Below are 56,525 nucleotides of genomic sequence, written 5' to 3'. Positions count from 1 at the left end.
GAACTCCAAGCTGGGGTGGAACTTTTCCGGCCAGGAGGCCTTCCCGGAAGACGATCCGGACAGGGCGCCCAACGACGGTATCCACCGCAAGATGTTCGAGCGCGAACAGCTTCAGTTCGATCCCAATCCCTTCGACGTGGCGGTCGATCACGAGGAAGGCGCCATCACCGATTTCGAAGGCAACGAGGTGATCGCCTCGACCGAAGCGTTCCGCGTGTTTCACCGCCAGTTTGGTGACGATAGCGACACGCTGAGCGTGATCAGGGATTTCGACATCTGGGGCGGCAAGGACGGGATCAACCTGCAGAACTACGCCTTCAACTACGAGTTCATCGACTCCGACTGGAGCGGTGACGGGATCGCCTTCACCATGTGGGGCAAGAACTCTTCGGCCGTACTCAACGATGTGCGTGTCAGCGACTTCGGCCTGCTTTGGAGGTCGCACGGGATCAGCCACGAGGCTGTGGTCTTCGATGTCGAGACCAACAACGTCCGCACCATGTTCGACGTCAAATACGACAGCGACCGGGGGGATATCGACTACTGGACGGAGTACTTCGCCCAATACGGTATCGACTACCAGAATCCGCTGCCGAAGGTCATGTCGCGAGAGGATGCCGATCCGAACGTGGGGCTCAAGTTCGAGCTGGACAGCGACGCGGATATCACCCTGACGCCCACCGACAACGAGGTGAGCGTCTCGGGGACGATCACCGACGGGCTCGGAGAGCGGGGTTTCTTCGAGAACATCGTCAGCAGCATCAAGAACCAGGCGTCTTCCGACGAGGAAGCCAAGCTGAAGCTCGAGAACTACGAAACAAAGTGGCACATCAACTTCACGCGGGACGAGTTCCTCGAGGAGCACGGCACCTGGCAGACCGAGGGTGGCGCCTGGGTGGCCCCGGTCGTCTTCTGGATTACCGAGCGTCTGAGCGGTGACCAGCACCCGGTGGTGGTCGTTCTCAAGCTCGAAGGGTTCGAAGACAGCTACCTCGAGCAGTACGCGCTCGATTCCTATCCCACGCCCGAGGTCAACAACCCCGACTTCGACCATGGCTTCGAGCTCGACGGCAGCGGTGCAAGCTCCGGCGGGACTGGCGGTGAGACCGGCGGGGAAACTGGCGGCGAAACCGGTGGCGAGACTGGTGGTGAGGTCGGTGGCGAAACTGGCGGTGAAACCGGCGCTGGCTCGGGCGGTGAAACCGACGGCGAAACCGGTGGTGAGGCCGGTGGCGAAACTGGCGGTGGCTCGGGCGGTGGCCAGACCGAGACCGGCGACTTCGTCTGGGATGGTCCGGAAAACGTCGTGCGCGGCACGGACGAGACCGAGCGTTTGATCGGTACCTCGGGTGACGATGTGCTCGTGGCTGGCGGCGGTGCTGACATCGTCAAAGGTGGCGATGGCGCCGACTATTTTGTCCTGTCGGCCACCGATGCGTCCAACGGGTATGTCAACGACATCAAGGACTTCAATGTCTCCGAAGGGGATACCCTGATGATCGTCGACGTGCCGCAGGCGCTTGTCGACGCAGACCCCGCCGACTGGATGCGCTTCGTCAAGTCGGGCACCCTGGGCGAGTTGCAGGTGGATCTCACCGGCTCGGGCTTTGAGACCATGGCGCAGTTCCGCTGGGGCCGCGATCTCACGGTCGAGGGGCTGCTGGCAGAGGGCGCGCTGGAAATCGGCGCCACCTCCACGCCCGCTGACGGCGGCGAAACCGGTGGTGGGACCGATGGTGGCGAGACCCCTCCGGCGGACACCAGCGCCGACGAGGACGGCAACTTCGCCCTGCAGGTCCCGGATACCGAGATCATGCCCGGCGACTACGGCTCCGTCAGCGTCGAGGTCTCCGGTCTGGATGCGGACGCCTCGGCGGTGATCCAGGTCGTCTCGCATCCCGGCGTCCCGGGCCAGAAGGTCACGGCCGACGGCACAGTGGAATTCGACCTGAGCGGCTTCGAGCCGGGCAGCATCGAGTTCTCGGCGGTCATCACCGATGATGCTGGCAACACGCTTACCAAGGTGAGCGACAGCCTCACGCTCGCGGCCTCCGAGTCGCCCGAGCCGGGTACCGGCGGAGAAGGAAACCCCTACGACGGGCTCGATCCGACCCACATGGGAACGGCCTCTGACGACTACCTCAAGGGGGGAAGCGGCGCCGATATCCTGATCGGTGGTGCCGGTCTCGACCGGATCTGGGCCGAGGGTGGCGACGACATCCTCGACGGCGGTGCCGGCGGCGACAAGCTGTTCGGCGGCGTCGGCGCGGATACCTTCGTGTTCCGGGCCGAGACGCTCGGGCAGGGCGTGGACGAGCTGAAGGACTTCGACGCCTCCGAAGGGGACATGCTTGCCGTCATCGGGCTCGTGCCCGAAGGCGCGGCGGATCCCTCGGGATGGCTGCGGTTCGTCGACCAGGGCACCGTCAGCGTCATGCAGGTCGACCTCTCCGGGTCCGGGTCGGATTTCGAGGACGTGGCCGTGATTCGCGACGGGCGCGGTCTCGACGTGGAGACCATGCTCGCGAACGACGTGCTCGAACTCTACTGAGCGATGCGGCCCTGCGGGGCCGCACCATTCCAGCACTGGAAGAACGCCGCGGCAGGAATGTCGCGGCGTTCGCGCGTCTGGGGCCCCGGTGCGCTGGCGAATAGCCGCGGCGACGCGAGGCCCGAGGACAGGCGCAGGATGTCGCGCGCCGGCCCGACCCGGCCCGCGCGGACCGCCACCTTGAGCCGCCAGGCCAGCCCCCGGACAAGGGCCTGCGCGATGGAGGCCCCCGCCGTGCCGCGCCGGCCAAGCCCGGCAAGACGGCGCCGCGTTTCGGGCGCGAGCGCCTCTTCGATGCCGTGCTTGCCGCCCATGGCACGGCGGCAGATCAGCCGTTCGACCTCGCAGAGCGGTTGCATCGGGGCCGCATCGGCCGCGGCCTCGAAGTCCTCGAGCGCGGAAGGCCAGTCGGTGCGGCGCGCATGCACGCAGCCGCGCTGAAGCAGGGCCGCACGCCGCGCGAATTCGGGTGATTCGGCTTCGAACATCGCTTCGTAAAAGCTCAGCGGGATCTGTTCGCGGAACTCGGCAAAGATCTCGCGGTCGGCGAGTTTCCAGACATCGTCGGATTTCGACGCGGCGTGGCGGGCCGCTGCCGGGCCGCGGTCGCCGTCGTGTTTTCTCTGGAGGAACAGCGGCTTGTCCGTCAGCGCGATGGGCGAGATCAGCCCGAGACGTACGATCATCTCGTAGTCGATCGAGCGCGGTAGGTCCTCGCGGAAGGGGCCGGCCCGGTCATAGATCTCGCGACGCACCATCGTGGCGTTCTGGAACAGGAAAATGTCCTCGAGCAGATGGCGCATCGGCGTCCCGGTGGACAGGTCGGGCCAATAGCCCGGCCCCTGTTCGCGCCGTCGGCCGTCGCGATCCTCGCGGAAGCGGCGGTAACTGCCGCCGGCAATCCCGGTTTCGGGCGCGGCGTCCAGCATGCCGGCCAGGGTTTCGGCGGCGTCGGGAAGGGCGATGTCGTCGTCGTCGCAGATCCAGATCAGGTCGCCGGTGGCCTCGGCCATGGCCGCGTTGAGCGCCCGCGACTTTCCCCCGTTCTCGGCGCGGAAGTACCTGATCGCGCTGCCGAGTTCGCGGGCCACGGCTTCGGTTTCGTCCGTAGATCCATCGTCCCAGACAATGATTTCGCCGGGCCTGCGGGTCTGGGTGCGCAAGGCATTGACAGCTTGCGTCAAATACCCTGCCCTGTTGTAAGTCGGAATTATTGCCGTGATCGAAGCCATATCAATGCTGATCCAATATTTTACGTCATACTATACACGATCATTCAAAGCCTCTTCACGCGATGGGAGCAAGAACGTCTCGACCTTGCGTGTCGTCTTCGGGGTGCTGCTGTTCGCGGCAGTTTTCGTCTCGGGGCCACCGGTTCCGGCACAGGAGAGTCAGGGCTACCGCCTCGCGCCGGGCGATCGTGTCGCCGTCAGGGTGCTGTCCTGGAACGCGCTGACCGTCCAGTTCGAGACCTACGACGCGCTCGCCGGAACCTTTGCCCTGGACCCCAACGGCCAGCTTGCGTTGCCTTTGCTTGGGCCGGTCGATGCCGCCGGGGTCATGCCTGGCGTCCTCTCGGAGCAGCTTGCCGAACTCTACCGTGGGCGCCTGGGCCTTGCGGATGCGCCGAGCGTCACCGTCGAGATCGCGGAATTCGGGCCGGTCTTCGTGCTGGGCGACGTCGCGCGGCCTGGCCAGTACGATTACGCCCCGCGGCTGAATGTCATACAGGCCTTTGCCCTCGCAGGCGGCACCTACCGGCTTGCCGAAACGCAGCAGGGGGCGCTTTCGAGCGCCATCCGGTCGGCGGGCAACCTCGAGGAGATTGGAATCGACCTGGCTCGGGAACGCATGACGCTGGCCCGGCTCGAGGCCGAGATGAACGAGGCGGAGAGCTTTCCGATGCCCGAAGTGCCCGAGCATCCCGATGGCAGCGCGGCGCAGGAGGCACTTTACGCGCAGGAACTCGGCCTGTTCGAAAGCCGGCAGGCGCGGATCGAGACCGCGCTTGAATCACTCAGCGAAGAACGGGTGCTGCACGAGGCAGAAGTGTCTTCGCTGCAGGAAAAGCTTGGCGGTATCGAGCGGCAGCTCGAGCTGATGCGCGAATCGGTCGGCAACATGGAGACACTGCGCGAGCGCGGTCTGGCGCGGTCACCGGCCCTGGTCGACCTGCAGCGCACCCAGATCGAGCTGGAAGCGCGCGAGTTGGACGCCCAGACTGGCCTCTTTCGCGCACGTCAGCAGATTTCCGAGCTGGAGCGGGACGCCAACGACCTTTTGACCGGACGGCGGCTGCAGGTTCTTCAGGAGCTTCAGACCTCCCAGAGCCAGATCGACCGGCTCGAGACGCGCCGCGACATGACGCGGCAGCTACTGGCCGGCGCCGAGATTCTGCTTGCCGAGGAAGAGGAGGAGGGCGAGGCGCAGTCTTCGCTGGAATTCGTCATCCTTCGCGACGACGGATCGGGCCAGCGGCGCATTCCGGCCACCGAATCGACCCTGCTCGAGCCGCGCGACGTGCTGCGCGTCACGGTGCTGACCGAGTCCGAATGAGGCAGCGACGCCCCGCTCCGTGGCTTTCGGTCCGAAAAAATGGGCACCGATCCCGTAAAACCTTGACGGCGGGCCGACGAACTCGCCTGATGGGGGTGGTCTGTGATATTCTGACCGCGTGACTGTTTAAGTAATTTATTTCGCCTCACCGTGGGCTTCACGAACGGGGGAAGGGCGTTGAACGCATTTGAGACCGCTCAGCCGGATATTTCCGTCTGTGTTCCGATTTACAATGAAGAAGAGAGCGTCGGGCCCCTTCACGAGGCCATCGTCGCAGCGCTGGAGCCGAGCGGCTACAGCTTCGAGATCGTCCTCGTCGATGATGGAAGCAAGGACGACACGATCCCCAGACTTCGCGCGATCGCCGCCGCCGACCCGAGGGTCATGGTCGTACGGTTTCGCCGCAACGCGGGGCAGACCTCGGCCATGCAGGCCGGGATCGATCACGCGCGGGGACGGTTCCTCGTCACAATGGACGGCGACCTGCAGAACGATCCTGCCGACATTCCGATGATGGTCGACAAGCTGGGCGAGGACTATGATCTCGTGGTCGGCTGGCGCATCAAGCGGCAGGACAAGTTCCTGTCGCGCAAGCTTCCGTCCAAGCTCGCCAACTACCTGATCGGCAAAGCGACGGGGCTGCCCATCCGCGACAACGGCTGTTCGCTCAAGGTCTACCGCGCCGAGGTGATCCGCCGGGTGCCGCTCTATTCCGACATGCACCGTTTCATTCCGGCGATGTCGATCCCGATGGGCGCGCGCGTGGCCGAGGTGGGCGTCAGGCACCACGCCCGGCAGTTCGGCGAGTCCAAGTACGGGCTGTCGCGGGTGCTGAAGGTGTTGCTCGACCTCATGGTCATCACGACCCTGCTGGTCTTTGCGCGGCGTCCGCTGGCCCGTTTCAGCGGCATCGCCTTCCTGGCGGCGCTCGCGGCCGTGGTGGCAATTGCGGCCATCCCGGCATCCACGCCTGCCGTCGTGCCCATGACAGTGGCTGCGCTGACCGCGTCGCTCGCGGTGTTCCTGCTCCTGCTGGGGCTCGTGACCAGCGTTCCGTTCCAATTTCAATCCGACCGCAACCCGCGCCTCACGTCGCGGCAGAACTGATTTTTCGTCCGGTCCCGGTGACCGGCACACCATAGTTTTCCAGAGGTAATCCATGGCCGACATCTATTATATGGAGGAAAGCGCGGAGACGCCGCAGCTGACCGTTCTCGTGACGACCGATCAGAAGGAGGGCGTCCGCGAGACGCTCGAAACCTACAGGCCGCATCTCGATGCCCTTGGCCGGACCTACGAGGTCCTTGCCATCGTGAACGCGGCGCATGGTGAACAGGTCGGAATCCTGCAGCGCATGTCGCGCGACTGGTCCGAGATGACCGTCATCGGGCAGCGCCCCTGGGGTGGCGAGGACGCGGCCCTGGCCACGGGCCTGCGGCGCAGCAGCGGCGACCTTGTCCTGATCCTCCCCGGCTGGGCCCAGGTGGAGCCCGCCGATCTTCCCGCGCTCTTTGCCGAACTCGAGGGCAAGGACATGGTGTCGGCGAGCCGGACCGGCCGGCCGACCGGCGGCTGGCAAGGTCTGCGCCGTGGCCTGTTCGGCCGCTTGCTCGGCCGGCTTTTCGGCGCGGCCCCCTCGGACCCCTTCTGCCGTGCGCGACTTGTCAAACGCAGCGTGCTTGAGGATACGGCGACCTTCGGTGTCCGGCAGCACTTCCTGCCCGTGATCGCTGCGCAGCGTGGCCATCGGCTCGGCGAGGCCGCGATGCGGCCCATGACAGGCGAATCCGCCAAGGACGCACCCTATGTCTTCAAGCCGCTCGGGCACGTGCGGGCGCTGTTCGACGCGCTGGCGCTTTTCGTGGTGCTGAAGTTCCTGCGCCGTCCGCTGCGCTTCTTCGGGGCGATCGGACTTCCGATCTTCCTTGTTGGCGCAGTCCTGACGCTGGGTCTCATCGGTGCGCGGCTTTTCGGGGACACCGCTCTGGCCGACCGGCCGGCGCTGATCTTCTCGGTCATGATGGTGGTGCTTGGGGTGCAGATCCTCGCCATCGGTCTGGTGGGCGAGATCATCGTCTTCTCCGGGGCGCGCAAGCTGAAGCAGTATGACGTGGCCGAGATCATCACCGGCCCGCAGCCGCCGGAATCCGAGATCCACGAGGCCAGTGGCGAGCACAAGGCGCCCGCTGCCAATGTTCGCCCGGGACGTCTTCAGGGCACGACGGTGTAGGCCGATGGCAGACGACATCTTCCTCGTGACCGGCGCTGCGGGCTTTGTCGGCAACGCGCTCGTGCATCATCTGAAGTCCGAGGGCATCCGGGTCCGGGCCATGGTCCGGACCGAGGCCCAGGCAGAGGCGCTGCGACCGATCGTCGACGAGGTGGTCATCGCCGATCTCGAGGCGCCCGAGACGCTAGCGCCCGCCGTGGCCGGCGTTGCGGGGGTCTACCACATCGCCGCCGTGTTCCGGGTGGCGGCCATTCCGGAAGAGACCTTCCGCGCGATCAACGCCGACGGCGTGCGCCACATGATCGACGCCGCGGTCGCGGCCGGCGTTCCGCGTTTCATCCATTGCTCGACCAACGGGGTCCACAGCGACATCGACCATCCGCCCGCCGCCGAGGACTATCCGTTCAAGCCGACCGACATCTACCAGGTGACGAAGCTCGAGGGCGAGCAGATTGCCATGGAGGCCTATCGCGAGGGTCGGATCGGCGGCGTCGCCCTGCGGCCCACGATGGTCTATGGGCCGGGAGATCAGCGGACGCTCAAGATGTTCCGCCTGATCGCGCAGGGCCGGTTCTTCTACGTCGGCAAGGGCGAGGCGCTGACCCACTGGGTCGACGTGCGCGACGTGGCGCGCGCCTTCCATCTTGCGATGGAGGCGACGCATCTGAATGCCGAGGCCTTCCTGATCGGCGGCAAGCGCTACATGACCTTGGCCGAGAATGCCGTCGAGATCGCGGCACAGCTTGGCGTCTCGGAGCCCAGCCTGCGTCTGCCGGTGGGGCCGATGATGGCGCTGGCGCATGCGACCGAGATCGTCTGCAAACCCTTTGGCATCGAGCCGCCGCTTTTCCGGCGGCGCGTGGCCTTCTTCATCAAGAACCGTGCCTACGACATTTCCAAGTCGCGCAGGATGCTTGGCTACGAGCCGCGGCAGGACTTCGCTGGCGAGGTGCGGGACATCATCGCGGCCTACCGCGCCTCGGGTGACCTGCCCGAACCGCGGCCCGCGCACAGAGCGGCATAAGTCATGAACAGTATCATAGGCCCCCGGGGAACGGAGCCTCTACGCCTGACGCAGAAGAACACGGATATCGTCCTGGATTTCGGCCAGATCTTCGGGATCCTCAAGCGGGGCTGGTGGATCATCGCCGGCGCCGGCTTCGTCGGCACGCTGATCGCGGTGATCCTCGTCCTTCAGGTGCCGCCCTCCTACACGTCATCGGCCAAGCTTCTGCTGGGGCAGAAAAGCCGCGTCGACGACGCCATGGGCGCGATGTTCCCGGACCTGAGGCTCGACGATGCCGCGGTGTCCGGTGAAATCGCCATCCTGACCTCGGCGCGGATGCTGTCGCGCGTGACCGAGGCGCTGGAGCTGGAAAACCATCCCGACTTCAACCCGGCGCTGGGCCCCGAGGACGAGGGGCCGGGCCTTGTCGATCAGGCGTCGGATGTGGCCGTGGGCTTCATCAAGGGGCTGCTCGGGCAGACCGGCGAGGCCGCCGCGCCCGAAGCGGCCGGGGGCGACGAGGCCGAGGACCTGACCATCGAGACCGCCGCACTGACCGGCAAGACGATCCTCGGCGACCAGTCCGACTACGTCGACCAACTGTCTGCCAACCTTCGGGTGAGCCAGGAAGGCCGGTCGAACCTTCTCAACATCCGCTTCATCTCGAACGACCGCATGCTTGCAGCGGCGGTGCCCAACAAGCTGGTCGACATCTACTTGGAAGACCAGATCGACCGGCGTTTCGGCATCCTGTCCCGGGTGACCTCGGGGCTGGAAGGGCGCCTCGAGTCGATGCGCAACCGCCTGGAGGACAGCGAGCGCGCGGTCATCGAGTTCCGCAACCAGAACCTCGCCGAAGGTTTCGGCGACCGGTCGCAGCTTGACCAGCAACTCGGCGATCTCTCCACCCGCCTGAGCGGGGTCACCGCGGAATACGCCGAGCAGGCCTCGGACTTGCGGGGCGTCGACGCGATGATCGAAGAGCAGGGCGCGTTGTCCACGGTCGGGCTGTTCTCCTCGCCGGTGATCGACGGGCTGGAATCGACCCTGGCCGAGCTGCGCGAGCGGTCCACCCGGCTGCGGTCGCAGTTCGGAGAGGATATTCCGCAGCTGGCCAGCGTGCAATCCGAGATCGAGCGCCTTGAAACGGCGCTCACCGACGAGATCATGCGACTACGAGACGATCAGGCCCGCGAGGTCGAGCTGACGGCCGCCCGCCGTTCGGCCCTGGGCGACGAGCTTCGGGCGCTTGAGGAGCGGGCGATTGCGCAGGCGGAACGCGAAGTGCAGCTCGCCCAACTCGAGCGGGAGCAGAACGCGGCGCGGCTGGTCTACGAGACGTTCCTCGACCGGTTCACCGAAACGCGCGAGATCGTCGATCTGCAGGAAGGCGATGCGGAGATCATCGACTACGCCGATCCGCCGGCAGCACCCTTTGCCCCGAACAAGAAGCTCTCTGCCGGGCTGGGCGGGTTCGCCGGGGTCTTCATCGGCGTCGCGCTGGTCTTCATGCTTCACCTTTCCAAGAAGCGCCTGACCTCGACCACGCAGCTACAGTCGCTTCTCCCCTCCTACAACGTGGTGCCGATGCCTGTGGTCCGCAGCATCGCACGGCGCAAGGATCCGCTTCGCGTCGCGCTGCGCCCGGTGCCGTCTCCACTGGGCGAGGCGATAAGGTCGCTGCGAACGACGGTGTTGCTGTCGTCACCGGCCAAGGCGCCGAACGTGGTCTCGGTCGTGTCGCCCCTGGCCGGCGCGGGCAAGACCACCACGGCGATCAACCTCGCGCGGTCGATCTCGCGCATGGGGCGCTCCTGCGTCCTGATCGACGCCGACCTGCGCCGCGGCGACATTGCGCGGCTTCTGAACCTGCACACCTCGCTTGCCCTTAACGACCTTCTCGAGGGGGCCTGCGATCTTTCGGCGGTGGTGCAGAAGGATCGCGAATCCGACCTGAACGTCATCACCTCGCGCCGCGGGTCCACCGATCCCACCGGCTCGTTGCTGGGGCCGGAGCTGCCGGAGCTGGTCGAGAAGCTGAAGGCGCATTTCGGCACCGTCGTGATCGACACTGCGCCGCTGCTGCAGGTGTCGGATGCGCAGCCGATCCTGCGGCTGTCGGATTCGGTCGTGATGGTCGTTCCGCACGGCAGCCAGGTCGACGAGCTTCGCGCCGCGATTGGCCGTCTGGTGGACGTGGATGCCTACAGTCGCACCGCGGTCTACTCGATGGTGCCGGACCGCGATCTCTCGCCCTACTACTGAACGTGAAACCGCCGCGGGTCGTCGAAAGACGGCCCGCGGCGGCGTGTTGCGAGTTAAGGCGCCCGAGCGGTCAGCCCGCGTCGCCGAGCCCGTAGATGTTGGTTTGGCGGATGTTGAAGCAGCCGGCGACGACGCCTGCGTGCAGCAGGCCCCTGAGCAGCCAATAGTTCCGGCGCTCGGCCGAAAGCAGGTTGGCGGCCGCGCCGAGTGCGCAGGCCGAGGCCTTGGCCGAAGCAGCCGCCGCGAGGCGCAGCTTGGAGGAGCGCCCGGTGGCCGAGGCCGAGAAGCTCTGGCCGCAGCGGAACTTGCGCTTGGCCAGCCAGCGCAGTGACAGGCGCTGCGGTTCTACCACCTCGCGCACGACGGCCTCGGGGCAGAGCGCGAAGCGCGCACCGGCGCGATGCAGCCAGAAGAAATAGGCCGTATCCTCTCCTCCCGACCGGCCGCGTTCCAGGTCGAACCGGATATCGCGCCACGCCTTGCCCTTCCAGCGTACCAGCGCATTGCAGGTGTGGCCGGTGATCACGTCGCCGGCGTTGGATGCTGGGATGTTGGAATGGTAGCTGCCGTTGCGCATCCAGTCCGGCGCGCCGGGATCGTATTCGGCGATGGACGGGCCGAAGACGGCGTCGCTTCCGGTTTCGGCCGCGCAGTTCAGAAGCCGCGCGAGCCATTCGGGGTCGGCGACTTCGTCATCGTCCAGGAAGGCCACCCAGTCGGCATCGCCGGCATGGTCGAGCCCGGCGTTCCGCGCGATCGAGATATTGCCGGCGGGAGCATGCAGGTAGGTGACGGGGCAGGGGGCATCGGCTGCGGCCCCCTCCACCGCCGCGCGGCCGCTTTCAGCGGTGTCGTTGTCGGCAACGATGACGCGCAGATCCACCCCCTTGGGCAGCTCCAGCGAAAAGATCGAACGAAGGGTATCGGCCACTCCGGGCCGGCGGAAGGTGCAGAGCGTAATCGCGACAGTCGTCATTTCCCGCGGTGACCTTTCGCAAGCTGCCACAGGAAACCCGTGGCCCAGGCGTTGTGGATGATGAATTCGGCGACACCCGCCCAAAGCCCGCAGGCACTGCGCATCTGGTAGGCGGCGACCACCGAGGTCGCCACGAGGGCACCGAAGTAGAAGACCGGAATACCCAGCGCGGGCGGCCATGCGAGGGCGACCAGAAGGCACAGAAGCTGGATCGCAAGCGACACGGCCGGGACCATCTGGCGCAGTCTCGGCTTCATGCGGTGCTTCAGGATGGTCCGGGCGCGGCCGCGACCGTACCGCCAGTACTGCAGCCAGAGCCCCCGTGGCGTCGGGCGCATCACGTAGTCGGTGCGCAGCCCCGCATCGAGCCAGACCCGACCGCCGGCAAGCCCGAGCCTGTGATCGTATTCGGCGTCTTCGTTGTGCGAGAAGGACGCGTCGTAGCCCCCGATGTGCCGGAACCACTCGATCCGGAAACCGGCGTGGTGGCCGTGATCGACCCAGCCGGACTCGGTCCCGCCACGGTGCGCGGAGCCGCCAGAGCCGAGGGGCGTGTCGACGATCCACGAGCTGGCCCGCTGGAAGCAGTTCTCGCCCTGGGAGTCGAGGACGCCCACCACCGACCCTGCCTCGGGATGCGCTGCGAAGGTCTCGACGACGCGGCGCACGTAGCCCTCGGGATAGACCGCATGGGCGTCGCAGCGCACGATGATCTGTGTCCGCTTGTCCGCCACAACGGAAACAGCCTTGTTGATACCGGCGGATTGTACTTTGTCGGGGTTATCGACGAGGCGAATGTTCGGAAACTCGCGCGTCATCCGGTCAACAATGGCCTGGGTCCCATCGGTACTGCCACCGTCTGCGACGGCGATCTTGACGCCCTCGCAGAATGGGTCGGACTCGATGATCGACCGGATGCAGGCCTCGATATGGGTGGCTTCGTTCAGGGCAGGAATGACGACGAGAACTTCGTCGGGTCTTACGGAAAACGTGGATATCATCAGCTTCTCGGCTTCGATGATATCCCGGCTGAATTCGACAAAACTGTTCATGGCAATACGATCTTATCTAAATGCAGGGCGCGGTCGGACAAAACCCCGGAAAAAATGCACCTGCCTTTGGCAAGAATCGCCCGAAATATCGGCGGGCGGAAATGAGATATTCAATAACGAAAACTAAATTATCTATATCATTTTGGCGCCCTGGGTGCCGCAAAGTCAAGGCCAAAAGATGGTTGGGGCGGCTTTGCGAAACAGTCCTGTGCCGTCGCGGGTAGGCCTGCGAAGGTCCCGCTGCGAGTGCCGCCTGTCATCTCGGCATGAGTACAAAAATCGGGCAGAATCAGGCAGTCCAATGAGAAAGGCCCAGTGCATTATCCATAAACCGCCAATTGGCTCGCGTGACCAGGATCGCTATCGCAGGGCTCCTGGCAATCGTTCCGGATGAAGCCGCGTCCGGTGATGATATTAAGGTTGTTTCGACAATGGTGTCTGCCGCTTATGGTTGAATAGAAGATCGCCCTATCCTGACATTATTGGGGTTCTGCTGCTCGTTGGTGTCGCAGGGGAGAGAAGGTATCTGATCCTGATCAGAATCGTGGGGCATTTCCCGCGCAAGCAGCCGAAACCCGGGCCGGCAGCTCAGAGCTCGAACCGGTGCCCCAAAAGCCACCAACGCGGGCGGTCTAGGGCTCAGCCAGCACGCCAGGGCCACATTCGATTGCCAGCACGCGATCTTTTTCGCATGATGAAGACGTCAGGTGGTGTCGGCCTCATTGTTCGGTCGAAGCCATGTGCCTGGCGGCAGAGATCGATCTTATTTCAAGAAAATTCATTGGAAGGGCAGGAGCTCCGTGAGCAAATGACCATCGAAACTTTTTCCGCGCGCGCAATGACCTGCATGTCCGTCTCGAGGATCGGGGCAAAGCCCCCTCTTGTCGGTGCCATCGGGATCGGGGCGCAGAAGTGTGCTTCTTCCTGGATCCATTCCGTCGCGGGCTCTCACCCGCAGGTCGGGGTCAGCGCCGACAAGGAACTCGACTTCTTCAGCTACTTCTTCGACCGGGGGTACCGCTGGTATGAAAGCCACTTCGACCGCAGCGATGGCGGTGCCCTGATGTTCGAGAGTTCGCCCTCGTACTTTCACGATCCGCGGGCGCCCGGGCGCGCGCATGCCTACAACCCGGACCTCAAGGTCGTTCTGCTGCTGCGGGACCCGGTGAAGCGTGCTTTTTCGAACCACCTGCACGAGATCATCAAGGGTCACATCGACCCAGTGGATTTCGAGACCGGCATGAGAAACAACCCGTCCTACGTCGAGCAGGGCCTCTATGCCACGCATCTCGCGCGATGGCGCGAAGTCTTTCCCGAGGATCAGATGCTGGTGCTCTTTGCCGAGGAGATTTCGGCGGACGCGGGCGCCTCTGCCCGCCGGTTGTTCCGGTTCCTCGGGGTGGACGCGGATTTCGACAGCGCGATCCTGCACGAACGCCGCAACGAAAGCGACCGGGCGCGGCTGCCCTGGCTGCGCGGCGGGCTTCGCGCGGGGGGCGACTGCATGCGCCGGCGCGGGCTTGAAAGCGTGCTTGCACGGATCAAGGCAACCTCGCCGGTCTCGCGCGTCCTCAAGGCCAACAGCGTCCAGGTCGGCAAGGAAATCCCGCCGATGCGTCCGGAAACGGCAGAAGGCCTGCACGATCTTTTCGCGGACGAGATGGCCCGGCTGCGCGAGATGCTCGGCCGCGAAAGCCTCCCCTGGGAGAAGGGGGCGGACCGATGAACCAGCTGTCCCGGATGGACACCAACGACGTTGCCACGCCCTACAAGCTTCTCGTCTTCGCCTACGATGCCGCCGAGGCAGCACAGCGCCGACGGATCCGCGCCTACCAGGAGTGCGGCTTCGACGTGACCGGCTTCACCATGCGCCGTTCCAACATGACCCACGACGCGGCCCCCTTCTGGCGTAATGTCGACCTTGGCGAGACGCGCAACGCCGCCATGGGCCAGCGGATCAGGCGGATCATCGCCTCGATGGGGATCCTTTGGAAGAACCGCGACAAACTGGCGGGGAGCAAGACCATCGTCGCCCGCAATCTCGACATGCTGATCGTTGCGGCCGCGGCCCGGCAGATGATCCGTCCCCGGCCGCGCATGGTCTACGAGGCGCTCGACATCCACGACATCATGACGGACGCCGGCCGGAAGGGGCGGCTCGCACGCGCGGTCGAACGCGGACTTCTCAGGCAGACCGACTCGATCATCATCTCGTCGATGGCCTTCCAGCGCGAGTATTTCGAACCGATGCAGGGCTGGGCAGGCAAGGTGCGTCTGGTGGAGAACAAGATGTGGGTCGGCGACGCCGGTCCCGCCCGTCCGCGCCCCGAGGAATTCGCCATGCCCGCGGAAGACAGGCCGCTGGTGCTGGGCTGGGTCGGATCGCTGCGCTGTCCGCAGAGCCTCGAGATCCTGCTGAAGACCGCGGAGCGCATGGGATCGCGCGTGCGGATCGAGATGCACGGCAACGTCCACCGGCACATCCTGCCCGACTTCGACGACATGATCGCGCGGCACGAAAACGTCACCTATCACGGGGCCTACGGGTATCCCGAGGGTCTCGAGGCGATCTACCGTGGTTGCGACATGGTTTGGGCGCAGGACCTCTGGCAGTGGGGGACCAATTCGAACTGGCTGCTGCCGAACCGCATCTACGAGGCGGGGTATTTCGGATGCCCCTCCATCGCGGTCGAAGGCACCGAAACCGGGCGCCGCGTGGCGGATGGCCTTGGCTGGGCGGTGCCGGAGCCGAGTCCCGAGGCGCTCGTACGGCGTCTGGAGGGGATCACGGCTGCCGATGCCATGGCGCGCAGGCGGGCCATCCTCGAGATGCCGGAAGAGACCTTCCGCCAGTCACACCAGGAGATCGCCGCCGCCGTGCTGAGCTGAAGGGCGCCGCGCGCCTCAGGGGATCACGTCCTCCGGCGGCGTGGTTCGGAGCGCGCGCGGCAGCGTCTCGCAGGCGGCGGGGGTATCGTCGTCACGGTGCCAGCGGATCGCGGTGATCGCGTCGTCTTCGCGGATGTCGAACACGATACCTTCGGCATCCATCTGGCGTCCGAGTAGCTCGTTGAAGCCCGCGTCGTACCACCAGTCGGGCGATGTCACGAGAAGCCCGTCGGGCACGCAGCGGATCACCAGCATAATGTTGTCCTCGGTGCCCACCACGGGCCGGCCGGTGCGCGGATCCACCCCGAAATCTTCGGGCGGGCTGAGTTCGGACCGGCGGCTTTCGCTGAAGAGGACATCGTAGTCGCCGAGGTAGGCGATCTGGTGCAACTCGCGGGTGGTGACGATGAAGGGCGCTTCCTCCAGCCATTCGCCGACGATCTCGGCGCCATCGCGCCAGTCGCCACGGTCCGGCAGACCCTCACCCGAGGCAAGCTGCAGCGATCGCGGCACGAAGAGCGTGGCGACCACCACCAGGATTCCGCTCAGGACGAGTATCGTGTTGCGCGTCCTGGGCGAGAAGCGCCGGGTGAGGACGCCGACGAGAACCCGGACGCCGAGGGCCCAGTTCACGAAAAGGAACGGAGTCGCGTAGGACATGTAGCGCAACGACTTCATGCCCCCGAAGGAATGGGCCAGGAAGCAGAGTACGAAGATCGTGGCGCAATAGACGGCGAGCGTCTGGTTGGCGCGCAAACCCAGCGGAACCAGCGCGAGGCTCGCGAACCACATCAGGCCGTACCAGGTCTCGAACTGCTGGAAATAGAAGGCGTAGTAGTTGCGCAGATGTTCGGAATGCACCGGCGTCCAGCGGTAGAACTCCCAGGCCCTCGCAAGCACGCTGGCCGCGTCGAGAGCCACCGCCGCGATGATGCCGAGGACGATCAGCGGACTCAACAGCAGCAGGGTCGCGGCCGGGTTTATCCGTTGGCGCATGACAAGCACGAAGATCCCGCCGAGGCAGGCGGCACCGACGCCGATGACGGCGCTGATCTGGAAATGGATAGCGAGCGTCCAGCCGAGTGCCGTCAGCGCCGCATAGATCAGCCGCGAGGAGACGCCGCCCGCCACCAGCAGGTAAAACGCGGCCGCCCCGAGCAGGAACGTCAGCACATGCAGGGCGTAGAACCGGGCCAGTTGCGATTCCAGGATGCCCTGCGGCCAGAAGAGGGTGAAGGCCGTCGCAAGCGCAGCGGTCCCGGTGCCGACGACCTTGCTGATCCACAGGAACACCATGACCGGGATCAGCGAACCCGCGATGACCGAAATCACCCGGGCGACGGGCAGGTCCTCGGACCCGGTCAGATGGAAAAGCCCCGCGACCATTCGGGTGAAAAGCGCCCCGCGCCAGTATTCACCGTCAAGGATCCGCGGCACTCCGCTGTCCATGAGGCCGCGCGCCGCGAGCAGGTGGTAAAACTCGTCGAATTCCCCGGGGGCGTTCAGCAATCCGACACGGAGAAGCGCCGCGAAGGCGAAGATCAGCAGCGCCGTCACGTGCAGCGACAAGCGCGATCGGCTGATCTCGCCGGTCACGGCTGCGCACCGCGGGGGTCCCCTGACGAGGGACCGGAAATTTCGGTACTTATGGTCATTTCCGGCTTCCTCAGGTCCTTTCGCCGATCGTCCGGGCCGGGACACCCCCGACGATCGTGTTCGGCGCGACGTCCGAAGTGACCACGGCGCCTGCGCCGATGATCGCCCCGTCTCCGATCCGGACCCCGTCCAGGATCTTGACCCCGGCGCCGATCCAGACGTCGCTGCCGACCACCACGGGTCCGCGCGTCGTCAGCCCCTGCTGCTGCATCGGACCCGCACCCAGCTTGGTGCGATAGCGCCCGCCGCCGAAGTAGCATTGCCCGGCGATGATCGTGTCATCCCCGATCTCGATGCCCGAGACGGCGCCGAGGAAGCACTGGCTGCCGATCGAGCATCTTTCGCCGATCCGCAGGTAGCCCTGCTTGACCAGCAGGATGGTGTCGCGGGCCACGAGCGTGCCCGCGCCGATGGTGAATTCAGCCGGCGTGCGGGCCCCGCGCGCGTCGAGCGAGCAGTTGTCGTCGATGATCACGCTGTCGTCCAGCGACATCCGCCCCGGACACCGCAGCGAGATCGCCCTCCCGAAGGTGACGCCCGCCCCGATCCGGCCGAAGAGGCCGGGGTAGAGTGTCTTGCGCAGCGCCAGCCCGAGCGCGCCGCGCGTGCCCGAAGCCAGCATCATCACGAGGTCGTACTTCAGCGTCGCCAGAAGTCCCTCGCGCCCGACGAAGACGGACTGGTACTTCGACAGCGCCGAGGCTTCGGACCCGAGCATGTCCACGACGCGGTCCTTTTCAGCCGGTCTCGTGGACATGGGCGTGTGGGTCGACTGTGTCACGTCCGGTTCCCCCGCTGCGTTCAGCTGTTGCGGACGATGAAGCCGCGCCCGTTTGCCTCGAAATCGTCAAGCTGCTCGACCTTCCACTGGGGATTGGCGGCAAGCCAGTCATCCAGCGCCTTGGGCTGGCCCAGGTCGGGATCGCTGCCGTAGCTGAACCAGTCGTCGAACAGCAGAACGGTGCCCGCGCGGATATAGCGGTCGAGCCAGTTCAGCGCGCAGATGGTGGAGGAGTAGTAGTCGCAGTCGAGCAGAACGACCGAGGCCGGGCGGAAGGGATGCTGCTGATGAAGCTCCTCGGTCAGCGTGTCCTCGTAGAAGCCTTCGACCAGCACCGCGCGGGACATGTCCATCCCGTGCGCCTTGAGGTTGGCCTCGACATCCTGCCGCGAGCAGGCAAACTGCCCCTCGAAGAAGCGCGTGTCGCCGGCGTCGATGCCCGTGGCCTCGGGAAGCCCCTCGAAGGAGTCGTAGCCGTAGAGCCGCACGTCCTGCAGGCCCATCTCGTCGAGGATCTGGCTCGTGGCGAGGAAGGTACCGCCGCGGAAGAGACCGAACTCGTGGTAGTCGCCCTCGAACGTGCGGGCATCCTTGTCCACGAGGCCCAGTTCGAAGGCCTTGCGGATCGCGCCGGGCGCACCCGGGCTCAGCGTGCGGAATTCGGGGTTCATCTTGTGATAGATCCGCGAGCCCAGGCGATAAAGCGGGGGCGAAGTTCGCAGGACGTTTTCAATGGCTGACTTGACGCGCATGACAATGCCTTTCGGTCGAAATATGTCGTCGTTCTATATGGTACGGGGGCACGACAAGCTGTCGGCTGACCCGGGCAAATCAATCAGGTGGCATTCGCCGGAGTCTCTGCTCCGGACCTTTCAATATCGATCCGGGCCGGCATCTTGTGGGTCATATAGACAATTCCCCCGAGCAGCCCTGCACAGAGGATGATGCCGAATTCGGCCCAGGCGAATGCGAGCGCGAGGTCGCTATCCACGCCCCACACTCCGAGCAAGTATATGAATATCACTTCGCGAATGCCGATGGCATTGATCGAAAATGGCACCATCATGACGAAAATCGCGATCGGAACGATGACATAATAGGCCGCGTAGGGGACCTCGAGGCCAAGCGCATGGCCGATCACCCAGTAGAAGGTCACGACGTTGACCTGCAGCAGGATCGATAGTCCGAGGCAGGCCGGCACGATCCGGTGCGATCCTGCAAAGACGCGCGTCGCGCGCACGATCCTGTCGAGCTTTGCGGGGGTCCTTGCCGGCAGGCGGATGCTTCCCGGCGCCATGAGGAACAGCAGTCCACCACCGACGATGGCTCCGGCGGCGGCCAAGCCGCCCCAGAGACCGGGAAGGTCGGCGGCGATCTGCATCATGAAGAAGGACGCGCCGATCAGGAACAGCAGCAGGGCAAGGAGGCCGAACAGCCGGTCGGCGACAAGCGACAGTGCCGCAAAGCCCGGATCGGCACCGGCGCGCCAGGCCGCCACGCTGCGGATCGCGTCTCCACCGACGACCGACGGCAGGAATTGCCGGAAGAAGAACGCGCTCACCGTCGAGGTGAAGAGGTAGCCGAAGCTGGGAGAGACATTCTGAACCTGCAGGAGCAGCCGCCATCGCGCGGCCATGATCGCCGCGCCCAGGACCTGCATCGCGAGCGCGAGCACGACGAGGGGCAGGTTCGCCTGCCGCATCGCCGAGAACACCGATTCGGTATCGGCATTGCGCACGATCCAGATCATCAGGACGGCAACGATCAGAACCTTCAAAGACCGAAGCGCCCAAGTCCGAAAACGTGACTTGGGCGCCGCATGGCGAGCTTTTGCCATTGCCGGCCCATTCGGCGGCTCAGTATTGCCGAAATTCCCCTGTTGCATTTCAGTTCTCGACCTGTGCTGAAACTGTTCTATGTTCAAAAATTAGTTCTGTGTGGCGCGTCTTATGGGTAACTCGCTTGTCGCTGGCGGCAGGTGATTTTCGTCAGCGCAAGGGGCCGCAAGCCCACGCGGAAGGGGAAGTCTAGATGATCGGTAACAACATCAAAGTCATTCTGCTGGGGTACGCGTGTGCCGCGGTGCTTTCCGTCGTGCTGACATTTTTCGTCTCCATGCCCTTCTGGCTTTATCTTCTCTTCCTCTGGTTGGCCGGCGCCGTCCTGACCATCGTTGTCGCCCAGGTCCGCAGTACGCGGGCCGAACGTCGGAAGAAGGATGCCGACGGAAAGGCCGACTCCGGCGTGGTCGGCAATCCCCGGTCGGCCAAGGGCTGACGTCTCGGCTCAGTAAGCGCCTTTCGACCCTCCCGAGAGAACGATCTCCGCAGTTTTCAGGATGATCATGAAATCCTGTCGCAACGACCAGTTGCGGACGTAGTCGACGTCGGTGCGGATGCGGTCGTCATATTCCCCTTCCGACCGTTCGCCGATCTGCCAGGGGCCGGTCAGGCCGGGCCGTACCGAGGTATAGAGGTGTTGCGCCAGCCCGTAGCGGCTGAGTTCCGAGCAGACGACCGGCCGCGGTCCGACCAGGCTCATGTCCCCGCGCAGCACGTTCCAGAGTTGCGGCAGCTCGTCCAGGCTCGAAGTTCGCAGAAGCGGTCCGATCCAGGGCAGGATCCTGGGATCGTTCCTGAGCTTCTGCTTCTGCTCCCACTCGTGCCGGGCAAAGCTGTCACGCGCGAGGAGGTCGTCCAGCCGCGCCTGGGAGTCCCGGACCATGGTGCGGAACTTGAGGCATCCGAACGGTTTCCCGTTCCGGCCGATGCGTTCATGAACATAAAGCACCGGGGCGCCGTCGCGGGCGACAATAAGCCCGGCGATCAGCAGCATCAGCGGCAGCGCGAAAACAAAAAGCGTCGAGCCGATGATGACATCCATCGTGCGTTTCAGAGCAATGTGCAACTTGCGTGGGCTCGGAGGAGCGGCAAGGTCGTCGCCGCCCTCCACACTCGTGTTGGTCTGATGACTCATTTTGGCCCCCGAGATCAAAAGTAATCGGGGGCTAAATAAGCGCCCCCTCATCATAGAATGTGACCCTTACAAAAAAGACCGAACGTTCACGGACACCGGCAAGGTCGGTAAGAATGTGTTAACAGTTTCCTGTACAGATCAATGTGAATTACTTCACATAACCATATGGTGTGCAAATTTCTTGTATCACCACAAAATGTGCGATGCGACTTTGACCGGCGCCCTGATTTTACCCCATTTATGACCGATTTTAGGGCAAGCCAAAGCCATGTGCCGCGCGAATCACGCGGTTGAGCGAATCGCGAGCTTGTCCCGCACCTTCCCGGCGAGTCGCACCATGGCCGAGGGGCGGGTGGCCAAGGTGGCCGCGGCCTTGCCGTAATGGCGGGTCTTGATGGCGTTGATCGCCGCCTCGACCGCGATCATGTCGGCGAGGTTCCGGCCCCGCGCCCGCATGAGTTGCCGGGCATCGGGACTGAGCGAGGAGGCGTGGCGCGAACAGAAGGCGCTGTCGGCGGCGGTCAGGGCGCGGGCATGACCAAGGTCCAGCCGCCGCGAGATCGAGCCGTCCCGCTGGGTATAGAGATAGCCGGCACCCGGGACGAACCAGAGCGCCCCGCCAAGCGCGAGCAACTCCGCGACGAGGTGAAAGTCCTCGCCGTTGCGCAGCGAGGGATCGTAGCGCAGGCCGGTCTTCTCGATGAAGCTGCGCCGGATCACGGGTTTCAGGTAGCCTAGCGCCGCCTGACCGGGTCGTGCCCCGCAGCCCGAAAGGAAACGCTCCAGCGTCCATTGTTCGGGCTGCGCGATATTCAGGGAGGCAAGGTGGCTTGGCCCGAGGTCCTGGCCCGCCGGATCGACGGGCTGGAGGTCGTCGTAGACGCAATCGGCGCCGAGACGTTCGCCGGCAGCGGTCAATCCGGCCAAGCGACCGGGGCGCATCTCGTCATCACTGTCGAGAACCGCGACCCATTTCCCGCGCGCGATGTCGATGGCCGCGTTCCGGGCGACGGCGGGGCCACCGTTGCGCTCCAGCGATACCACCCGGATCCGCGGATCCGCTTCCGCCATCTGTCGCGCCAGCTGCGCGGTCCCGTCCGGCGAGGCGTCGTCGACCACGATCACCTCGATCGAGGGCAGGTCCTGTGACAATGCGCTGTGCACACTTCGCGCGAGACGGTCCTCGGCGCACCACGCGGCGACAATGACCGTTGCCATGACGTCGTTTTCGGTCATACTCGGATCCTATTGTAGCCACGGTTTTTTAGATGATGATACTTAGCGTTTTGCGTAAGACAATTCTGTCGTTGCGCCGTAAGGCGATATTCGGAATTGCGTGCGGGGTCACCCTCGCATTCGTGCCTCCACCGGTCACTGCTGCCCCCGAAGGGGCCTTTCTATCAAAATTCGACGCAGGCGGGCAGCTGCCCGAAGGTTGGCGGATCAGCAATTTCGCGGTCGGGGATTCGCACTACCGGACGGCATGGTCCCGCAACGCGGTCACCCGCGACGGGATACGGGAATCGCCCTTGCAGCTGCGCCTCTACCCGGCGCCCGATGAATCCAGCAAGGATTTCCTCGGCGGAGAGCTTCAGCGTATTCGGCGCACGCATTTCGGGCGCTACGAGGTGGTCATGACCGCCGGGCGCGGTGACGGTGTCATCTCGAGTTTCTTCACCTACACCGGACCCTATTTCGGCGATCCGCACGACGAGATCGACTTCGAGTTTCTCGGGCGCGACACGACGAAGGTCTGGGTGAACCGCTTCGCCAAGGGCGAGAAGCTCCCGGGCGAATGGGTCGACCTCGGTTTCGACTCCGCCGACGGACCCAACATCTACACGCTCGATTGGCTGCCCGACCGGCTTGTCTGGTACGCCAACGGGCGCGAACTGCTGCGCGTCGAGGCCGCGGATCGCGCGATCCCCGACATTCCCGGCCGCATCTACATCAACATCTGGACCGGCGGGCGCGGGCAGGCCGGCTGGTCGGGCTCGGCCGATGACGACACCGAAAGCGTCGCCACCTATCACTGCATTTCCTACAGTCCGCCGGGCGAAGATGCTCCGATGTGCTCGGACGGGGACATGGACGCGGTGAAGGTCAATGACTGACCGGGGCTCTGCCGATCCCAGGGTGACCGTCGTCATCGCCGCGTGGAACGCCGAGACGACCATCATGCGGGCCGTGGATTCTGCCCTTGCCCAGAGCGTGCCGGTCGAGGTGATCGTGGTCGACGACTGCTCGACCGACGCGACGGCGGCGATTGTCGCGCGGGCGGCCGCTCGGGATCCGCGACTGACGCTTCTGCGCCAGGATCGCAACGGCGGGCCGGCCGCGGCGCGCAACCGCGCGATCGCCGAGAGCGGTGCGCCCTGGATCACGGTGCTCGATTCCGACGACTGGATGGAGCCGGAGCGCCTGGCGCTGCTCGTCGAACTGGCTGAAAGCCGGAATGCGGACTTCGCGGCGGACGATCTTTGGAAGGTGGACGAGGGCGCGCCCGCGTCCGAGCGGCGGGCGATGTTGGGAGGTGTTTCTGGCACACAGGCGCTGGGCCCCGCCGAGTTCGTGCTGTCGAATCTCTCGACGGGGCATGGCGGACGGCGCGAGATGGGATTCCTGAAGCCCCTCATGTCGCGCCGCTTTCTTGAGCGCCGTGGCCTTGGCTACGACACGCGCATCCGGCTGGGCGAGGACTACGTGCTTTATGCCAACGCCTTGCTCGACGGCGCCCGCTTCCTGCTTACCGGCCCTGCGGGCTACGTCGCGACAGTGCGGCGCTCGTCTCTCTCGGGGCGGCACCCGACCGAGGCGCACGCCCACCTGGCCGCCGCCGACCGCGCCATGCTGGCGCGCCCGGGTCTGTCGCCCGACGTCCGCCGCGCAATCGAGGCGCATCTTCTGGAACAGCGTCGCAAGCTTGCGTGGCGCCGTCTCATCGACGCCAAGGGCGCGGCTGATCCAATCGCCGCGGCGCGCTGTTTCTGGGCGCCTCCGAAGGTCTGTCTCGACCTGATCGGGCGCCTGACGACCGAGTTTCTGAGCCGCCTGCGGCGCCGCACCGGGATGGGCAAGGCATGACGCGGTCCTTCGATTGTCTTGTCGTCGCCGACGCGCGCTTTTCCGGCGGCAGCACGGCCGCGCTGGTGGCCGACGTGCAGGCGCTGTCCGCTCTCGGGGCCGACGTCGGGCTTCTCTTCGTGCGGTCCGCCTATCTCGACGACACGCGCGACGCGCCGAACCCCAAGGCGCTGGCGCTGGCCGACCTGCCGGGCGTCACCCTGCTGTCGCCCGGTTGCCGCGCGCATGGGCGGGTCGCCTTCCTGCATCACCCGCTGGTCTTTTCCCGCGGCATTGAGGAAAGCGCCCGGCTGTCGGCGGAGCGCGCCGTGATCGTCGCACATCATCCGCCGTTCCGACCCGATGGCTCGGTCGAGTACAACCCCGCGGATGCCGTCCGGCGGGCCCGCGCGGCCCTGGGCGTCCAGGCCTGGTTCGCGCCGGTTTCGGGGCTTGTCCGCGCGCAGCTCGCGGCCTTCGCGCCCTTCATCCGCCAGACCTCGGTCGACTGGCCAAACATCTTCGATGTCGCCGGCTGGCAGGTGACCCGGGCGCCCTTCTCGGGGAATGCACCGCTGACCATCGGGCGGCACAGCCGCGCCGACCCGCTCAAGTTTCCCGGAACTGCGGCGGCCAATGACGCGGCCTATCCGGCGGGGCCGAACCTGCGGGTGCGGGTGCTTGGCTGCCCAGTGGACACGTTGCGAGAGCTTGGCGCCCATCCGGACCGCTGGGACGTGGTGGCCTTCGGCGCCGAACCGGTGGCCGAATTCCTCAACTCGCTCGACATCTTCGTCTACTTCTACCACCCGCGCTTCGAGGAGGCCTTTGGCCGGACCGTGGTCGAGGCGGCGCTCTGCGGGCGTCCCCTGCTGCTCGACCCGCGGCTGGAACGGACCTTCGGCAAGGCGGCGCAGTACTGCACGCCAAACGAGGTCGCCTCGGCGGTGGATCGGATCGCCGAGAACCCCGCCGCCGCCCGCCAGCGCGCGGCGCGCGTCCGGCAGGAAATGATCGACCACTATGCCTGCGAGACCATCGGCCCCCGGCTGGAGCGGATCATCGCGGACCGCGGCGTGACCTCGCGCCGCGATGCCTCGGCAGGCCCCATTTCCGTCGCCCGCAAGCTCACGGGCCACTACCGCCGGCGCATGGCCGGCCTGACCGGATAGGACGCGCGCATGTACAGGACCACCTCAAACCTCGTTCGCCGGTACAATTCCTTCGCGATGCCCCGGCTCCGCCTTGTCCCCGCGAGTGAGGATGCGCCGCTCTTCGTCGTGGGCTCCGGGCGCAGCGGCAACACGCTGGTGCGTCGCATCCTGATGGCCTCGGGGCAGATATACATTCCGCCCGAAACCTACGTGCTGGGCGAACTGATCGAGCTCTGGCCCCGGACCATGATGCTGTCGTGGCGCGAAAGAGTCTGGCTTTTCTGCGCCCAGTTCGAAAAGCACGAACACTGGCCCACCTTCGGCCTGCCGAACCTCGATGAATTCGCAACTGAGGCGCAGCATCTCAGGCCCCGCCGCCTGCGCTCGCTGATCGAGGCCTTCTACCTTTATCTCGCCTGCAAGAGCGGATCGGGCGCGCAGCGCTGGGGCGACAAGACCCCGTGGAACACCTACCACCTGCCCTCCATCGCGCAGAGGTTTCCGGACGCCCGCTACCTCTGGCTGGTCCGGGACGGGCGCGACGTGGCGCTGTCCTATCGCGATTCCGGGCTGATCGGGTCCTTTGAAGGCGCCGCGCGCCGCTGGGGCGATGCGAATGCCTCCTGCGCGCGGCTGGCGCGCTGGTCGCCGAACGTGCTGCAGATGCGCTACGAGGATCTCGTCGCCGACCCCGAGGCCGCCTTCGGCAAGGTTTTCGACTGGGCGCGGCTCGACTTCGATCCGGCGATGCTGTCGACCAGTGTCGGCCCGATGGGCGACGTCGAACGCCTGAAGCACCACGCCAGCGTGGCGGGGGCCATCTCGACCTCGTCCATCGGCAAGTGGCGCAACACGGTCAGCGAGCGCGAGCTTGCCGCCGCGCCCGCCAATTTCAATCACTGGCTCTCGTCGCTGGGCTATGCCTGAACCTTCGCGCGCCCGGCGACCTGCGGCATGATGTGGCGGTCGAAGAACCCCGTGAGCTTGCGCCGGTAGGCCTCGGGGCTGAACTCGGCCGCCACGCGCTGTTTCGCGCTGGCCGCCAGCCGGTCGCGCAACTGGGGGGAATCGAGCAGGGCGCCGAGGCCCCGCGCCATGTCCGCCGCATCGGGCGCTACCAGCATCGAGATCTCGTCGTCGAGCACCTGCGTGTGCGTCGGCAGCCGGGTGGCGATCAACGGCTTGCCGCTGTCGAGGTAGGAATAGACCTTCATCGGTGTGTTGCGACCCTGCGTCCGGGGCGAGGCCACGATATCGGCCTGCCCGAGGTAATCGGCGATACGTTCGACCGGGCGGGGGCCAAGCAGGCTCACGCTGTCTTGCACGCCCAACTCGCGGGCAATCTCCGCATGCGCAGCGACATGCGCATCGGTCCCGCCGATGATCACCAGACGGGCACGGCGGCCCTGATCCAGCGCCTCGGCAAAGCCGCGGATCAGCAGGTCGACGCCCTGATAGCCCTCCAGGTTGCCGACATACATCACCACGGGTTCGTCGAAGCGGCAGTCGGCGGGGGGCTCGCCCGGCGTCTCGATCAGCGAGACATCCTCGATCGTCTGCACGGGCAGGCCGGGCGCGTAGGATTCCACCGTCGTTTGAAGCGCGCGGCAGCAGGTCAGGGCGCCGATGCTCTTGCGAGCAGCGCGCCCCTCGACCCGCGCGATCCCGTTGCGAAGCCAGGCCGGCAGCCCGAACTTGTCGTCCATCTGCTCGGGGATCGAGCTGTCCATGTCGTAGACGTAGGGCACCTTGAAAACCGGGCGCAGCATCATGGCGATGAAGGCGGCTTCCTCGACCCCGATGACAAGATCGTAGCGCTCGCGACGCATCTGCCGGAAGGCAAGCCAGGTCATCCCCATGTCGGCGATGACCTTCTTGGCCGAGAAGCCGGGGGGCATGTTGCGGGTGCCGGGCAGGGTGGGGATGCGCAGGATACGGCATCCTTCGATCTGCGGATCCTCGCCTTCGGGAAAGGTGATGGCGTCGCACCTGTGCCCCTGCGAGGTCAGCACCTGCAGCAGCGCCCGGACGGCGATCGGTGTTCCACGTGGGACAAAGAAGGGCTGGGGGGCGAGAAGCAGGATCCTCATGCGGTCTCCGTTGCCCGACGCGCGCGCAGCAGGACCGGGTTGCCGTAGCGCCGCGCCTGCGGTGCCAGCACGCGTTCGATGGCGCTCGAAATCTTCGGGTTCTTCAGTTTGCGGTGCACCACCACCGGCAGGGCAAACTGGCCCTGATGCTCGTCGATGACGAAACCGTTGCGTTCCAGCATCTCGGCGATCTCGGCCCGGCCGCTGATCTTGTAGCGTCGGGTGTCGCCTTCGATCAGCCGCTTGGGCAGGTAGAACCACGTGCCGATTCGGCCCACGCCCTGGTTGCAGGTGTAGTCGAGGATCACGGCCTTATCGGCGACACGGCAGAGCTCGGCGACATAGCCGGCAGGATCCTTGACGTGCGCCATCATGCGCAGCGACACGACCGCGTCGAAGCTGCGGTCCGCGAAGGGCAGGTCCATGAGCGAGCCGACCGAGATGTCCCCGGCCGGGACACCGGAGCGCAGAAGACGCTCGGTCGAGGCCTCTTCGCTGACCATGACGCGGACATCGTGGCCCTCTTCGCGCATCACGGGCGCGATCTGGGCGTGGCCGCCGCCGACGTCGAGCACCGAGCTTTCGCGCTTGTCGGGCAGCATGGCGAGGATGATCGCTGCCTGGACGCTCAGAAGCCAGGCGCCCCAGCGTCCGGCGAACCTGAGGGCATAGGTGTCGGTGGAGGCGGCCGCATCCGCGGTTTCCGCCGGTTTCGGATTGGTCAGTTCGGAGGACCGTTCCAGCGAGTCATAATCTTCATGTCGAATATGTAGCATACCAAAACACCAGGGGACTAAATGCGCATTCAATAAAATTCGGCGTCGTGCCATCACGACGAAGGCCCGGAAAATTGGGCGGACACAGGGATATTGTCGTCAATTGGCGAGGTCGGGCAAGAAAAAGTTGCACCCTCACAAAGAGTCGTCCGGTCGGACATGCCGCAGTTGACGACCGATGCAGCTGTTGCCCTAGTAACGCACGAGTGTCCGCGCCAGCGCGTGACGAGTGCAAGGTGACAGGGTCGTAGCGGTACGAATCGATGGCAAAGACATTTCTCGTCAACGCAGGCTCCCTGAGCGCGTCGCGCACCCTGCTTGCGCTCTCGCAGGTCCTGGTTCTTCCGGTTGTCGCGCGTTTCCTCACGCCCTCGGAGTTCGGCGACATGGCCATCGCCATGAGCATCGTCATCTTCGCCCAGATGCTGAGCGACGCCGGCATGGGCCGGTCGCTGATCCGTCAGACGGCCTACGATCACGCCGAGTGGAACAGCGTGTTCTGGCTGCTGACCGGTATCGGTGCGGCCCTGTCGATCGTGCTTGCCGCCCTAGCGCCGGTCTGGGCGGCCCTCTTCGACCGCCCGCCGCTGCTGGGGCTCGTGGCGGTGCTGGCGACGCTGCCCTTCCTGAATGCGCTTTCGGCGGTCGCTGGCGCCCAGATGGAAAAGGACGGCCAGTTCCCGCGGCTGGCGCTGATCCGGACCGTGGCCGGCGTGCTGGGGATCGCGACGGTCCTGATCCTCGCGGTGATGGGCGCCGGCGTGTGGTCGCTGGTGGCGCAGCAGATCGTGCTCGCGGGCGTCCAGACCATCGGCACCATGCTCTCCAGCAGCTTCCGCGCGGGCGCGCCGCGCAACTTCACGCCGCTTGGCAACCACATCCGCTTTGCCAGCGACAACGTCGGCGTTTCGCTCATCTTCAGCGCGCAGAGGCAGGGGCCGGTGCTGCTGGTCGGGGCCTTCCTCGGCGCCGTGCCCGTGGGCCTCTTCTCCATGGCGCAGCGCTTCCTGACTTTGCCCCGCAACGCCGTGGCAGGTCCGGTCTCGCAGGTGGTCTACGTCCGGATGACGAAGGTCCAGCGCGATCTCAAGGACGTGGCCGAGGTCTACGTGGCAAGCTGCCTGCTGCTTGCCGTCGCGGTCTTCCCCCCCATGGCTGTCCTCGCCGGCAGCGCGGCCAACCTCTTTCCCTTCCTGCTATCGGACACCTGGGGACAGGCGGCGGTGATCTTCGCGCTGGCTGCGCCGGGCATGATGATCGAGGTCGCAACCGGCAGCGCCGGGGTCATGCTGCAGGCCATGGACCGGACGCGCCTGCGGCTCTGGATGGTCAGCGAAAGGGCGATCCTGCGCACCCTGGCCGTTGCCGCCGCCGTGCCCTTCGGGATCGAGGTGGTCTCGATCGTGATCTCGGTCTTTTCGCTCGTCTACCTTCCCCGCTACGTCTGGTTCACGCAGCAGGTGGCCCCGGTCAGGCAGCGGGCGGTCTTCGGCTCGATGGCCATTGCAGCGGCAGCCTCGGCGGTGTCCTGGGCCGTGATGTCCTACTGCGCGCAGGTCTTCGGTGGCTGGCAAATGCTCGGCCTCGCCTGCGCCGCGCTGCCCCTTTCATGGGCGCTGGCGATCCTGCCCCAGATCCCGACCCTGCGGCGGGCGGTCGCCGCGCTCAACGGCTGAGACCGGGACCGGATCAGGCCCCGTAGCCGTAGCGCGTGGCGAGGTTGCGCTGCGCCCAGGAAAGCCCGCTGTCGGCGAGCGGCCGAGCCCGGCTCGCCCGGATCGTGACGCGCCCGTTCTCGAAGCGGTCGGGGTTGCCCTGCAGGCTGTGGAACGGGCCGAAATCCACCTCGGATTCGCTGGCGAAACCGTCCGAACGGCCGCGCAGCACCGGAGTCCACTGCTTGATCTCGGTCAGCCCGGCCTGGGGCGCGGCGGTGAACTGCTCGAACCGCACACGCTTGTACGGCATGGTCAGGCGCAGGGATTCGCAGGCCAGGTTCTTCAGCATCCAGCGCTTGTAGGTCTGGCCCTGGGTGTAGGTCGGCAGGTTGTCGTCCATGGCGCCCTTGCCGTTTCGCCAAGATTCGGCCACCGAGACCGGGTTCCGGACCAGGTGCAGGCACCAGACGTCGAGCCCGGCGTAGCGCTTCAGGATCAGCGCCCGGGACGGGTTTTTCGAGGAATCGACGATGACCGAGACTCCCGCCACCTCGGCGATCCGCCGATAAAGCCGCGCCGTCAGCGCGCCGTAGCGTGTCAGGCGCTCGCGGTCGGCCTTGCCATAGGCGCCGAGCAGCAGCTTCACCGTATGGCGAGAGCCATCGTAGCGCTCGAACCCGTCGACGAGTTCGGGCAGCGCCGCGGCAAGCTCGGGGTCCGCGAGGACTTCGCGCCAGAAGGCGCAGTCCTGGGGGTAGACGCCGCAGCTGCAGCGCTTCTTGTTGCGCTGATACTGGTGGACGATCTCGTGCATCTCGTTGAAGGACGCGGCGCCTTCGACGGTGCCGATGCATCGGTCGAGCACGGTCGAGCCGGACCGCCCTTCGCCCGCGATGAAGATGACTGTGGGATCGGGGGAATTCGCCATGAAGATAAACCTGGTACCTGATGTGAAATGTCCGGTGACGTCATGGCCCGTGCAGGGCCGACCACCGGCGAGGCTTGAAAATACGGTATTCTAGCTTTGCGCGGACCGGAGGCGCAAGCGACGCGAGAGTGCAGTTGGCTGGTCTCAAGCATGCGGGCGATCATGGGATGATGCGCGCGGAGGCAGCATGCCTCGGCATTGGGATGTGCTTGTGCATCGCGAACAAGCGATGGTCTCGTTCTCAGAGGATTCCTGCCGAAAAGGGGCGCAGAGTCTGTGAGAACGCTCGCCGCGGCAGTTTTCGGGCCGAAAACTGCTTTTGCCAGTGCGGGCGATGCGATACGCTCAGAGACATATCTTGATTTTTTTTCTTACCGATACTTTTCAGAGACCGATCGGACCGAATTATGACACGATCTCCGAAAGTTCTGCGGCCTTATGGTTATCCTGCGCAGTTCAACACGCCCAGAACCCCGACGAATGTGCGCCTTGTCACGCGGAAGTGGCTTCCCGCCCACAAGCTGTGGCAGCCGCTCGAGGTGGCGCTGTTCACGCCGACGTTCGACGCGGATCTGGTGGCCACCTTCAACCGCATTCCGGTCGGCCCCCGGCCCTTCGTCATCACCTTCGAGAGCCACCTGCCGCGCCTTTTCGGCTACGAGAACAGCGCCGCCTTCCGCTTTTTCTCCAGGCGCCTGGCCGATCCCAAGTGCCGGGCGATCGTGCCGATCTCGAACTTCGCGCGCCGCTTGTTTCTCGACCAGCACCGCGGCGGTCCCTATTTCGATGTGCTGCAGGAAAAGCTGACGAATCCGATTCACCCCAACATCCAGGTGCCGGAGACCCGCCCCAGGAAGGACCGTCGCGAGGAAAAGACCCTTCGATGTATTTTCGTGGGCGGGCACTTCATGCGGAAAGGGGGGCTTTCCGTTCTTCATGCCGCGCGCAGAGCCCATGACGAGGGCCTGCCGATCGAATTTCACATCGTGTCGGACATGACGATGGGCGCGGGCAGCGGCGTCTGGACCGACCCCAGCAACCTCGACTTCGCCGAGGATCTGCTCTCGGCTATCGACCTGCCGAACGTGCAGCACCATGGCAAGATGGCCAACGAGGAGCTCCTCGCGCTCATGAGCACCGTCGACGTGAGCCTGCTGCCGACCTTGTCGGACACCTATGGATATTCGGTCATCGAATCCTTCGCGATGGGCGTGCCGGTCATCGGCACCGCCTGCTGTGCGCTGCCCGAGCTGATCTCTCACGGTGAGACCGGGTTCCTCGTCGATGTACCAGTCAATGCGAACGGGGTCTGGGCTCCTCTGTGGAAACATGATCACGACGGGGACGAATATTCTCGGATCCTGCTCGAGACCGCGGCCGACGTGGGCGACGGGATTCTGGCGCACCTCAGCGACCTTATGGCGGACCGGGATCGGGTCGAGGCCATGTCCACGGCGGCCTTCGAGACCGCGCGCGAGCGTTTCTGCGCCTCCGAGCGGGACGCCAAGCTCGAAGACTTCTACCTTCGGCTTCTTGAAACGCCCTACAATCGCGAGCGGGATCCCTGCGGCAAGACCACGATCGCCTGAACTTGCTTTGGGCCCGGATGGGGCAGGGCATGCCCGCATCCGGGACGCGTGATGTGTCGGGCCGGTGGTCCGGTCACTCCGCGTAGATGGCCGTCTCCGGGTCGCTGCCTTCGCGGACGCTGCTGCGGTACATGCCCTCGCAATTGAAGGGCAGCGTGATGTTGCCCTCCGAATCCACGGCCACGAGACCGCCCGATCCATCGTTCGGCGCGAGATCCTCCATCACCACGTGGCGGGCGGCCTGCTCCAGCGTTTCGCCCAGGTGGCGCATGCGCGCCGCGATCTCGGCCCCCGCGGTGTAGCGGATGAAGACCTCTCCATGGCCGGTGGCCGAGACGGCGCAGGTGGCGTTGTCGGCAAAGGTGCCGGCCCCGGGAATCGGCGTGTCGCCGATGCGGCCGGGCATCTTGGCGGTCATGCCGCCGGTCGAGGTGGCGGCGGCAAGGTTGCCGTCACGGTCGCGCGCGACCGCGCCCACTGTGCCGTGGCGGCGGGCGGGGTCGTCATCCTCTTCGCCGCTTTCGCGCATCTGCATCGTCTTCTGCAGCGCGTCCCAGCGTTTCTGGTCGAAGAAGTAGTCGCGGTCGCCGAACTCGAGCCCTGCCTCCTGCGCCAGCTCCAGCGCGCGCGGCCCGATCAGCAGCACATGCGGCGTGCGCTCCATCACCGCGCGGGCCAGGCGGATGGGGTTCTTCGGCCCGAAGATACCCGCCACGGCGCCGGCGCTGCGGTCGCGCCCGTCCATGACGCAGGCGTCCATCTCCTGGGCACCGGCGCTGGTATAGACAGCCCCGCGCCCGGAGTTGAACAGCGGCTCGTCCTCGAGCGCGCAGACCGCGGCCTCGACGGCATCCATGGCGCTGCCGCCCTTACGCAGCACGGCTTCGCCCGCTTCGAGCGCCGTGGACAGGCCCTCCCGGTAGGCGGCCTCCTTCTCGGGCGTCATCTTCGATTTCAGGATGGTTCCGGCGCCGCCGTGGATGGCAAGGGAATATCCGCTCATGAGAGTGTCTCCAGTCCGGCCTGGTCGGCGCAGTAGCGCGCGATCTCGGCATGTGTGGCGATCCAGCAATCGCCCTTCGCCCCGATATGGGACAGCAGTTCATCTAGGATGAAGATCCGCGACCTGTAGCCGGTGATATGCGGATGCATGGTCAGCAGGAACAGTCCGCCCTCGGCATAGGCCCCTTCGAACTCGCGCCTGAAGATGTCGAGAACGTCCTCTGGCGGGGTATAGGGGCGCTGTGCGCCGAAGCGGTTCATCATGAAGTAGACGGCATCGTCGCGGATCCACTCCACCGGCAGCTCGACCATGCCGGTCGGCTCTCCGTGGTCGAGGATCTCGTAGGGGTCGTCATCGGCAAAAAGCGAGCTGTCGTAGAGCAGCCCCAGCTCGCGCGCGATCTTGAGCGTCACCGGGGAATAGTCCCAGGAGGGCGTGCGCATCCCTTGAGGACGTACGCCGGTGATCTTCTCCAGCGTATCGGCGGCGCGCAGCATCAGGTCCCGCTCGGCATCGCCGGGGACGGCGGTGTTGCGCTCGTGGATCCAGCCGTGCAGCCCGATCTCGTGCCCTTCCGAGACCAGCATCTCCTGCTCCTCGGGATGCAGCAGCGCCGAAACCGCGGGCACGAAGAAGCTTGCCCGCGCGCCGTGGCGGTCGAGAACCTTCTTTATGCGGGGAATGCCACGCCGCGCCCCGTATTCGCCCCAACTGAGCCGGGCGATGGATGTTGCGCCATCGCGCAGCTCGTTGGTCTCGTGATCGCTGTCGAAGCTCAGTGCCACGGCGCAGCGTGCGCCGCCGGGCCATTTCGCGGGCAGCAGATTGCGCCCGGCGCGGACCTGGTCGACAAGACCCCGCCACGTGGCCTCGTCCCATTCGTGCGGTTCGCTCATCCTGCCCTCAGTGCACGGTTTCTCCAGGGAAAGCTCTCGCTTATCCGGAGGCAACGCTCAAGTCACGTGCTGCGGAAAGCCGCTCAGGTGTCGTGCTGCAGCAGCCGGGTCACGGTGCCGACGGCGCCGGCCAACTCGTGCATCTCGACTTCGGTCAGGCCAAGCGCCTCGCAGAGCGACATCGGCACATCCTGCGCCTCGGCGCGCAGGGCGGCACCCGTCTCGGTCGGCGTCACGATCAGCCGCCGCTCGTCCTCGGGATCGCGGCGGCGGGTGACCAGACCCGCCGCCTCGAGCCGCTTGAGAAGCGGCGTCAGCGTGCCGCTGTCGAGATGCAGTCGCGCGCCTATGGACCCGACGCTCTGCGGGGCCTCCTCCCACAGCACCAGCATCACCAGGTACTGCGCATAGGTCAGCCCCAGCCGGTCGAGGATCGGCCGGTAGGCCCGGGTCAGCCGGTTGGACGCGGCATAGAGCGGAAAGCAGACTTGCCGGTCGAGCCGAAGGGGATCGTTTTCGTCATCCATGCCGGTCCATGTGGGTCATTTCGCAGTGACCGCAATCTCCACGTTCACGTTGCCGGCCACGGCGTTGGAATACGGGCAGGTCCGATGCGCGGCTTCGGCGATTTCCTCGGCTTTGGCCTGGTCGACACCCGCGAGAGTCACGTTGAGCTTCACCGAGAGCTGGAAGCCGCCAGCGTCGTTCGGGCCGATGCCCACCTCGGAGTTGATCTGCACGTCGCGGTCACGGACATGGGCGCCGGCATCCTTGGCGACATGGACCACGGCGCTGGCGAAACAGGCGGCATAGCCGGCTGCGAAAAGCTGTTCGGGGTTGGTCGCGCCGCCTTTGCCACCCATGGCCTCGGGGATGGCAAGCTGGACATCGAGCAGGCCGTCATCGGTCTTGACGGTACCGTTGCGACCGCCGACGGCTTCTGCGCGGGCTGTATAGACGGTGGACATTGGAAGTCTCCTTGGCTTGGGTTCGTCAAATTATATTGTGCGCAATATAAATTTGAAAATCCCGCCTCACACCTTTGTCATGATCGTGGATGTCAGGGCGCCTATCCGAAGGGATAGGGTCTACTGACCGGCTGCGCGCGCCGACTATCCCCCGGTGTGCTGGGCCTCGGACAGGGTGTCCCATACAAAGGTCGTCACCGGGACATGAACCCGAAACAGGCTGGAAACCCTCTCGCCCCACGCTCAAGGACGATGCCCATGACCTTCGTTGAACTCGCTCGCGCACGCAGGCTCGCTGCGCTCACCGCCTTCGAACGTGACCTTCTCCCCCGCAGCGCGCGCCCGGCGCCGCCCCGGCGAAGCTGGCTGAGCTTCGTTTTCGCCTGAGGTTCGGTTGGCGGGCCCGCAGGGCCCGTCCTTCGGAATGCCTGCTCTCGGCATTCCGGCGTAACGCGGGCTGCCTGACAGTTCCCCTCTCCCCGGCAGCCCGCAATCACATTCGAAGCTTCGCACCCGGCCCGGCCGAAGCCCTCAGCCAAGGTGTTCGCCATGTTGCCGACACTTCGCGGTCTTTCGTTCCGCTCCCTCACCCGGACACCCATGCCCGTCGACGCGCCATCCACCGATGCCCTGCGCAGGTCGATTGCTCCGATGTTCGACGAAGCGCTGTCCTGGACAGGGCTGTCGGAGGCGCTGCGCACGCGGGGCTACGCCGTCGCGCTGCGCGAGGATCACCTCGTGGTGCTGGACCGCAAGGGCCGGATGCTCTGCACCGCCGAGGATCTTGGCGCGCCGCTTACCCGCCTCAGCCGGCGGCTTGGCCCGCCTCTGGCGGGACTTGCGGGCAACGCCTACGCGCCGTGCCGGACGGTCACTCGGTCGGGTTGACCGGCCGGAACTGCCCGCGGGCCGGATCGTAGGCCTCGAGCCCGCCTTCGCCGATGGTGGTCCAGGTGCCGTGCAACGTCAGCTCATCTTCCTCGACCGCCTTGGCGACAAAGGGGAAGGTCATCAGGTTGCGCAGCGAGGTCAGCACCGCTTCCTTTTCCAGCGCCTCGGTCTGCTGGTCCTCGGGCAGGCTGTCGATCGTTTCCACGCCCGGGCGCAGGATGTCCATCCAGCGACCCACGAAGCTCGATGTCTCCTCGAGCTCCGGCGCGCGGCCCTGGCACATGTCAAGGCACCCCTTCACGCCGCCGCACTGCGAATGGCCGAGCACGATCAGGTGCGCCACCTTGAGCGCGGTGACGGCGTATTCCACCGCCGCCGAGGTGCCGTGCTGCTGGCCGTCGGGCTCGTAGGGCGGGACGAGGTTGGCAATGTTGCGGTGCACGAAGAACTCGCCCTGGTCCGCGCCGAAGATCGAGGTGACCTGCACGCGGCTGTCGCAGCAGGCGATGACCATCGCACGCGGGCGCTGCCCTTCCGAGGCCAGACGGCGGTACCAGGCGCGGTTTTCCTTGTAGGTGGTAGCCTTCCACCCGAGATAGCGCTGGACGAGATAGGTGGGCAGGGGGCGTGCGTGCTGCATGCGGGTCTCTCCGTGTGCTCTGAAGATCACCCGGTGATCTAGACTGGCCTTGCGCGAAATTCGAGGAAAAACCCGCATCCGGTCTAACGAAATGGGAACCTGCGGCTGTCACGCTGCGCCCCGGTGGGACGAATGAGATTGGGGAATGACGTGAACGGGGTGATCCTGCTCGCGCCCAAGGAACGACCGCAGCTCGATACTGTGGCCGTCCAGGCGCTTTGTGACGAACTCGGGCCGCATATGGCCGAAGACATGATGTGTCGCGCGATGGAGGAGCTTTCGCTCCGCCTCTGCCAGATGCACGACCTCGCCGGTTCCGGCCCGGTCGAGGATCTGCACAAGGCCCTGCGCGGGCTCGCCGCCATCGCCGAACAGATCGGCCTGCTTGGGCTTGCCCGCGTGGCGCGCGACGCGATGGCCTGCGTCGAGATGGGCGATCCCGTCGCGCAGGCGGCGACGCTGGCGCGGCTCTTGCGTGTGGGCGAGGGGGCGCTGACCGCGCTCTGCAACCTGCAGGACATGCCCGGCTAAACGCGTGCCCGCTCCGCGGCGCCGGGCAATCCACTTGCCCGGTCGACACCGGCGGCGTAGGTCTGTGGCGTCCGAGTAGCCAGGAGTGCCCATGCCCTTCGCCTTTGCCGACGCCGGCGCCGAAACCCGTCCCCTCCACGTGCTGCAGCCCGACGACCTGGCCTCCTGGGCCGGTCAGCAGGATGACGCAACCCGCAACTGGATCGAGGCCTCCAGCTTCTCCGGCGCGCTGGGCACGGCGCTGATGATCCCCGGTCCCGACGGCCGGCCAAAGGCCGCGCTTGCCGGCTATGGCACAGCCGCGCAGCGCGCGCGTCACCGGTTCCCGCTTGCCGCGGCGCTGCCGCAGCTCGCGCCCGGCACCTACGAGATCGCCGGCGGCATCGCGCCCGAGAACCTGCCCAACGAGACGCTGGGCTGGCTGCTGGCGGCCTACGGCTTCTCGCGCTACCGCGAAAACGCCCCCAACACGCCCGGACTCGTTGCCCCCGACGGGGTGGAGGCCACCCGGATCGAGGCGCTCGCCCGCGGCGAGGCGCTCACCCGCGACCTGATCAACACCCCTGCCAACGACATGGGCCCCGAGGCGCTGGAAGCGGCGGCACGTAACCTCGCGGGCACCTTCGGCGCCGACATCGCCGTCACCATCGGCGAAGCGCTCATCACGCGCAACCTGCCGCTGATCCACGCGGTGGGCCGCGCCTCGGCGCAGGAGCCGCGGCTCATCGACATGCGCTGGGGCGAGACCGGCCCGACGCTGACCCTCGTCGGCAAGGGCGTCTGCTTCGACACCGGTGGGCTGAACCTCAAGCCCGGCAGCTCCATGGGCCTGATGAAGAAGGACATGGGCGGCGCGGCCAACGTGCTGGGGCTCGCCCAGATCATCATGGCGCTGAACCTGCCGCTGCGCTTGCGGGTGCTGATCCCGGCGGTGGAAAACAGCGTCTCGCCCGAGAGCTTCCGCCCGCAGGACATCCTGATCTCGCGCAAGGGGCTGACGGTCGAGATCAACAACACCGACGCGGAGGGGCGGCTGGTGCTGGCCGATGCGCTGGCGCTCGCCGACGAAGAGATGCCAGATCTCATCGTCTCCATGGCGACGCTCACCGGCGCGGCCCGCGTGGCGCTGGGCCCCGACCTCGCGCCTTTCTACACCGACGACGAATCCCTCGCGGCTGCCTTGCAGGCCTCAGGCACCGAGGCCGCCGACCCGCTCTGGCGCATGCCCTTCTGGGAGCCCTACGAGAGCATGATCGAGCCCGGCATCGCCGATCTCGACAACGCACCCTCGGGCGGCATGGCGGGCTCGATCACCGCCGCGCTCTTCCTGCGCCGCTTCGTCGAGGCGACGCCACGCTACGCCCATTTCGACATCTACGGCTGGCAGCCCAGTGCCGCGCCGGGTCGCAGCAAGGGCGGCCTGGGGCAGGGACCGCGCGCCATCCTCGGCGCGCTCGACAAGGTTCTCCCGCTTTGAGCGACCGCCGCCTGACCCCCGCGAACGGCCGTGTTGCCGCGGAGGAGTTGCGCGGCATCGTCACCGCCGACCGCTACGTGACAGGAGAGGCCGCGAGCATCGCCGCCCCCGTGGCCGACCTCTGCGCCGCCCCCGGTGGCGCGCGCGACCGCCAGCTTCTGGCCGGCGCGGAGGTCACCCTCTACGAGGTGCACGAAGGCTGGGCCTTCGTGCGGGCCGCGGCGGACGGCTATGTCGGATATGTCGCGCACCGCCACATCGGCCCCGCGACCGCGCCCACCCATGTGGTCAGCACCATGGCCACCCACGCCTACGTGGCCCCCGACATGAAAAGCCCGGATCTGCAGCACCTCTCCATGGGCGCGCGGCTCACCGTGACGGGCGCAGAGGGCAGGTTCCTCGAAACCGACCGGGGCTTCGTCCCGAAATCCCACCTGCGCGCGATCGAGATGCCGGAAGAGGATCCCGTCGCCGTGGCCGAACGTCTGCTGGGCGTGCCCTACCTCTGGGGCGGCAACAGCGCGCTGGGCATCGACTGCTCCGGCATCGTGCAGCTCTCGCTCGCGCTCTGCGGTATCCCGGCTCCCGGTGACAGCGACATGCAGTTCCGCGACCTCGGCACCACGCTGCCGGAGGGCACGCCCCCCGAACGCGGCGACCTCATCTTCTGGAAGGGCCACGTGGGCTCGGTTGCCGACCCCGACACGCTCCTGCACGCCAACGCTCACCACATGCGGGTCACCTACGAGCCGTTGCAGCCCGCCATCGCCCGGATCGCGGCGCAGGGCGACGGCCCTGTCACACGCCACGCCCGGCTGTCCTGAGACGGCGCCAGCGCGTCTTCTCGCCGCAAATACCTCGAGGTCCGGGGCAGAGCCCCCGGTCCGACCACCACCACGGGCCTTGACCGCCGGACTCAGGACGCCACTCTGGCCGCAATCAGAGGAGCATCACCATGCCGTCCGACCCCTTCTTCCACCCCGTCTCCGGCTTCGACCTGCCCCGCTTCGCCGGCGTGCCGACCTTCATGCGCCTGCCGCACGTCCCGCCCGGGCACGCGCGTTTCGATGAAGTCGAGATCGGACTCACCGGCGTGCCCTGGGACAGCGGCACCACCAACCGCCCCGGCCCGCGCCACGCGCCGCGCCAGCTGCGCGACGCCTCGACCATGATCCGCGCCCAGCACGCGGTGACCGGCCAGCGCCCGTTCGAGGCCGCCAACTGCGCCGATCTCGGCGATGTCGGCCCGAACCCTGCCGACATTCCCGACAGCATGGACCGGATCACCAGCTTCTACGGCGATCTGGTGCAGGCCGGCATCCGCCCCCTCACGGCGGGCGGCGATCACCTGACCTCGCTGCCGGTGCTGCGCGCGCTGGCCAAGGATGGCCCGCTGGGCATGGTGCACTTCGACAGCCATACGGATCTCTACAAAAGCTACTTCGGCGGCACGATGTACACCCACGGCACCCCCTTCCGCCGCGCGGTGGAGGAGGGCCTGCTCGATCCGGCCCGCGTGATCCAGATCGGCATCCGGGGCAGTATGTACGACACCGAGGACGTGGATTTCGCCGCCGCCAACGGCATCCGCATCGTCCGGATCGAGGAATTCTTCGACCGCGGCCCCGAGGCCGTCATGGAAGAGGCCCGCGCCGTGGTCGGCGACCTGCCCACCTACGTCAGCTACGACATCGACTTCGTGGACCCCACCTTCGCGCCCGGCACCGGCACGCCCGAGGTGGGCGGCCCGAACAGCTACCAGGCGCTGCAGGTCTGCCGGGGTTTGCACGGGCTCAACATCGTCGGCGCCGACATGGTCGAGGTCTCGCCGCCCTTCGACGCCAGCGGCAACACCGCCTTCCTGGGCGTGACCGTCATGTTCGAACTGCTCTGCGCGATGCTCGCCGGGCGGGGCTGAGACCCGCTCAGTCGTCCACGGGCCGGATCAGCTTGCGCTCCAGCACGCGCAGCACGGTCTTCAGGTCGTGCCCCCGCTTGAGCACCTGCCCGTCCATGCCGATCACCGCGTATTGCCCCTGCCTGTTGCGCAGGCGGGGGCGCTTCTCGATACGGTAGAGCGGGTGTTCGGCGGTGCGGCGGAAGACCGAGAAGACGGCAACTTCGCGCAGCGAGGAAATGCCGTAGTCGCGCCACTCCCCCGCAGCCACCATGCGTCCGTAGAGCGACAGGATCACGTTCAGCTCGGTCCGGTGGTACGAGACCACCTCGGGCTGGGGTCCGCCGGGAAAGGGCGTCAGGCTGTTCATGATACCGATCTTGCCTCGCAACCGCGCGAAATCAAGGGTCTTGCCCGGTGAATTGAGCGCAACCTCCCCGCGCCCAGGCCGCTGCCGCAGGCCTCAGCCAAGATCGGCAGCCGCCTCGCGGTCGCACAGGATGGTCACGTGGGGATGCAGCAGAAGCGCCGAGGCCGGGCAAGTGGCGTCTGGCGGCCCGGCCACGGCCCGTGCCAGCGCTGCCCGCTTGGCGGCGCCCGTGGCGACCAGCAGGATGCGCCTCGCCTCGAGGATCGTGCCGATCCCCATGGTCATGGCCTCGCCCGGAACAGCCTCGCCCTCGGGGAAATCGGGGGCATTGGCCGCCCGCGTTTCCTCGGCCAGGCGCACCACCCGGGTGCGGCTGTCAAAGCGCGCGCCCGGCTCGTTGAAGGCGATGTGCCCGTTGCGCCCGATGCCCAGCAGTTGCAGCCCGATTCCTCCGGCGCGGGCGATGGCGGCTTCGTAGCTGCTTGCCTCCGCCTCGGCATTGCCCAAGCCCGCGGGCATATGCGTCTCGCCCATCGCGACATGGTCGAAGAGATTTCGGCGCATGTAGGCGGCAAAGCTGGCGGTGTGCTCGGGGCCAAGCCCGCGGTATTCGTCGAGATTGAAGCTCGTTGTGCGGGAAAAGTCGGCCCGACGGTCGCGCGCGGCCGCGACCAGCCGGGCATAGATTGCCAGCGGTGTCCGGCCGGTGGCCAGCCCGATCACGGGTCGCCCCGAACCTGCCACATGCCCGGCGATCATCATGGCGGCCGCCGTGGCCACCGTGTCGGCGTCGTCAAGTACCCGCAGCCTGGGGCGGGACACGACGCCATCTCTTTCGGCAAGGCTCACGCGGTGACCTCCTCGAGCCGGTCGCAGAGGGTCAGCGCCGCCGCCCGGGCGGCCCCCATGGCGCCGGCCCGGTTGCCCAGCCGGCTGATGCGGCAGGCGACGGGCTCTGGCGAAAGTTGGGCCAGCTCGGCCTCGACCCGGGCCAGCAGGTCGGCACCGGATCCGATGCCGCCGCCAAAGACCACCAGCGCCGGGTCGAGCACCGCCTCGATGGACAGGACCGCTCGGGCCACGCGTCCGGCAAGCTCCTGCAGGACCTCTTCCATCAGCGGATCGGGCGTGCCGTCGCGGGTCAGTTCGCGAAAGGTCGTGCCGGGCCGTGTACCGCCACGCGCCCGGTAGCTCTCGGCCAGCACCTCACCCGCGACTACGCTTTCCAGTGCGCCGATTTCGTGGACCCCCGGATCGGCGGGATCGCCGCCGATCGGCAGCCAGGCGATTTCGCCCGCCGCGCCGCGCGCCCCGCGCAGCATCCGGTCGCCCCAGGCAAGCCCCATGCCGATGCCGGTTCCCAGGGCCACGAAGGCCAGCCCGCCCTCGCGCACCGCAGCGCTGTCCGCGCCGTGCCCGCGCCAGCACTCACCGAGCGCTGCCAGCGTCACGTCGTTCTCGACCGCCACCGGCAGGCCCAGCCGCGCGGAAAGCGCGCCGCGCAGGTCCCGCGAGGGCATGGCAGGCAGGTTCGGCGCGCGGCTGAGGTCGCCGGTCACCGGATGCACCGTCCCGGGCAGGCCGATGCCCGCAGCCAGCACGGGTCCGGCGTCTCCGGCATCAATGGTCAGCTGCGCAAGGTGCCGCGCAATGAGGTCGGGTACCGCTTCTCCGCCCGCCCGAGGGGTGGCATCGCGCGCCTCCGCCAGCACGGTGCCCGCAAGATCGCAAATCACCGACTGCACCTTGGTGCCGCCCACGTCGCAGCCGAACAGCAGGCCCGTGCCGGACATCCCGCTGTCGGGCGCACCCTGCCGAAGCGCCCGCGCAAGCCGGGTCCGGGCGCTGGCCGAAGGTCCGGCGCCCAACGTCCTATCGGAGACCGCCTGGGTCATGCACGGCCCGTCGCTTTCTCCGTCTCCGGATCGAAGAGATGCACCTTGCCCGGCGCGGTGACCGCGGTGACGGTGCTGCCGATGGCCGGAATCTCGTGCCCGGGGGCCGAGCCGATGACCGCGTGGCCGCCAGTTTCGAAATGGACCAGTGTCTCGGGGCCCAACGGCTCGACCGCGGTGACCGTGCCGCTCAGAACCATGCCTCCCGACTGCGGGGTCTCGCCCACGCGCAGGTCGGCGGGTCGCAGGCCTGCCAGTACTGCAGGCGCACCCTCGGCCAGCTCCATGCCCGCACCGGTCTGGCGGGCGGGCAGGATGTTCATCGAGGGCGTGCCGATGAAGCGCGCGGTGAAGACATCGACGGGGTTGTCGTAGATCTCCATCGGCGGGGCGGCCTGCAGGATATGGCCGTCCTTCATCACCACGATACGGTCGGCCATGGTCATGGCCTCGACCTGATCGTGGGTCACGTAGGCGATCGTCGTGCCAAGCCGCTGGTGCAGGGCTTTGATCTCGATCCGCATCTGGGCGCGCAGCTGCGCATCGAGGTTCGAGAGCGGCTCGTCGAAGAGGAAGGCCGCCGGATCGCGCACCATGGCCCGGCCGATGGCGACCCGCTGCCGCTGGCCGCCCGACAGCGCCGAAGGCCGCCGGTCCAGCAGATTGGTCAGGTCCAGCATCTGCGCCGCATCCTCGACCTTGGCGTTCTTCTCCTCCTTCGACATCTTCGACGTATAAAGACCGAAAGCGATGTTCTGGCGCACGCTCATGTGCGGGTAGATGGCGTAGTTCTGAAAGACCATGGCGATGTTGCGCGCCTTGGGGTCGACCTCGTTCACCAGCCGCCCGCCGATGCGCACCTCGCCGCCCGAAACCTCTTCCAGCCCCGCGATCATGCGCAGCGTGGTGGACTTGCCGCAGCCCGAAGGGCCCACGAAAACGACGAACTCGCCATCGGGCACCTCGAGGTCGATGGAGTGGATCACCTCGGTCCGGCCATAGGATTTCACAAGGGATTTCAGCTCGATGGTTGCCATTCAGCAGGCCTCCGTCAGGGCGTTGAAGGCGGCGTCCAGCGCCTCGGCCGCCCGTGTTTCCTGCGCGTGCCGGGCGCGCGCAGTGTCCTCGAAGCGCGACAGCACCGCGCGGTAGGCGGTGATCGCCTCGGCCATGGCCACGGGGGCCGGGCCGCCGAAGCGGTCGCGCACCGCCACGAAGTACTCGGGGGACACCGCCTCGGCGAAGCCCGCCTCGTCCATGGTCGTCTCGCGGTCCGTGGCCTCGCGGAAGGCCGCCGCGAAGGGTGTGAAGCCCGCGCTCAGGCTGGCGCCCTCGGCCACCACGGCCTTCGCTGTCGCTGCCGCGATCTCGTGTGCCTGACGGAAGGACAGGCCTTCGTGGCGGACAAGCGTGTCGGCCAGCTCGGTGATGGTGATGCAGGCGCGGTCGATATTGGCCGCGACCCGGTCGGGGTTGATCTTCAGCGCCGGCACGAAGGCCGCCAGCAGGCGCAGCACCCGGCTGCCGGTCTCGAATGCGCCGTAGCCCGCCTGCTGGCTCTCGCCCTCGCTGTCGTTCATGTCGGTGAAGGGCGTGTTGTGCATGATGTCCTTCATCATGCGGGCCTTCCCCATGGCCTGGCTCGACAGGTGGCGCATGTGCTCGATGGGCACCGGATTGCGCTTCTGCGGCATGATCGAGCTGATCTGCACAAAGGCATTGGGCACGTAGATCTGCGCCACCTCGAAGCTCGACCAGACCTGGAAATCCTGGATCAGCCGCCCGAGGTGCAGGAACAGCAGCTCGACGGCCGCATAGGCGCCGGTGGTGTAGTCCACGGCCGCGATGCAGGAATAGCTGTTGCGCTGCGGCGCGCCGAAGCCCAGCAGCTCGGCCACCAAGGCGCGGTCCACCGGGAAGCCGCTCGTGGTGATCGCGGCGGCCCCCATGGAGCTCAGGTCCGCCACGGCATGGGCCGCCTCGAGCCGCTCGATGTCGCGGATCAGCACCTCGATCGCCGCGCCAAGATAGTGACCAAACGTGGTGGGCTGCGCCGGCTGGCCGTGGGTATAGGCCACGATCAGCGTCTCGGCCTCGCGCTCGGCGGTGTCGATCATGGCCGACAGCAGCGCGCGCGCCTCGTCCAGCAGGGCCGCAAGCCGCGCCTTCAGCGCCATCTTGAACAGCGTGTGGTCGATATCGTTGCGCGACCGCGCGGTGTGCAGCCGCCCGCCGGTGTCGGCGCCGACGCGGGCCTTCAGCTCGGCCTCGCGCAGGAAAAAGTAATCCTCGACCTCGCCGGTGTATTCGAGCTGGGCCGGGTCCACCGTCTCGTCGATCTCGACCAGCGCACGGGCGATCCTGCCCGCCACGTCGCGCTGCAAGATACCGGTCTTTTCCAGCATCACCAGATGCGCCCGGTCGATGCGGCGGAACCCCTCGGCGTGGTCGTCGCGCGCGTGATCGAAGAGTGGCGCAAGCACCGTGTCCTTGTAGACCGGGTCGGGAAAGCGCGTCCGGTCGTCTGTCGCATTGGTGTTCATGGTCCTGTCCGTGTTCATCCCTTCAGCCCCGCCAGCATCACGCCGCGCACGATGAAGCGCTGCAGCAGCAGGAAGACGACCAGCGTGGGGATCGTGGCCAGCGCCGCGCCCGTCATGATCTTTTCCCACTGCACCTGCTGTTCCACGGCGAAGGAGGTCAGGCCGATGGGCAGGGTGTAGAGCTCCTTCGAGGTGGTCACGATTAGCGGCCAGAAGAAGGCGGTCCAGTTTCCGAGGAAGGTGAAGATCGCCAGCGCCGAAAGCGCCGGCGTGACCAGCGGCATGGCGATCTTCCACCAGATGGTGAATTCGTTCAGCCCGTCGATGCGCGCCGCCTCGAGGAAGTCGTCGGGCACCGTCTCGAAGAACTGCTTCATCAGGAAGGTGCCGAAGCCGGTCATCATGCCCGGGAACATGATGCCCCAGTAGCTGTCCAGCCAGCCGAAATTGGCCGACATCAGGTACCACGGGATCACCAGCATCTCGGTCGGGATCATCAGCGTCGACAGGATCGCGATGAAGACGAACTGCCGACCGCGGAACCGGAACTTGGCGAGCGTGTAGCCGACGAGGCTGTCGAAGAAGCAGTTCGAGGCGGTCACGCAGATCGCCACGATGGTCGAGTTCACGAACCAGCGCAGAAAGCCGTTCTCGGTCAGAAGCTGCACGTAGTTGGCAAGCGTCGGGCTCTCGGGGATCAGCCGCAGGTCATAGACCTGCCCCGCGGTCTTGAGCGAGGTCGAGAACATGAACAGCAGCGGCGTGATCATCAGCATTCCGCCGATGAAGAGCACCGTCCAGAGCAGGATCCGCCCCGGTCGGATCCGGGCCTTGGGCAGGGGCATGTCGGTTGCGGTGGCGGACATCAGCGTTCCCTCAGGACCCAGAGTTGCAGGAGCGAGACGATCAGCAGGATCGTGAAAAGCACCACGGTCTGCGCCGCGGCGGCGCCCATCTGGAAGGACGAAAAGGCGGTCTGGTAGATCATCAGGACCAGCGGCTTGGTGCTGTTGAGCGGCCCGCCGGGGTCGTTGTTGGTCATGTTGTAGACCTGGTCGAAGATCCGCAGGAATCCGATCGAGCTGAAGACGACGAGAAAGACCGTCGTGGGCTTCAGCAGCGGCAGGGTGATCTTGCGCAGGATCGCCCAGTCGCCCACTCCGTCGATGCGCGCGGCCTCGTAGTAGGTGGTGGGAATGGCCCGCAGGCCCGCCATGAAGATGATGATCTGGAACCCGAGCCCCGCCCAGATCGCCGTGACCATGATCGAGGGCAGTGCCCATGTGGTCGAGCGCAGGAAGTCCATCTGCCCCATGCCCATCTGGCTCAGCACCGAGTTGATGATGCCCGTGGGCGCCGGCTGATAGAACCAGCGCCAGACCCAGGCCATGGCCGAGGCGGTGGTCAGGAACGGCAGGAAGTAGAGCGCGCGCAGGAAGTTGTGCGCAAAGCGGACCTTGTCGAGGAAGTAGGCGATGGTGAAGGACACCACCAGGCTGATCGGCGTGCCCATGATCAGGTAGGCAAAGGTGTTGCGGAAGACCTGCCAGAAGTCCTCGTCCGCGAACATCTCGCGGTAGTTCTCGAGCCCGATGAACTTGGGCGGCCGCATCAGGTTCCACTCGGTGAACGACAGCCGGAAGGCGTCGAGCGTCGGGTAGAAACGGATGACGCTGTAGAACAGCACCGGCAGGGCCAGGAACCCCCAGACCCAGAGCGCGCGGCGCACCCGCATCGACAGCCGCGGCGCCGCTGGCTGGTCGTCGGGCGGGTGGGTGTCGGTCGTTGCCATGACGTCGGCGCTCCTTTCAGATCGCGTGGGCCCTGCGGGGATCATCTGCTGCGGCGGAAAGCGGGACGGCGCCCGGCGGACCGGGCTGCCGCATGTACGGGCCCGGACCTGTGCCGGCCGGGCCCTGCGGCGAAAGGGGCAGGGCCCCTCCCGCCGGTGCGCTTACTGGTAGTCGTCGATGATGTCCTGCTCTTCCTCGGCAGCTTCGGCGACGCTTTCCGCGACCGGCTGATCCTCCAGGAAGATGCGGTTCGTCATGTCCATGATCACCTGCCGCTGGGCGGCCTCGTCGTAGAAGGTGGTCGTGTGGGCATACTCGAGACCCTTCAGGAACGGCCCGTAGATCGGGTCGGCCAGGTTCTCCTCGGTCAGCGCCGCTTCGGGGCTGGCGGGCAGTTCGCCCACGACCTCGAGCCAGACCTGCATCGCCTCGGGCGAGGTGATGAACTTCAGGAACTTCTCGGCAGCTTCCAGCTCCTCGCCCTCGGCCCCGGCACCGATGCCGTTGGCAAAGTAGGAGGCGTAGTTGGACTGCAGCCCGTCCGCATTGGCCGGAAGCTCGGCCACGCCCCATTCGAAGTCCTCGATGGACGAGAAGGACCCAAGCCGGAAGGTGCCGTCGATGGTCATCGCCGCGCGGCCCGCACGGAAGGCGGCCTGCCCTTCGTCCATGAAGCCCGGCGTGCCGATGCCGTGTTCCTTGTCGAGGTCGGTGTACCACTCGGTCGCGGCCACGCCAGCCTCGTCGTTGTAGGTCACCTCGGTGTAATCGTCGTTGTAGGGCGCGCCGCCGAACTGGCGGACGAGCACTTCACGCCACCAGTGGTGATCCTGGCCGCCCATCTCGACCGTCAGGCCGACCTGGGTGTAGTTGCCCGCGTCGTCCTTCTTGGCCAGCGCAGCGCCGGTCTCGACCAGCTCGTCGAGCGTTTCCGGCGGCCCGCCGATGCCGGCCTCCTCGAAAAGCGCCTTGTTGTAGAACAGCGCCAGCGACCGGACCGCGGTCGGCAGGCCGTAGTAATCGCCGTTGCGTTCCATGGCGCTGACGATCGGGAAGAAGGTCTCCTCGATCATCTCGTCGGGGAAGGCCTCCTTCGACAGCGGCTGAAGCACGCCGCCGTTCACGAAGTTGTCCGTCCAGCCGTAGAAAAGCTGCAGCACGTCGGGGCCGTTGCCGGCCATGTTCGCCGCGATCACGCGCGTCTGGTAATCCGAGTAGGGGAAAGTCACCTGCTCCACCGTGATGTCGGGGTTCTGTTCCTCGAACATCTCGATCAGCTGGTCCATCGCCGTGACGCGGGTCTCGTAGATGTACTGCCAGTACTCGATCTCGACCGCCTGCGCGCCGCTGGCTGCGAAGAGGGCCGTGCCCGAAAGCAGGGCCGCCGTCATGTGTCTTTTCATTTGAACCTCCGTTGGATGCGACGCGGGGCCGCCAGGATGAGCGCGTCTTCTTCGGAGCGATGCCTGCGTCCGCTGCGCGCTTGTCCCGAAGGCACACCCCCGGGATCTGCGGCAAAGGCTGCATGGAGGACCTCTCCGAGTCAATAAGATAATTAACTTGAGTTAAGTGAAGACCCCTGCAAGAGTTGACAGAGGTGGCGGCAGGGTCAGACTCCGGGCCCTCCATCACAGGCAAGGTGAGTTCCGTGACCAGAACAGTGGCGCCGACCGACAGTACGCATCGCAGCCCCCGGGGCGCCCTCGCGCTGGGCAAGAACCCCGGCCGCTCCCGGTCGCACAACAGGCGCGTGCTGCTGGAACTCCTGCGCCGCAACGGCCCGCAGGGGCGCAAAGCGCTGGCCGATCTCGCCGGCATCTCGACCCAGGCGGTGGCCAATATCATCGAGGAACTGGTCGCCGACGGCCTGCTGCTTGATATGGGACGCAAGCGGACGGGCCGGGGTCTTCCGCCGATCCAGTACGCCATCAACCCCGACGGCGCCGTGACCATCGGGCTCGAGATCTCGGTGGGCGAACTGACGGCCACGCTGCTCGACCTCGGCGGCAACCTGCGGCACGAGGAGCGCTTCTCGCTCGACGACATGCGCCCCGACGCCGTGCTGGCCCTGATCGGCGACGAAGTCCGCCGCCTGATCGCCCGCCAGTCCGCGCGCCTGATGGGCGTGGGCGTCGTGATGCCCGGCCCCTTCGGCATCGAGGGCCTCTCCGGTGTCGGCCCGACAACGCTGAAGGACTGGACCGACATCGACGTGGCCGGGCGCCTTTCGGGCGACCTCGGCGTGCCGGTGGTGGTCGACAACGACGCCAACGCCGCCGCCGTGGGCGAGATGCTCTTTGGCAAGGGCCAGAACGTCGGGCATTTCTGCATGCTCTACTTCGGCGCCGGCATCGGTCTCGGCGCCATCGTGCAGGATCAGCCCCTGCGCGGCGCCTTCGGCAACGCGGGCGAGATCGGCCATATTCCGGTGGCGCCCGGCGGGCTGCCCTGCCAATGCGGCCAGTCCGGCTGCCTCGAGGGCTACGCCTCGATCCACGCGCTCTCGGGCTATCTCGGCTCGTCCGACCGGGTGCTGCGCGCCGACGAGATCCGCGCCCGCATCGACGCGGGCGATCCCGCCATCGACGACTGGCTGGCGTCGGCCGCGCCGCATCTCGCCACCATGATCGGCATGATCGAGAACATCTTCGACCCGCAGACCGTCATCCTCGGCGGCAAGCTGCCCGGCCGCCTGCTCGACGATCTCGTGGCGCGGCTCAAGGTGCCGCCCTCGGTTGCCAACCGCCCCTCGCGGGTGCTGCCCCGCGTCCAGCGCGGGCAGGCGGGGCAGGGCTCCGCCGCGCTTGGCGCCGCGGCGCTGCCCTTTTTCAACGCCATCACCCCCCAGCTCGACCTGGCCGAGCCCGTACCGGTCCCACAGGAGTAAGACATGAGTGTTCACGACCGTCTCGCCGCCCGCGAAGCCCGCCCCGCGCTGATGCGCCTCGACCGGGCGCTGTCACGGCTGGGCTCGGTCCTCACGGTCATGAACACCGGCGCGCACCCCGATGACGAGCATTCCGGCCTCTTGGCCTGGTTCCGCTACGGCCTCGGCATGCGCGTGGTCATCGCCTGTTCCACCCGCGGCGAAGGCGGCCAGAACGCCCTGGGCCCCGAACGCGGCAGCCTGCTCGGCCTCCTGCGCACGCGCGAGATGGAAGAGGCCGCCCGCGTGATCGACTGCGACGTCGCCTGGACCGGCTTCGGCATGTCCGACCCGCAGCACGATTTCGGCTTTTCCAAGGACGGCGACGCCACCTTCGCCCGCTGGGGTGAGGAGCTGATCACCGCCCGCATGGCGCGCGTCTACCGCCTGTACCGGCCTGACGTAATCCTGCCCACCTTCCTCGACGTGCCGGGCCAGCACGGCCACCACCGCGCCATGACCCGCGCCGCCGCCAATGCCATCGCGCTTGCCGCCGATCCCGCGGGCCTGCCCGACACCAACCTGCCCGCATGGCAGGTCAGCCACCACTATCTGCCCGCCTGGGGCGGCGGTGGCGGTACCTATGACGACACCGTGCCGCCGCCCCCCGCCACCCTGCGGATCGAGGCCGCCCCCCGCGACGCCGCCACCGGCGCCTCCTATGCCGAGATCGGCCAGTGGTCGCGCCTGCGTCACGCCACGCAGGGCATGGGCAGCTGGTCCGACACGCCCCAGACCGCCTGGAACCTGCACCGCGTGAACGGCACCCCCGAAACACGGCTGGCCGAGGATCTGCCCTGCACGCTGGCCGACCTCGCGCCCCTCTCGGGCCCGGCCACCGAGGATGTCGCCGCCGCCGCCGCCGCCATCGAGACGGCCCGTGCCACCTTCCCAGATGCGGAAGCGCTGCTGCCCCATCTGGCAAAAGCCGACGCGCACCTCGAGGCCGCGCAGTCCCGCCTCTCGCCGGATTTCGCCGAGGCGCATGGCCACCGGATCGCCCGCAAGCGCCGCGAACTGGCCCACGCCATGGCAGAGGCCGCAGGCCTCTCGCCCGTCACCTCGCTCACGCCCTCGCGCCTTATCCCCGGCAGCCGCGCCACCCTGCACGTCGCCCAGTCCACGCCCTGCGCCGCAGAGGGCATCACCCTCACCCCGCGCCTGCCCGAGGGCTGCACCGCGCCGGCCACCCCGCTCGACGGGGCCAGCGCCGACATCCCCGTCGACGTGGCGCCGGACGCGCTGATCCCCGCGCCGTTCCTCGAAGGGTTCGACCCGCTTGGCGGCAACGGCCATGGCTGGCTCGATCTCTCGGCCACCATCGCCGGCCGCCAGGTGGCCCTGCCGCTCGACCTCGAGGAGCCGGTCCAGCTCACTCCCGCCCGCACCGTCACTCTGACGCTCACGGCCTTCGTCCGCAGCACCCGCGACACCGGCCCGCTCACCGCCACGCTCACCGACGAGACGCCACTGACCTTCGACGCGCCCGAGGGATGGCAGGTCGACCAGCAGGGCCGCCGGGTCACCGTCACGCCCGCCAAGGGCGCCGGTCTCACCACGCTGACCCCAATGGTGGACGGCGCCCCCGCACACACCGCCGCAACGGCGGACTACCCGCACACGGGCCCCGTCACCCTGCTGCAACCCGCCATGCTCAAGGTGCTGACGCTGGACCTCGCCCTGCCCGAGGGCGCGCGCATCGCCTACATCGGCTCCGGCGATAGCGTCGGCGCGTGGATGCACCGCATCGGCCTCGACGTCACCCTCATGGACCGCATCCCGGCGGAAGAGGATTTCTCCGGCTTCACGACGGTGCTGGTGGGGGTCGTGGCCTTCGGCAACCGCCCCGACCTCGCCGCCACCATCCCCCGCTTGCATGCCTTCACAAGGGCCGGAGGCCACCTCGTCACGCTCTACCAGCGCCCTGACCAGGGCTGGGACCCGCAGGCGACGCCACCACGCCCCCTGACCATCGGTCGGCCTTCCCTGCGGTGGCGCGTCACCGATCCCGCCGCCGTGGTCACCGTGCTCGCACCGGATCACGCGCTGCTCACCACCCCGAACGCCATCGGCGCGGAGGATTTCGAGGGCTGGGACAAGGAGCGCGGGCTCTACTTCGCCTCCGACTGGGACGAGGCCTACACCCCGCTCCTCTCCATGTCCGACCCGGGCGAAGAGGCGCTCACCGGCGCGCTTGTCTCGGGGGCCGTGGGTGCGGGGCGCCACACCCATTGCAGCCTCGTCCTGCACCACCAGCTCGACCATCTCGTACCGGGTGCCTTCCGCCTGCTTGCCAACCTCGTCCAGCCGGCCTGACCTCAACCCCGCGGCCCGGCCGCCGCGGGGGCACCCGTTCCCAAAAGGCCACGCCATGCCCCGCCAGCCCGAGCCCGACCACGGCCCCGCCGCCGAGCCCGCCGGTACGGGCATCGGTCTGGCATGGCTGCTCTCCGACATGACCCTCGTCACCGGCATGACGGTGCTGGTGAAGATGACCGGCACGGCGCTGCCCTCGGTGCAGGTGGTCTTCCTGCGCGCGCTGATCGGGCTCCTGCTGATCCTGCCGCTGATCTGGAAACGCCGGCGCGACCTGCTCGCCCTGCACCAGCCCTGGCGAAACGGGCTCCGGGTGCTCTGCAACGCCATGGCGCTCAACGCCAACTTCTACGCGCTGGCGGCGCTGCCGCTCGCCATGGTCAATGCCATCGGCTACCTGCGCCCCATCGTGACCATGGTGCTCTCGATCCTGCTGCTGGGCGAGCTGATCCCCCGCGCCCGCTGGGTCGGCGCCGCGGGCATCGTCGCCGGCGTGGCGATCGCCACCGGCCCGCAGATCGCCGCCTCCCTGAAGGGCGGCGCGCCGGGCGCGCTGCCCCTCGCGGGGCTCGCCGCCGCTTTCCTGTCGGTCCTCTTCGGTGCGCTGGCGCTGGTGCAGACCCGCGCCCTGCGCCGCGAAAGCCCCACCGTGATGATGCTCTTCTACACCCTCGGCCTCACGGTTCTGACCGCCCTGCCGGCCGCCCATGCCTGGCAGCCGGTGGCGCGGGAAACCTGGCCCGCGCTGCTGGGGATCGGCGCGCTCGCCCAGGCCGGGCAGTACTGCTTCCTGCGGGCCTACCGCGCGGCCGAAGCCTCGGCGCTGGCACCGCTCTCCTACGGATCGATTCTCTTCGCCACCGGCGCGGGGTGGCTCTTCTTCGGCGAGGTGCCGGCCTGGAACCTCCTGCTCGGCGCCTGCGTCATCCTCGCTTGCCTGCTCTGGACCTGGCGCCGCACGCGCCCCTGACGCAGCTGCCACCGGCTTCTTCTTGCCCCAAATACCTCGGGGGAGTCGCGGCCCCGCCGCGACGGGGGCAGCGCCCCCGGACCACGCCGCCAAAGTTTCCGATCCGCTCCACGCGCCCGCGCGGCAGGCTCGTTTGCGATGCTTTCGCCGCAAATCACGTCTTGCCGTGCGGCTGGCGCAGGCGTAGACGCGTCGGTGGGACCCCCCTCCCAACGAGGGACAGGCGTTGTCCCAAATTCATCCATATATTTCATGAGCTTGGATCCTCCTTGTCGGGGCGCTGTGTCGCTGGTGTGTCAAACAGCGTATCGGTGACGGTCTTGTCCTCGATCGCGTGGGCGTAGGTTCGCAGCACCGTGGTGGCATCCTTCCAGCCGCCACGCTCTGCCACGGTCTTCACGTCATAGCCGTTCCGCAGCATCGAGGTGGCGAAGCCATGCCGGCAGCAATGGGGCGTCAGGCGCTCGATCCCGGCGCGGGCGGCGACGTTGTTCCATGGGCCCCGAACACTGCCGCGACCGGCGTAGCCAAACACGCTCTCGTCCGGCTTGCGGTTCGAGGGGATGCTCTCCAGTGCCCGGACGAGGTCCGGCTGAAGGTGGGCAATCCGGCTCCACGGCCGAGGCTTGTGCAGCTGGATTTTCGCGGTTGATCCGGCCAGGTCGACATCCCGCCACTGAAGGCGGCAGGCTTCCCCGACCCGCGCGGCGGTGCCATACATGAACAAGCAGATGGCTGCGAGGTGCGGCAACCCGTCCTGCTCGGCCTGACGGGCGAAGGCGCGCACCCATGCCAGGGTGGCTGGCGTCTTGATCGCAGGGTTTTCGCTGTAGCGCTTCACGGAGAGCCGCTGGCACCAGCCAAGCTCGGCCGCGTGATTGATCGCGGCCTGCGTTGGCTTGATCACCTGTCGGTTCCAGGTCGGCTCTGCCGCATGCGGATAGATCTTCCGCGCGGCTTGGCGGATCTTTTCGGCGCGGACCTCGTCGACGGGCATGTCCTTCCAGAAATCCGCAAGGCGCAGCAGGAACCGCTCCGGCTTTTCGGCGTCCAGATATGCGGTGAAGACCTGCGCCATCGTCAGCCCTGCGCCCGGCCCGTCCAACTTCCGGTCCCATGCCTTGGCTTCCGTTTCTGCCTTGATCCGCTCGGCGATGTTCCGGTCAGACGTGCCCGTAGAGCCGCGTAGTCGCCTGCCGGAAACCGTCCCTCGGAAGTGCCAGACGTCGCCGCGTCGGTAGAGGGTGAGGGGCATTGGATTGCCTCCATGAACGAGTTCACATGATGCGGAAACATGACCTTGCGACGCCCCAGCTTGGCGTAGGCCCCCAGCTCTGCCACCTTCTCGTTCACCGTCCGGGCCGACATGCCGAGGTGTTCGGCAAGGTCGGTCGGGGTGGTGTACTCGGGATGCAGGCGGGATACGGGCATCTGGTCCTCCGCAGGATGACGTCAGTGGGCCGAGCGCGTAGCGGACGGGTTGCGGCGATAACCGGGGGCGCGACGCGCGGCCTCGAATTTCAGGATCACCTCGACGTGCGATGGCAGCAGGAACATCGCCTGCCCCATGGCGTAGAAGGCGCCGTACTGCCGCGCCTTCTGCCGCAGCGTTCGTGCAGACAGGTGGATGCCCTGCTCTGCCATGAGTTGGCACCAGCCTTCGGGTGTCCGCCCTCCTTCAACAATTTGGTCCATCATGCGCTCCTTTCTGCATGCCCCAGCAGTACTTGCCCCTGCTGGCTTGAGGCAATGAAATGAGATACAATAGGATCAAATTGAAAATTTTGCGCAGTATATTGCGCATACCGGTAGTTGGGAGTGCAGGGAATGGCGGAGTACAGGTTCGGCCCACGGCCTGAGAACGACGACGAAGCCTCCGAGGCGATGGAGCGCGAGCTGTTCCAAGAAGAGTGTGAACGGCGGCGAGACATCTGCCAGCCCCACATCCGCCTGAAGGCGCTGCGCAAGGCTCACAAGCTGTCCCAGGAGGAGATGGCAGAGGTGCTGCACGTCAGCCGCCGGACCCTCCAGGACTTCGAGCGCGGCAAGCGCGCGATCCCCTCAGACGCGGTCGCGCGGCTCTATGGTCGCTTCAACTGCGACCTGCACGCCCTTTTCGTTGGTCAGCCCTATCCTATCAGCCGGGAAGACCGCGCGAGCTTCGTACAAGTGGGATTGGATGCGGTCTTCGAGCTTATGCGTTGGTTCCCAGACATGTCGGCCCAAGACGTCAGGCACTACGCCACGCTGACGGCTGAGCTGACGGAGCCAGGGGAAGATCCCGAGCTCGGTTGGCTGCTCGAAATGGTTGGCCGTAGGCGGGCCGAGGCGGAGGGCCTTCTGTGAGTTGGTGCTGGGCACGGACCAATAGGTAGATATGGCTGCCTCTGGCAGTCTTCTGCGCGCAGCCTGACACTTTCGGCCCAAAGCCGACCTCCGAAGTTCGCACTTATGCCGCATTGCGGCCTCCGCAAACCGGCCATTTGTGCTTTGTGCAGCAATCAGGGAAAAGAGGTGACCCAACGCCGACCCATTCAAACGTCCGCACTTCAAGTTTTAAACGATGAAGGCGGCCAACTGTTGAACGGTGGTTGTGGCAAATCACAACACATAGGAGTACTGCAGGCAGAGGCATTCAAGCAAGACAGCACCTACTGATAGCTAAAAGGTATGCGGCATGGCATCGAGATTCACAGCGCTTCCACTCGCCAGTGGCGAGAGCTTCACCCTCGAAACAGACCACAAGGGCGAACGCTGTGTCATTCTGGTCGATGGCGGCTTTGATGCTGTAACCGCCCCCCGACGGCATCGCTGTGCCAAGGTGGGATCGCAACAATCCTTAATGGGAGGCGGTCATGTCAAAGATTACCACGGTCGGACTGGATCTGGCGAAGAATGTGTTTCAGGTCCATGGAACTGATGCCCTTGGCAAAGCGGCCCTGCGCAAGAAGCTTCGAAGATGTCAGGTCGTGGAGTTTTTCACGAAGCTTCCGCATTGCCTTGTGGCGATGGAGGCCTGTGCAGGTGCTCATTTCTGGGGCCGGGAACTGACCCGGCTCGGGCACGACGTCCGGCTCATCCCGCCCGCCTACGTGAAGCCGTTCGTCAAGCGGCAGAAGAATGATGCGGCTGATGCGGAAGCGATCTGTGAAGCAATCCAGAGACCGAGCATGCGGACGGTGCCGATCAAGAGCGAAGACACGCAGGCAGCGG

53 protein-coding genes (1 of these 53 running past the window's edge) are annotated in these 56,525 nt (G+C 66.6%); 26 read left to right on the top strand and 27 right to left on the bottom strand.

The genetic code is table 11. The features are described 5' to 3' along the window. Positions 1-2,551: the 3' portion of a G8 domain-containing protein gene (locus C8N44_RS03095; protein WP_107974708.1), read on the top strand. Its footprint begins 1,214 nt before the window's first position; 2,551 of the gene's 3,765 nt are visible here — the last part of the coding sequence; the start codon falls outside the window, past its left edge; the stop codon is at positions 2,549-2,551. On the opposite strand, the gene C8N44_RS03090 is transcribed toward C8N44_RS03095, so the two are convergent. Then, positions 2,545-3,783: a glycosyltransferase family 2 protein gene (locus C8N44_RS03090; protein WP_107974707.1), complete on the bottom strand. Its 1,239-nt coding sequence runs from the start codon at positions 3,781-3,783 to the stop codon at positions 2,545-2,547. The genes C8N44_RS03095 and C8N44_RS03090 overlap by 7 nt on opposite strands. A gap of 85 nt (positions 3,784-3,868) precedes the next feature. On the opposite strand from C8N44_RS03090, the gene C8N44_RS03085 reads away from it, so the two are divergent. From C8N44_RS03085 to C8N44_RS03065, 5 genes are all read left to right on the top strand, one after another. Beyond that, entirely contained in the window at positions 3,869-5,107 is a 1,239-nt protein-coding gene (locus C8N44_RS03085) for a polysaccharide biosynthesis/export family protein (protein ID WP_158273992.1), read from the top strand. Between the two features lie 177 nt (positions 5,108-5,284). Continuing rightward, entirely contained in the window at positions 5,285-6,214 is a 930-nt protein-coding gene (locus tag C8N44_RS03080) for a glycosyltransferase family 2 protein (protein WP_107974705.1), read from the top strand. A gap of 52 nt (positions 6,215-6,266) precedes the next feature. Then, positions 6,267-7,337 carry a glycosyltransferase family protein gene (locus C8N44_RS03075; protein WP_107974704.1) on the top strand — a complete coding sequence of 357 codons (1,071 nt, stop codon included), beginning with the start codon at positions 6,267-6,269 and terminating at the stop codon, positions 7,335-7,337. A 4-nt stretch (positions 7,338-7,341) separates the two neighbouring features. Then, complete coding sequence (locus C8N44_RS03070; RefSeq protein ID WP_107974703.1) at positions 7,342-8,361, top strand: NAD-dependent epimerase/dehydratase family protein; 1,020 nt, start codon at positions 7,342-7,344, stop codon at positions 8,359-8,361. Positions 8,362-8,364: 3 nt separating this feature from the next. Then, entirely contained in the window at positions 8,365-10,608 is a 2,244-nt protein-coding gene (locus tag C8N44_RS03065) for a GumC family protein (protein ID WP_107974702.1), read from the top strand. A 70-nt stretch (positions 10,609-10,678) separates the two neighbouring features. Here C8N44_RS03065 and C8N44_RS03060 read toward each other — a convergent pair whose 3' ends face one another. Together C8N44_RS03060 and C8N44_RS03055 are read right to left on the bottom strand one after the other, a co-directional pair. After that, positions 10,679-11,584 carry a glycosyltransferase family 2 protein gene (locus tag C8N44_RS03060; protein ID WP_107974701.1) on the bottom strand — a complete coding sequence of 302 codons (906 nt, stop codon included), beginning with the start codon at positions 11,582-11,584 and terminating at the stop codon, positions 10,679-10,681. Next, on the bottom strand, positions 11,581-12,636 hold the full coding sequence (locus C8N44_RS03055) for a glycosyltransferase family 2 protein (protein WP_244640961.1): 1,056 nt from the start codon (positions 12,634-12,636) through the stop codon (positions 11,581-11,583). The genes C8N44_RS03060 and C8N44_RS03055 overlap by 4 nt, the downstream gene beginning before the upstream one ends. An 808-nt stretch (positions 12,637-13,444) precedes the next feature. On the opposite strand from C8N44_RS03055, the gene C8N44_RS03050 reads away from it, so the two are divergent. Together C8N44_RS03050 and C8N44_RS03045 are read left to right on the top strand one after the other, a co-directional pair. Then, positions 13,445-14,362, top strand: a complete 918-nt coding sequence (locus C8N44_RS03050; RefSeq protein WP_244640960.1) for a sulfotransferase domain-containing protein — start codon at positions 13,445-13,447, stop codon at positions 14,360-14,362. Further along, on the top strand, positions 14,359-15,525 hold the full coding sequence (locus C8N44_RS03045) for a glycosyltransferase family protein (RefSeq protein WP_244640959.1): 1,167 nt from the start codon (positions 14,359-14,361) through the stop codon (positions 15,523-15,525). Before C8N44_RS03050 ends, C8N44_RS03045 begins: the two co-directional genes overlap by 4 nt. Before the next feature lie 15 nt (positions 15,526-15,540). Here C8N44_RS03045 and C8N44_RS03040 read toward each other — a convergent pair whose 3' ends face one another. From C8N44_RS03040 to C8N44_RS03025, 4 genes are all read right to left on the bottom strand, one after another. Then, entirely contained in the window at positions 15,541-17,121 is a 1,581-nt protein-coding gene (locus C8N44_RS03040; RefSeq protein WP_107974700.1) for an ArnT family glycosyltransferase, read from the bottom strand. 70 nt (positions 17,122-17,191) lie between these two features. Further along, a complete protein-coding gene (locus C8N44_RS24020) occupies positions 17,192-17,962 on the bottom strand; it encodes an acyltransferase (protein WP_146178795.1) in 771 nt (256 codons plus the stop codon). Between the two features lie 20 nt (positions 17,963-17,982). Next, positions 17,983-18,714, bottom strand: coding sequence for a TylF/MycF/NovP-related O-methyltransferase (locus C8N44_RS03030; protein WP_107974698.1), 732 nt, complete (start codon positions 18,712-18,714; stop codon positions 17,983-17,985). An 83-nt stretch (positions 18,715-18,797) separates the two neighbouring features. Next, positions 18,798-19,739, bottom strand: coding sequence for a lysylphosphatidylglycerol synthase transmembrane domain-containing protein (locus C8N44_RS03025; protein ID WP_158273991.1), 942 nt, complete (start codon positions 19,737-19,739; stop codon positions 18,798-18,800). Positions 19,740-19,993: 254 nt separating this feature from the next. Between C8N44_RS03025 and C8N44_RS03020 the strand changes: the two genes are divergently transcribed. Further along, entirely contained in the window at positions 19,994-20,239 is a 246-nt protein-coding gene (locus tag C8N44_RS03020; protein ID WP_107974696.1) for a hypothetical protein, read from the top strand. Between the two features lie 9 nt (positions 20,240-20,248). On the opposite strand, the gene C8N44_RS03015 is transcribed toward C8N44_RS03020, so the two are convergent. After that, complete coding sequence (locus C8N44_RS03015) at positions 20,249-20,938, bottom strand: sugar transferase (RefSeq protein ID WP_158273990.1); 690 nt, start codon at positions 20,936-20,938, stop codon at positions 20,249-20,251. Positions 20,939-21,220: 282 nt separating this feature from the next. Further along, the gene (locus tag C8N44_RS03010) at positions 21,221-22,174 is read right to left on the bottom strand and encodes a glycosyltransferase family 2 protein (RefSeq protein WP_107974694.1); all 954 of its coding nucleotides are present in this window, start codon (positions 22,172-22,174) and stop codon (positions 21,221-21,223) included. A gap of 32 nt (positions 22,175-22,206) precedes the next feature. Here C8N44_RS03010 and C8N44_RS03005 point away from each other — a divergent pair, with 32 nt between their 5' ends. Genes C8N44_RS03005 through C8N44_RS02990 form a run of 4 tightly spaced genes read left to right on the top strand, consistent with a single transcriptional unit; the run spans position 22,207 to position 26,082 of the window. Further along, positions 22,207-23,052, top strand: a complete 846-nt coding sequence (locus tag C8N44_RS03005; protein WP_308421201.1) for a family 16 glycosylhydrolase — start codon at positions 22,207-22,209, stop codon at positions 23,050-23,052. Further along, positions 23,045-24,022 (top strand): glycosyltransferase family 2 protein, encoded by a 978-nt coding sequence (locus C8N44_RS03000; protein WP_107974693.1) that lies wholly within the window; start codon positions 23,045-23,047, stop codon positions 24,020-24,022. Before C8N44_RS03005 ends, C8N44_RS03000 begins: the two co-directional genes overlap by 8 nt. Beyond that, positions 24,019-25,173, top strand: coding sequence for a glycosyltransferase family protein (locus C8N44_RS02995; RefSeq protein WP_107974692.1), 1,155 nt, complete (start codon positions 24,019-24,021; stop codon positions 25,171-25,173). Before C8N44_RS03000 ends, C8N44_RS02995 begins: the two co-directional genes overlap by 4 nt. 9 nt (positions 25,174-25,182) lie before the next feature. Next, positions 25,183-26,082: a sulfotransferase family protein gene (locus tag C8N44_RS02990; protein WP_107974691.1), complete on the top strand. Its 900-nt coding sequence runs from the start codon at positions 25,183-25,185 to the stop codon at positions 26,080-26,082. Here the strand turns inward: C8N44_RS02990 and C8N44_RS02985 are convergent. Further along, positions 26,073-27,245, bottom strand: coding sequence for a glycosyltransferase family 4 protein (locus tag C8N44_RS02985; RefSeq protein WP_107974690.1), 1,173 nt, complete (start codon positions 27,243-27,245; stop codon positions 26,073-26,075). The genes C8N44_RS02990 and C8N44_RS02985 overlap by 10 nt on opposite strands. Beyond that, entirely contained in the window at positions 27,242-28,021 is a 780-nt protein-coding gene (locus C8N44_RS02980) for a class I SAM-dependent methyltransferase (protein WP_158273989.1), read from the bottom strand. The genes C8N44_RS02985 and C8N44_RS02980 overlap by 4 nt, the downstream gene beginning before the upstream one ends. Positions 28,022-28,284: 263 nt before the next feature. Here C8N44_RS02980 and C8N44_RS02975 point away from each other — a divergent pair, with 263 nt between their 5' ends. Continuing rightward, positions 28,285-29,697: an oligosaccharide flippase family protein gene (locus C8N44_RS02975; protein WP_107974688.1), complete on the top strand. Its 1,413-nt coding sequence runs from the start codon at positions 28,285-28,287 to the stop codon at positions 29,695-29,697. A gap of 13 nt (positions 29,698-29,710) precedes the next feature. Here the strand turns inward: C8N44_RS02975 and C8N44_RS02970 are convergent, their stop codons facing one another. Continuing rightward, complete coding sequence (locus C8N44_RS02970; RefSeq protein WP_107974687.1) at positions 29,711-30,607, bottom strand: hypothetical protein; 897 nt, start codon at positions 30,605-30,607, stop codon at positions 29,711-29,713. Between the two features lie 407 nt (positions 30,608-31,014). On the opposite strand from C8N44_RS02970, the gene C8N44_RS02965 reads away from it, so the two are divergent. Continuing rightward, on the top strand, positions 31,015-32,196 hold the full coding sequence (locus C8N44_RS02965; RefSeq protein WP_107974686.1) for a glycosyltransferase family 4 protein: 1,182 nt from the start codon (positions 31,015-31,017) through the stop codon (positions 32,194-32,196). 73 nt (positions 32,197-32,269) lie between these two features. Here the strand turns inward: C8N44_RS02965 and C8N44_RS02960 are convergent, their stop codons facing one another. The 4 genes from C8N44_RS02960 to C8N44_RS02945 all read right to left on the bottom strand — a co-directional run bounded on the left by C8N44_RS02960 (position 32,270) and on the right by C8N44_RS02945 (position 35,063). Then, positions 32,270-33,199, bottom strand: a complete 930-nt coding sequence (locus C8N44_RS02960) for an isoaspartyl peptidase/L-asparaginase family protein (RefSeq protein ID WP_107974685.1) — start codon at positions 33,197-33,199, stop codon at positions 32,270-32,272. Next, entirely contained in the window at positions 33,196-34,095 is a 900-nt protein-coding gene (locus C8N44_RS02955; protein WP_107974684.1) for a polysaccharide deacetylase family protein, read from the bottom strand. The genes C8N44_RS02960 and C8N44_RS02955 overlap by 4 nt, the downstream gene beginning before the upstream one ends. An 83-nt stretch (positions 34,096-34,178) precedes the next feature. Then, the gene (locus tag C8N44_RS02950; protein ID WP_107974683.1) at positions 34,179-34,622 is read right to left on the bottom strand and encodes a MarR family winged helix-turn-helix transcriptional regulator; all 444 of its coding nucleotides are present in this window, start codon (positions 34,620-34,622) and stop codon (positions 34,179-34,181) included. Positions 34,623-34,637: 15 nt separating this feature from the next. Further along, positions 34,638-35,063: an organic hydroperoxide resistance protein gene (locus C8N44_RS02945; RefSeq protein ID WP_107974682.1), complete on the bottom strand. Its 426-nt coding sequence runs from the start codon at positions 35,061-35,063 to the stop codon at positions 34,638-34,640. A 258-nt stretch (positions 35,064-35,321) separates the two neighbouring features. Here C8N44_RS02945 and C8N44_RS24015 point away from each other — a divergent pair, with 258 nt between their 5' ends. Both C8N44_RS24015 and C8N44_RS02940 read left to right on the top strand, forming a co-directional pair. After that, complete coding sequence (locus C8N44_RS24015; protein WP_280514070.1) at positions 35,322-35,450, top strand: hypothetical protein; 129 nt, start codon at positions 35,322-35,324, stop codon at positions 35,448-35,450. 162 nt (positions 35,451-35,612) lie between these two features. Continuing rightward, the gene (locus tag C8N44_RS02940) at positions 35,613-35,951 is read left to right on the top strand and encodes a hypothetical protein (RefSeq protein ID WP_146178794.1); all 339 of its coding nucleotides are present in this window, start codon (positions 35,613-35,615) and stop codon (positions 35,949-35,951) included. Here the strand turns inward: C8N44_RS02940 and C8N44_RS02935 are convergent. Continuing rightward, the gene (locus tag C8N44_RS02935) at positions 35,935-36,594 is read right to left on the bottom strand and encodes a carbonic anhydrase (RefSeq protein WP_107974680.1); all 660 of its coding nucleotides are present in this window, start codon (positions 36,592-36,594) and stop codon (positions 35,935-35,937) included. The two genes, C8N44_RS02940 and C8N44_RS02935, sit on opposite strands and share 17 nt — an antisense overlap. A 132-nt stretch (positions 36,595-36,726) precedes the next feature. Here C8N44_RS02935 and C8N44_RS02930 point away from each other — a divergent pair, with 132 nt between their 5' ends. The 4 genes from C8N44_RS02930 to speB all read left to right on the top strand — a co-directional run bounded on the left by C8N44_RS02930 (position 36,727) and on the right by speB (position 40,520). After that, complete coding sequence (locus tag C8N44_RS02930; protein WP_244640958.1) at positions 36,727-37,125, top strand: hypothetical protein; 399 nt, start codon at positions 36,727-36,729, stop codon at positions 37,123-37,125. Between the two features lie 91 nt (positions 37,126-37,216). Then, positions 37,217-38,602 carry a leucyl aminopeptidase family protein gene (locus tag C8N44_RS02925; RefSeq protein WP_107974678.1) on the top strand — a complete coding sequence of 462 codons (1,386 nt, stop codon included), beginning with the start codon at positions 37,217-37,219 and terminating at the stop codon, positions 38,600-38,602. Beyond that, on the top strand, positions 38,599-39,426 hold the full coding sequence (locus C8N44_RS02920; protein ID WP_107974677.1) for a C40 family peptidase: 828 nt from the start codon (positions 38,599-38,601) through the stop codon (positions 39,424-39,426). Before C8N44_RS02925 ends, C8N44_RS02920 begins: the two co-directional genes overlap by 4 nt. A 131-nt stretch (positions 39,427-39,557) precedes the next feature. Beyond that, on the top strand, positions 39,558-40,520 hold the full coding sequence (gene speB / locus C8N44_RS02915; RefSeq protein ID WP_107974676.1) for an agmatinase: 963 nt from the start codon (positions 39,558-39,560) through the stop codon (positions 40,518-40,520). 7 nt (positions 40,521-40,527) lie between these two features. Here the strand turns inward: speB and C8N44_RS02910 are convergent, their stop codons facing one another. The 8 genes from C8N44_RS02910 to C8N44_RS02875 form a co-directional block, all read right to left on the bottom strand. Then, positions 40,528-40,869, bottom strand: coding sequence for a DUF2794 domain-containing protein (locus C8N44_RS02910; RefSeq protein ID WP_107974675.1), 342 nt, complete (start codon positions 40,867-40,869; stop codon positions 40,528-40,530). A 93-nt stretch (positions 40,870-40,962) separates the two neighbouring features. Beyond that, positions 40,963-41,718, bottom strand: coding sequence for a glucosamine-6-phosphate deaminase (locus tag C8N44_RS02905; protein WP_244640957.1), 756 nt, complete (start codon positions 41,716-41,718; stop codon positions 40,963-40,965). Beyond that, a complete protein-coding gene (locus C8N44_RS02900; protein WP_107974674.1) occupies positions 41,715-42,764 on the bottom strand; it encodes an ROK family protein in 1,050 nt (349 codons plus the stop codon). Before C8N44_RS02900 ends, C8N44_RS02905 begins: the two co-directional genes overlap by 4 nt. Beyond that, a complete protein-coding gene (locus tag C8N44_RS02895; protein WP_107974673.1) occupies positions 42,761-43,801 on the bottom strand; it encodes an ABC transporter ATP-binding protein in 1,041 nt (346 codons plus the stop codon). Before C8N44_RS02895 ends, C8N44_RS02900 begins: the two co-directional genes overlap by 4 nt. Continuing rightward, positions 43,802-45,307, bottom strand: coding sequence for an argininosuccinate lyase (argH, locus tag C8N44_RS02890; protein WP_107974672.1), 1,506 nt, complete (start codon positions 45,305-45,307; stop codon positions 43,802-43,804). A gap of 14 nt (positions 45,308-45,321) precedes the next feature. Then, positions 45,322-46,173: a carbohydrate ABC transporter permease gene (locus C8N44_RS02885; RefSeq protein ID WP_107974671.1), complete on the bottom strand. Its 852-nt coding sequence runs from the start codon at positions 46,171-46,173 to the stop codon at positions 45,322-45,324. Then, entirely contained in the window at positions 46,173-47,099 is a 927-nt protein-coding gene (locus C8N44_RS02880) for a carbohydrate ABC transporter permease (protein ID WP_107974670.1), read from the bottom strand. Before C8N44_RS02880 ends, C8N44_RS02885 begins: the two co-directional genes overlap by 1 nt. 162 nt (positions 47,100-47,261) lie before the next feature. Further along, on the bottom strand, positions 47,262-48,503 hold the full coding sequence (locus C8N44_RS02875; RefSeq protein WP_107974669.1) for a sugar ABC transporter substrate-binding protein: 1,242 nt from the start codon (positions 48,501-48,503) through the stop codon (positions 47,262-47,264). A gap of 245 nt (positions 48,504-48,748) precedes the next feature. On the opposite strand from C8N44_RS02875, the gene C8N44_RS02870 reads away from it, so the two are divergent. The 3 genes from C8N44_RS02870 to C8N44_RS02860 are packed head-to-tail and all read left to right on the top strand — an operon-like array spanning position 48,749 to position 53,312. Further along, entirely contained in the window at positions 48,749-49,987 is a 1,239-nt protein-coding gene (locus C8N44_RS02870) for an ROK family protein (protein WP_244640956.1), read from the top strand. Between the two features lie 3 nt (positions 49,988-49,990). Further along, positions 49,991-52,342: a PIG-L family deacetylase gene (locus tag C8N44_RS02865; protein ID WP_107974667.1), complete on the top strand. Its 2,352-nt coding sequence runs from the start codon at positions 49,991-49,993 to the stop codon at positions 52,340-52,342. 55 nt (positions 52,343-52,397) lie between these two features. Beyond that, entirely contained in the window at positions 52,398-53,312 is a 915-nt protein-coding gene (locus C8N44_RS02860; RefSeq protein WP_107974666.1) for a DMT family transporter, read from the top strand. A 250-nt stretch (positions 53,313-53,562) separates the two neighbouring features. Here the strand turns inward: C8N44_RS02860 and C8N44_RS02855 are convergent, their stop codons facing one another. Together C8N44_RS02855 and C8N44_RS02850 are read right to left on the bottom strand one after the other, a co-directional pair. Next, positions 53,563-54,567 carry a tyrosine-type recombinase/integrase gene (locus tag C8N44_RS02855; protein WP_107974665.1) on the bottom strand — a complete coding sequence of 335 codons (1,005 nt, stop codon included), beginning with the start codon at positions 54,565-54,567 and terminating at the stop codon, positions 53,563-53,565. A gap of 197 nt (positions 54,568-54,764) precedes the next feature. After that, the gene (locus C8N44_RS02850; RefSeq protein ID WP_146178793.1) at positions 54,765-55,007 is read right to left on the bottom strand and encodes a hypothetical protein; all 243 of its coding nucleotides are present in this window, start codon (positions 55,005-55,007) and stop codon (positions 54,765-54,767) included. A gap of 132 nt (positions 55,008-55,139) precedes the next feature. On the opposite strand from C8N44_RS02850, the gene C8N44_RS02845 reads away from it, so the two are divergent. Both C8N44_RS02845 and C8N44_RS02840 read left to right on the top strand, forming a co-directional pair. Beyond that, positions 55,140-55,658 carry a helix-turn-helix domain-containing protein gene (locus tag C8N44_RS02845; RefSeq protein ID WP_107974663.1) on the top strand — a complete coding sequence of 173 codons (519 nt, stop codon included), beginning with the start codon at positions 55,140-55,142 and terminating at the stop codon, positions 55,656-55,658. A gap of 509 nt (positions 55,659-56,167) precedes the next feature. Continuing rightward, on the top strand, positions 56,168-56,525 hold a 358-nt coding region (locus C8N44_RS02840; RefSeq protein ID WP_146178792.1), incomplete at its 3' end, for an IS110 family transposase.

It is taken from the genome of Allosediminivita pacifica (assembly GCF_003054175.1).
In the GTDB taxonomy this organism is placed as follows: Bacteria; Pseudomonadota; Alphaproteobacteria; order Rhodobacterales; family Rhodobacteraceae; genus Allosediminivita; species Allosediminivita pacifica.
Note: the sequence above shows the minus strand (reverse complement) of the source record. Positions and strands in the feature narration are given on the sequence as shown.

Coding starts and splice junctions, on each gene's coding strand:
- C8N44_RS03070 (WP_107974703.1), top strand. CDS start 7,342: ATGGCAGACGACATCTTCCTCGTGACCGGCGCTGCGGGCTTTGTCGGC.
- C8N44_RS02875 (WP_107974669.1), bottom strand. CDS start 48,503: ATGAAAAGACACATGACGGCGGCCCTGCTTTCGGGCACGGCCCTCTTC.
- C8N44_RS02900 (WP_107974674.1), bottom strand. CDS start 42,764: ATGACCCAGGCGGTCTCCGATAGGACGTTGGGCGCCGGACCTTCGGCC.
- C8N44_RS02930 (WP_244640958.1), top strand. CDS start 36,727: ATGAGATTGGGGAATGACGTGAACGGGGTGATCCTGCTCGCGCCCAAG.
- C8N44_RS03015 (WP_158273990.1), bottom strand. CDS start 20,938: ATGAGTCATCAGACCAACACGAGTGTGGAGGGCGGCGACGACCTTGCC.
- C8N44_RS03065 (WP_107974702.1), top strand. CDS start 8,365: ATGAACAGTATCATAGGCCCCCGGGGAACGGAGCCTCTACGCCTGACG.
- C8N44_RS02970 (WP_107974687.1), bottom strand. CDS start 30,607: ATGGCGAATTCCCCCGATCCCACAGTCATCTTCATCGCGGGCGAAGGG.
- C8N44_RS02845 (WP_107974663.1), top strand. CDS start 55,140: ATGGCGGAGTACAGGTTCGGCCCACGGCCTGAGAACGACGACGAAGCC.
- C8N44_RS03055 (WP_244640961.1), bottom strand. CDS start 12,636: ATGAACAGTTTTGTCGAATTCAGCCGGGATATCATCGAAGCCGAGAAG.
- C8N44_RS03075 (WP_107974704.1), top strand. CDS start 6,267: ATGGCCGACATCTATTATATGGAGGAAAGCGCGGAGACGCCGCAGCTG.
- C8N44_RS03090 (WP_107974707.1), bottom strand. CDS start 3,783: ATGGCTTCGATCACGGCAATAATTCCGACTTACAACAGGGCAGGGTAT.
- C8N44_RS03020 (WP_107974696.1), top strand. CDS start 19,994: ATGATCGGTAACAACATCAAAGTCATTCTGCTGGGGTACGCGTGTGCC.
- C8N44_RS24015 (WP_280514070.1), top strand. CDS start 35,322: ATGACCTTCGTTGAACTCGCTCGCGCACGCAGGCTCGCTGCGCTCACC.
- C8N44_RS02965 (WP_107974686.1), top strand. CDS start 31,015: ATGACACGATCTCCGAAAGTTCTGCGGCCTTATGGTTATCCTGCGCAG.
- C8N44_RS02985 (WP_107974690.1), bottom strand. CDS start 27,245: ATGAGGATCCTGCTTCTCGCCCCCCAGCCCTTCTTTGTCCCACGTGGA.
- C8N44_RS03000 (WP_107974693.1), top strand. CDS start 23,045: ATGACTGACCGGGGCTCTGCCGATCCCAGGGTGACCGTCGTCATCGCC.
- C8N44_RS03010 (WP_107974694.1), bottom strand. CDS start 22,174: ATGACCGAAAACGACGTCATGGCAACGGTCATTGTCGCCGCGTGGTGC.
- C8N44_RS02990 (WP_107974691.1), top strand. CDS start 25,183: ATGTACAGGACCACCTCAAACCTCGTTCGCCGGTACAATTCCTTCGCG.
- C8N44_RS02925 (WP_107974678.1), top strand. CDS start 37,217: ATGCCCTTCGCCTTTGCCGACGCCGGCGCCGAAACCCGTCCCCTCCAC.
- argH (WP_107974672.1), bottom strand. CDS start 45,307: ATGAACACCAATGCGACAGACGACCGGACGCGCTTTCCCGACCCGGTC.
- C8N44_RS02935 (WP_107974680.1), bottom strand. CDS start 36,594: ATGCAGCACGCACGCCCCCTGCCCACCTATCTCGTCCAGCGCTATCTC.
- C8N44_RS02850 (WP_146178793.1), bottom strand. CDS start 55,007: ATGGACCAAATTGTTGAAGGAGGGCGGACACCCGAAGGCTGGTGCCAA.
- C8N44_RS02960 (WP_107974685.1), bottom strand. CDS start 33,199: ATGAGCGGATATTCCCTTGCCATCCACGGCGGCGCCGGAACCATCCTG.
- C8N44_RS02860 (WP_107974666.1), top strand. CDS start 52,398: ATGCCCCGCCAGCCCGAGCCCGACCACGGCCCCGCCGCCGAGCCCGCC.
- C8N44_RS02980 (WP_158273989.1), bottom strand. CDS start 28,021: ATGCTACATATTCGACATGAAGATTATGACTCGCTGGAACGGTCCTCC.
- C8N44_RS02880 (WP_107974670.1), bottom strand. CDS start 47,099: ATGGCAACGACCGACACCCACCCGCCCGACGACCAGCCAGCGGCGCCG.
- C8N44_RS03030 (WP_107974698.1), bottom strand. CDS start 18,714: ATGCGCGTCAAGTCAGCCATTGAAAACGTCCTGCGAACTTCGCCCCCG.
- C8N44_RS02940 (WP_146178794.1), top strand. CDS start 35,613: ATGTTGCCGACACTTCGCGGTCTTTCGTTCCGCTCCCTCACCCGGACA.
- C8N44_RS02855 (WP_107974665.1), bottom strand. CDS start 54,567: ATGCCCCTCACCCTCTACCGACGCGGCGACGTCTGGCACTTCCGAGGG.
- C8N44_RS02885 (WP_107974671.1), bottom strand. CDS start 46,173: ATGTCCGCCACCGCAACCGACATGCCCCTGCCCAAGGCCCGGATCCGA.
- C8N44_RS03060 (WP_107974701.1), bottom strand. CDS start 11,584: ATGACGACTGTCGCGATTACGCTCTGCACCTTCCGCCGGCCCGGAGTG.
- C8N44_RS02995 (WP_107974692.1), top strand. CDS start 24,019: ATGACGCGGTCCTTCGATTGTCTTGTCGTCGCCGACGCGCGCTTTTCC.
- C8N44_RS02945 (WP_107974682.1), bottom strand. CDS start 35,063: ATGTCCACCGTCTATACAGCCCGCGCAGAAGCCGTCGGCGGTCGCAAC.
- speB (WP_107974676.1), top strand. CDS start 39,558: ATGCCGTCCGACCCCTTCTTCCACCCCGTCTCCGGCTTCGACCTGCCC.
- C8N44_RS03050 (WP_244640960.1), top strand. CDS start 13,445: ATGACCATCGAAACTTTTTCCGCGCGCGCAATGACCTGCATGTCCGTC.
- C8N44_RS03005 (WP_308421201.1), top strand. CDS start 22,207: ATGATGATACTTAGCGTTTTGCGTAAGACAATTCTGTCGTTGCGCCGT.
- C8N44_RS02865 (WP_107974667.1), top strand. CDS start 49,991: ATGAGTGTTCACGACCGTCTCGCCGCCCGCGAAGCCCGCCCCGCGCTG.
- C8N44_RS02975 (WP_107974688.1), top strand. CDS start 28,285: ATGGCAAAGACATTTCTCGTCAACGCAGGCTCCCTGAGCGCGTCGCGC.
- C8N44_RS02910 (WP_107974675.1), bottom strand. CDS start 40,869: ATGAACAGCCTGACGCCCTTTCCCGGCGGACCCCAGCCCGAGGTGGTC.
- C8N44_RS02955 (WP_107974684.1), bottom strand. CDS start 34,095: ATGAGCGAACCGCACGAATGGGACGAGGCCACGTGGCGGGGTCTTGTC.
- C8N44_RS03045 (WP_244640959.1), top strand. CDS start 14,359: ATGAACCAGCTGTCCCGGATGGACACCAACGACGTTGCCACGCCCTAC.
- C8N44_RS02895 (WP_107974673.1), bottom strand. CDS start 43,801: ATGGCAACCATCGAGCTGAAATCCCTTGTGAAATCCTATGGCCGGACC.
- C8N44_RS02950 (WP_107974683.1), bottom strand. CDS start 34,622: ATGGATGACGAAAACGATCCCCTTCGGCTCGACCGGCAAGTCTGCTTT.